At 34.8% G+C, this 57,671-nt stretch carries 44 protein-coding genes, 4 tRNA genes, 1 pseudogene and 1 CRISPR repeat array (1 of these 50 running past the window's edge); of the genes and pseudogenes, 35 read left to right on the top strand and 14 right to left on the bottom strand.

Features of this window, described 5'->3' with window-relative positions:
* The 7 genes and pseudogenes from ACSVH7_RS13705 to ACSVH7_RS13675 all read left to right on the top strand — a co-directional run.
* Positions 1-928 carry the 3' portion of a SusD/RagB family nutrient-binding outer membrane lipoprotein gene (locus tag ACSVH7_RS13705; RefSeq protein WP_438067256.1) on the top strand. The gene continues 512 nt to the left of window position 1, outside the view, so the window shows 928 of its 1,440 coding nt (coding positions 513-1,440); the start codon falls outside the window, past its left edge; the stop codon is at positions 926-928.
* Between the two features lie 439 nt (positions 929-1,367).
* A pseudogene (locus ACSVH7_RS13700) lies at positions 1,368-2,596 on the top strand (IS4 family transposase).
* 148 nt (positions 2,597-2,744) lie between these two features.
* Positions 2,745-4,691: a putative porin gene (locus tag ACSVH7_RS13695; RefSeq protein ID WP_438067255.1), complete on the top strand. Its 1,947-nt coding sequence runs from the start codon at positions 2,745-2,747 to the stop codon at positions 4,689-4,691.
* 11 nt (positions 4,692-4,702) lie between these two features.
* The gene (locus ACSVH7_RS13690; RefSeq protein ID WP_438067254.1) at positions 4,703-6,064 is read left to right on the top strand and encodes a pyridoxal-phosphate dependent enzyme; all 1,362 of its coding nucleotides are present in this window, start codon (positions 4,703-4,705) and stop codon (positions 6,062-6,064) included.
* A gap of 9 nt (positions 6,065-6,073) precedes the next feature.
* Positions 6,074-6,556, top strand: a complete 483-nt coding sequence (locus tag ACSVH7_RS13685) for a 3'-5' exonuclease (RefSeq protein WP_438067345.1) — start codon at positions 6,074-6,076, stop codon at positions 6,554-6,556.
* Between the two features lie 61 nt (positions 6,557-6,617).
* Positions 6,618-7,886, top strand: coding sequence for a DUF2851 family protein (locus ACSVH7_RS13680; RefSeq protein WP_438067253.1), 1,269 nt, complete (start codon positions 6,618-6,620; stop codon positions 7,884-7,886).
* Between the two features lie 210 nt (positions 7,887-8,096).
* Positions 8,097-8,324, top strand: a complete 228-nt coding sequence (locus ACSVH7_RS13675) for a PspC domain-containing protein (RefSeq protein WP_438067252.1) — start codon at positions 8,097-8,099, stop codon at positions 8,322-8,324.
* Positions 8,325-8,364: 40 nt separating this feature from the next.
* Here ACSVH7_RS13675 and ACSVH7_RS13670 read toward each other — a convergent pair whose 3' ends face one another.
* Positions 8,365-9,870: an APC family permease gene (locus tag ACSVH7_RS13670; protein ID WP_438067251.1), complete on the bottom strand. Its 1,506-nt coding sequence runs from the start codon at positions 9,868-9,870 to the stop codon at positions 8,365-8,367.
* A 192-nt stretch (positions 9,871-10,062) separates the two neighbouring features.
* On the opposite strand from ACSVH7_RS13670, the gene ACSVH7_RS13665 reads away from it, so the two are divergent.
* The 19 genes from ACSVH7_RS13665 to ACSVH7_RS13575 all read left to right on the top strand — a co-directional run bounded on the left by ACSVH7_RS13665 (position 10,063) and on the right by ACSVH7_RS13575 (position 27,531).
* Positions 10,063-10,944 (top strand): ComEA family DNA-binding protein, encoded by an 882-nt coding sequence (locus ACSVH7_RS13665; RefSeq protein ID WP_438067250.1) that lies wholly within the window; start codon positions 10,063-10,065, stop codon positions 10,942-10,944.
* Between the two features lie 16 nt (positions 10,945-10,960).
* Entirely contained in the window at positions 10,961-12,103 is a 1,143-nt protein-coding gene (locus ACSVH7_RS13660; RefSeq protein WP_438067249.1) for an acyl-CoA dehydrogenase family protein, read from the top strand.
* Positions 12,104-12,245: 142 nt separating this feature from the next.
* Complete coding sequence (gene rpsU, locus ACSVH7_RS13655; protein ID WP_438067248.1) at positions 12,246-12,443, top strand: 30S ribosomal protein S21; 198 nt, start codon at positions 12,246-12,248, stop codon at positions 12,441-12,443.
* A 75-nt stretch (positions 12,444-12,518) separates the two neighbouring features.
* Complete coding sequence (locus ACSVH7_RS13650) at positions 12,519-13,409, top strand: tyrosine-type recombinase/integrase (protein ID WP_438067247.1); 891 nt, start codon at positions 12,519-12,521, stop codon at positions 13,407-13,409.
* Positions 13,410-13,444: 35 nt separating this feature from the next.
* Entirely contained in the window at positions 13,445-13,747 is a 303-nt protein-coding gene (gene hpf, locus ACSVH7_RS13645) for a ribosome hibernation-promoting factor, HPF/YfiA family (protein ID WP_438067344.1), read from the top strand.
* Between the two features lie 90 nt (positions 13,748-13,837).
* A tRNA-Thr gene (locus ACSVH7_RS13640) sits at positions 13,838-13,911 on the top strand.
* A 44-nt stretch (positions 13,912-13,955) separates the two neighbouring features.
* A tRNA-Tyr gene (locus tag ACSVH7_RS13635) sits at positions 13,956-14,036 on the top strand.
* A 57-nt stretch (positions 14,037-14,093) separates the two neighbouring features.
* Positions 14,094-14,165: transfer RNA gene (locus ACSVH7_RS13630), tRNA-Thr, on the top strand.
* 54 nt (positions 14,166-14,219) lie between these two features.
* The gene (gene tuf, locus ACSVH7_RS13625; RefSeq protein ID WP_024982057.1) at positions 14,220-15,404 is read left to right on the top strand and encodes an elongation factor Tu; all 1,185 of its coding nucleotides are present in this window, start codon (positions 14,220-14,222) and stop codon (positions 15,402-15,404) included.
* A gap of 48 nt (positions 15,405-15,452) precedes the next feature.
* Positions 15,453-15,523, top strand: a tRNA-Trp gene (locus ACSVH7_RS13620).
* 25 nt (positions 15,524-15,548) lie between these two features.
* On the top strand, positions 15,549-15,746 hold the full coding sequence (gene secE / locus ACSVH7_RS13615) for a preprotein translocase subunit SecE (RefSeq protein WP_438067246.1): 198 nt from the start codon (positions 15,549-15,551) through the stop codon (positions 15,744-15,746).
* Positions 15,747-15,756: 10 nt separating this feature from the next.
* The gene (gene nusG / locus ACSVH7_RS13610) at positions 15,757-16,308 is read left to right on the top strand and encodes a transcription termination/antitermination protein NusG (protein ID WP_438067245.1); all 552 of its coding nucleotides are present in this window, start codon (positions 15,757-15,759) and stop codon (positions 16,306-16,308) included.
* A gap of 66 nt (positions 16,309-16,374) precedes the next feature.
* Positions 16,375-16,812, top strand: coding sequence for a 50S ribosomal protein L11 (rplK, locus tag ACSVH7_RS13605; protein ID WP_064716536.1), 438 nt, complete (start codon positions 16,375-16,377; stop codon positions 16,810-16,812).
* A gap of 13 nt (positions 16,813-16,825) precedes the next feature.
* Entirely contained in the window at positions 16,826-17,515 is a 690-nt protein-coding gene (rplA, locus tag ACSVH7_RS13600; RefSeq protein WP_438067244.1) for a 50S ribosomal protein L1, read from the top strand.
* Between the two features lie 22 nt (positions 17,516-17,537).
* Positions 17,538-18,038 carry a 50S ribosomal protein L10 gene (rplJ, locus tag ACSVH7_RS13595; RefSeq protein WP_438067243.1) on the top strand — a complete coding sequence of 167 codons (501 nt, stop codon included), beginning with the start codon at positions 17,538-17,540 and terminating at the stop codon, positions 18,036-18,038.
* 88 nt (positions 18,039-18,126) lie between these two features.
* Positions 18,127-18,498 (top strand): 50S ribosomal protein L7/L12, encoded by a 372-nt coding sequence (rplL, locus tag ACSVH7_RS13590; protein WP_438067242.1) that lies wholly within the window; start codon positions 18,127-18,129, stop codon positions 18,496-18,498.
* Positions 18,499-18,762: 264 nt separating this feature from the next.
* Positions 18,763-22,575 carry a DNA-directed RNA polymerase subunit beta gene (gene rpoB, locus ACSVH7_RS13585; protein ID WP_438067241.1) on the top strand — a complete coding sequence of 1,271 codons (3,813 nt, stop codon included), beginning with the start codon at positions 18,763-18,765 and terminating at the stop codon, positions 22,573-22,575.
* Positions 22,576-22,809: 234 nt separating this feature from the next.
* Positions 22,810-27,120 carry a DNA-directed RNA polymerase subunit beta' gene (gene rpoC / locus ACSVH7_RS13580; protein WP_438067240.1) on the top strand — a complete coding sequence of 1,437 codons (4,311 nt, stop codon included), beginning with the start codon at positions 22,810-22,812 and terminating at the stop codon, positions 27,118-27,120.
* 108 nt (positions 27,121-27,228) lie between these two features.
* Positions 27,229-27,531, top strand: a complete 303-nt coding sequence (locus ACSVH7_RS13575; RefSeq protein ID WP_438067239.1) for a DUF3467 domain-containing protein — start codon at positions 27,229-27,231, stop codon at positions 27,529-27,531.
* Positions 27,532-27,616: 85 nt separating this feature from the next.
* Here ACSVH7_RS13575 and ACSVH7_RS13570 read toward each other — a convergent pair whose 3' ends face one another.
* The gene (locus ACSVH7_RS13570; protein ID WP_438067238.1) at positions 27,617-29,206 is read right to left on the bottom strand and encodes a peptide chain release factor 3; all 1,590 of its coding nucleotides are present in this window, start codon (positions 29,204-29,206) and stop codon (positions 27,617-27,619) included.
* Positions 29,207-29,510: 304 nt separating this feature from the next.
* Here ACSVH7_RS13570 and ACSVH7_RS13565 point away from each other — a divergent pair, with 304 nt between their 5' ends.
* The 4 genes from ACSVH7_RS13565 (at position 29,511) to ACSVH7_RS13550 (ending at position 36,774) form a co-directional block, all read left to right on the top strand.
* Positions 29,511-30,914, top strand: coding sequence for a peptidylprolyl isomerase (locus tag ACSVH7_RS13565; RefSeq protein WP_438067237.1), 1,404 nt, complete (start codon positions 29,511-29,513; stop codon positions 30,912-30,914).
* A 75-nt stretch (positions 30,915-30,989) separates the two neighbouring features.
* The gene (locus ACSVH7_RS13560; RefSeq protein WP_438067236.1) at positions 30,990-31,943 is read left to right on the top strand and encodes an AAA family ATPase; all 954 of its coding nucleotides are present in this window, start codon (positions 30,990-30,992) and stop codon (positions 31,941-31,943) included.
* Positions 31,944-32,281: 338 nt separating this feature from the next.
* A complete protein-coding gene (locus ACSVH7_RS13555) occupies positions 32,282-35,053 on the top strand; it encodes a bifunctional aconitate hydratase 2/2-methylisocitrate dehydratase (RefSeq protein ID WP_438067235.1) in 2,772 nt (923 codons plus the stop codon).
* Positions 35,054-35,325: 272 nt separating this feature from the next.
* Positions 35,326-36,774 (top strand): LysM peptidoglycan-binding domain-containing protein, encoded by a 1,449-nt coding sequence (locus tag ACSVH7_RS13550; RefSeq protein ID WP_438067234.1) that lies wholly within the window; start codon positions 35,326-35,328, stop codon positions 36,772-36,774.
* A 29-nt stretch (positions 36,775-36,803) separates the two neighbouring features.
* Here the strand turns inward: ACSVH7_RS13550 and ACSVH7_RS13545 are convergent, their stop codons facing one another.
* The 6 genes from ACSVH7_RS13545 to ACSVH7_RS13520 all read right to left on the bottom strand — a co-directional run bounded on the left by ACSVH7_RS13545 (position 36,804) and on the right by ACSVH7_RS13520 (position 41,444).
* A complete protein-coding gene (locus ACSVH7_RS13545) occupies positions 36,804-38,105 on the bottom strand; it encodes a TIGR00341 family protein (protein ID WP_438067233.1) in 1,302 nt (433 codons plus the stop codon).
* Positions 38,106-38,121: 16 nt separating this feature from the next.
* Entirely contained in the window at positions 38,122-38,664 is a 543-nt protein-coding gene (locus ACSVH7_RS13540) for a YceI family protein (protein WP_438067232.1), read from the bottom strand.
* An 81-nt stretch (positions 38,665-38,745) separates the two neighbouring features.
* Entirely contained in the window at positions 38,746-39,300 is a 555-nt protein-coding gene (locus ACSVH7_RS13535) for an acyl-CoA thioesterase (RefSeq protein WP_438067231.1), read from the bottom strand.
* 3 nt (positions 39,301-39,303) lie between these two features.
* Positions 39,304-39,669 carry a 6-phosphogluconate dehydrogenase gene (locus ACSVH7_RS13530; RefSeq protein WP_438067230.1) on the bottom strand — a complete coding sequence of 122 codons (366 nt, stop codon included), beginning with the start codon at positions 39,667-39,669 and terminating at the stop codon, positions 39,304-39,306.
* A 5-nt stretch (positions 39,670-39,674) separates the two neighbouring features.
* Positions 39,675-41,024, bottom strand: a complete 1,350-nt coding sequence (rmuC, locus tag ACSVH7_RS13525) for a DNA recombination protein RmuC (RefSeq protein WP_438067229.1) — start codon at positions 41,022-41,024, stop codon at positions 39,675-39,677.
* Between the two features lie 36 nt (positions 41,025-41,060).
* Positions 41,061-41,444, bottom strand: a complete 384-nt coding sequence (locus ACSVH7_RS13520) for an HU family DNA-binding protein (protein WP_438067228.1) — start codon at positions 41,442-41,444, stop codon at positions 41,061-41,063.
* Between the two features lie 426 nt (positions 41,445-41,870).
* Here ACSVH7_RS13520 and cas9 point away from each other — a divergent pair, with 426 nt between their 5' ends.
* The gene (gene cas9, locus ACSVH7_RS13515) at positions 41,871-46,229 is read left to right on the top strand and encodes a type II CRISPR RNA-guided endonuclease Cas9 (RefSeq protein ID WP_438067227.1); all 4,359 of its coding nucleotides are present in this window, start codon (positions 41,871-41,873) and stop codon (positions 46,227-46,229) included.
* A gap of 2 nt (positions 46,230-46,231) precedes the next feature.
* Entirely contained in the window at positions 46,232-46,372 is a 141-nt protein-coding gene (locus ACSVH7_RS13510; protein WP_438067226.1) for a hypothetical protein, read from the top strand.
* A 108-nt stretch (positions 46,373-46,480) separates the two neighbouring features.
* A CRISPR array of direct repeats spans positions 46,481-47,176; the repeat unit is 36 nt; unit sequence GTTGTGGTTTGATTAAAGATTAGAAGACACGATATT.
* 111 nt (positions 47,177-47,287) lie between these two features.
* On the opposite strand, the gene cas2 is transcribed toward ACSVH7_RS13510, so the two are convergent.
* Entirely contained in the window at positions 47,288-47,593 is a 306-nt protein-coding gene (cas2, locus tag ACSVH7_RS13505) for a CRISPR-associated endonuclease Cas2 (RefSeq protein ID WP_438067225.1), read from the bottom strand.
* Positions 47,594-47,607: 14 nt separating this feature from the next.
* Positions 47,608-48,507 carry a type II CRISPR-associated endonuclease Cas1 gene (gene cas1 / locus ACSVH7_RS13500; RefSeq protein ID WP_438067224.1) on the bottom strand — a complete coding sequence of 300 codons (900 nt, stop codon included), beginning with the start codon at positions 48,505-48,507 and terminating at the stop codon, positions 47,608-47,610.
* A gap of 537 nt (positions 48,508-49,044) precedes the next feature.
* Between cas1 and ACSVH7_RS13495 the strand changes: the two genes are divergently transcribed.
* The 3 genes from ACSVH7_RS13495 (at position 49,045) to ACSVH7_RS13485 (ending at position 54,048) form a co-directional block, all read left to right on the top strand.
* Positions 49,045-50,232 (top strand): ectonucleotide pyrophosphatase/phosphodiesterase, encoded by a 1,188-nt coding sequence (locus tag ACSVH7_RS13495; RefSeq protein ID WP_438067223.1) that lies wholly within the window; start codon positions 49,045-49,047, stop codon positions 50,230-50,232.
* Positions 50,233-50,685: 453 nt separating this feature from the next.
* A complete protein-coding gene (locus tag ACSVH7_RS13490) occupies positions 50,686-52,914 on the top strand; it encodes a beta-glucosidase (protein ID WP_438067222.1) in 2,229 nt (742 codons plus the stop codon).
* Between the two features lie 21 nt (positions 52,915-52,935).
* Complete coding sequence (locus ACSVH7_RS13485; protein WP_438067221.1) at positions 52,936-54,048, top strand: acyltransferase family protein; 1,113 nt, start codon at positions 52,936-52,938, stop codon at positions 54,046-54,048.
* Positions 54,049-54,294: 246 nt separating this feature from the next.
* On the opposite strand, the gene rplT is transcribed toward ACSVH7_RS13485, so the two are convergent.
* From rplT to thrS, 4 genes are all read right to left on the bottom strand, one after another.
* Complete coding sequence (rplT, locus tag ACSVH7_RS13480) at positions 54,295-54,639, bottom strand: 50S ribosomal protein L20 (protein ID WP_342693462.1); 345 nt, start codon at positions 54,637-54,639, stop codon at positions 54,295-54,297.
* A 151-nt stretch (positions 54,640-54,790) separates the two neighbouring features.
* The gene (gene rpmI / locus ACSVH7_RS13475) at positions 54,791-54,988 is read right to left on the bottom strand and encodes a 50S ribosomal protein L35 (protein WP_007810722.1); all 198 of its coding nucleotides are present in this window, start codon (positions 54,986-54,988) and stop codon (positions 54,791-54,793) included.
* Positions 54,989-55,096: 108 nt separating this feature from the next.
* Positions 55,097-55,648, bottom strand: coding sequence for a translation initiation factor IF-3 (gene infC, locus ACSVH7_RS13470; protein WP_438067343.1), 552 nt, complete (start codon positions 55,646-55,648; stop codon positions 55,097-55,099).
* 22 nt (positions 55,649-55,670) lie between these two features.
* Positions 55,671-57,617, bottom strand: a complete 1,947-nt coding sequence (gene thrS / locus ACSVH7_RS13465; protein WP_438067220.1) for a threonine--tRNA ligase — start codon at positions 57,615-57,617, stop codon at positions 55,671-55,673.
* Positions 57,618-57,671: the final 54 nt, after the last annotated feature.

Here is a 57,671-nt window from a genome sequence, read left to right as displayed (position 1 = left end):
TCAGGAGATTTTTAAAAGATTGAATGACGGTATTGCAAATTTGGGAAAAACGTCTAGTTATCCTAGTTTAGATACGCAAGATTTTATTTACAAAGGAAATTCTTCAAAATGGATCAAAGCGGCCAATGGATTGTTAGCAAGATATACTATGCGTTTGTCATTGGTAGCGCCAAATTATCAAGGAGTTATTGATTATGTTGATGCTTCGTTTACTAGTGCTACGGATGAGTTTAAATTGGCCAAAGTTGAAATTCCAAATCCTTATGCTCGTTTTGAATCTGATAGAGGTGGTTTATGCGTAGCTAAAAGTTTTTATGATTTATTGGTTGCCAATGGGGCTTCAGATGCTAGAACTGCAGTGTTTTTTACGAAAAAGAACGGTGTTGTCAATCCTTTAGATAATGCTTTGTCGAATCCAATTGAAGCGCAAAATGTGTATTCAATTTCAGGAATCATGAGCGAGAAAAACCCTATTTACGTTCAAGGGTATCATGAATTATTATTCTTAAAAGCTGAGGCGCAAGCAAGATTAGGTAAAGACACAGAAGCGCAAGCCACTTTAAATTTAGCGATCAAAGCTGCTTATGGAAAACAGCAAGTAGTAACATTTACTCCAGCACAAGCCGATACCTATATTGCTTCAATCGGAACCTTGACGGGAAAAGCCTTGTTGAAAAAGATCATGGTAGAAAAGCATATCTCCTTTTATGAAAATGAAGGTATTGAAGATTATAATGATGCTAGACGTTTACAAGCTATGGGCAATGGCGATTTAGTTCCATTAGTGCATCCTAAAAAAGATCTTTTCCCTCATCGTTTTGGATATGGAAATTCAGATGTTTCTGCAAATGTACATGTAAGAGAAGCATTTGGAGATGGGTCTTATGTTTACACCGAGAAAGTTTGGTGGGCAGGAGGAACTAGATAGTTTTTAAAATTAAATAAAAACAAGAAAAGGCCCCTTAATGGTTAAAGTAAGGGGTCTTTTTTGTATTAAACATTTCGGTGATTCAAAGTTATCGAATTTATTTTGGATAAAAGGATTAGATGAATTAAAAAGGAAGCAGTGGTAAACTTTGGTTTGCTGCTGCTTTTGTGTTATGTGTGATTGATTAAGTGTTTGTTTTTTGGTCAATTGTTTTTGATTTTATATTTTTATAAGGACTGATTTGTTAATTTACAGCCTAATTTTCTTTTTAATTTGGATCTTTTTAATAAAAATCAGCAATAATGTTAAAATTATTGTTTTACTTATTTTAAGGGTTTATGTTGGTTTTTTTGATTTTAGTTCACTGCTATCCGAAAGTCAAAAATAAAAAATGCCTGAGAATCCCGTATTTTTGATTTTGCGAAACAAATAATACTTTATGGGACTCTTAAGCCGAAACAAAAATATCAAAAAACCAGTTATTCAACAAGTTATTGACCTTGTTCCACGATGGATGCTTGAATCTTGTGCTAAAAAACACAGTTCAGACAAAGGGTGTGGTAAATATAAGACTTACGACCAATTTGTGGCATTAACTTACGGACAGCTGAATAAATACTACACTTTAAACGATATTTCGACTGGAATTGGGGTTAGCGAGACTTTTATTGGAGACTTAGGACTGAATCAAAGTCCGGCGAGATCCACGATGAGTGATGGCAATAAAAAGCGTGATTGGAGAATATTTGAATCCTTGTATTACAAACTGTTGAAACATTATGAAAGGGTTTTGAAAAGCGAATCTCAACGTACTATAATCAAAGAAATTAAAGAGCAAAACATAAAATTGATCGACAGTACCACAATCAGCTTGTGTTTGAACATGTTTGACTGGGCAAAGTTTCGGACAGCAAAAGGAGGCTTAAAAATACACACCTGCTGGGATGACAATTTACAAATCCCTGAATTGGTAAATATAACCCAAGCCAAAATACACGATCGGTACGGAATAGGCCAGTTAGTTTTCCAAAAGGAACAATCGTTCTAGAAGACAGGGCTTATTTTGATTTTACATTGATGCTAAATCGGATTCAAGCCGAAAATGTTTTTGTTACTTGGATTAAGACAAATACAATGTACGAATCAATCCAAGAATTGGATTTGCCTGATGAAGAAGACCAAGATATTATTAAGGATGAAATAGTTGTTTTAAACAGTAATAATGCTATAGAAATAGGTATTAACGAACAAAAACTAAGATTAGTCTATGTTTATAAGCAAGACGAAAATAATCTTATCGAAATAATAACCAATAATCTAGAATGGTCTGCTAGAACAATAGCCGATTTATATAAAAAAAGATGGGATATGGAACTGTTTTTCAGAGCAATGAAACAAAATCTGCAAATAAAAACATTCCTAGGTACAAGTGAAAATGCGGTTAAATCGCAAATTTACATCGCTTAAATAAGTTATTTGATTCTTGAATTGATAAACAGGACAATATCAAAAAAGACAAAGTCATTTTCAAATGTGGTTGAAAAAATCAGAATTTGTTTAGTGTATTATCTGAGTTTAGATTATATCTGTAACCAAGTGGGAGATGGAGCAAATAAAATAAGGTCAGAACCAAAATTAAAATTCAGTTCTGACTTATTTTCAGTATAATTTAAAAACTAAAGCCTATAAATGCTGGTTGTAGATCGCTTTTCGAAGCTTTGAAAAAACTTTCGGATAGCAATGGTTTTTGATTTTTATTTCATTATAGGCTATAATAATCTACCTTTGTCCAAAATTTATAGACTTACAGAAATAAATGAAAAATAAACTCTTAATTTTAATTCTCTTATTTCCTTTCTGCTTATTCTCTCAAAAACAAGGAAGAACACGGTCTCAAAATGAGAGTAAAACACCAATTGATACCACCAAAAACAAAATAGCCCCAATTGATTTATATCGAATCATCACCTTAGAAAAAGATACTACCTATATAGATACCTCATTAAGTATCCGTAAAGAGTATACTCATAATTACCTTAGAAAAGATAATTTTGGACTGTTGTCTTTTTCTAATGATGGGCAAACTTTCAATACACTACAATATGGATTGGTAAAAAATGATATCTTTCCAGAAATGGGTTTCAAAGCCAAACATTTTAATTTTATGGAAGCCAATCAAATACGATATGCTTCAGTGGCTACTCCCGTTACCGAACTTTATTTTAAGACTACGATTCAACAAGGACAATCTTTAGATTCCTATTTTGCAGTGAATATCAAAGAAAATCTTAATTTTTCGGTTGCTTATCGAGGACTTAGGTCATTAGGTAATTACATTAATCAGTTGTCAAGTTCCGGAAATTTTAGATTTACCAGTAGTTACTATACCTTAAATAGAAGGTATTTAGCTAATTTTCATTTTACCTATCAAGATATCCTAAATGGCGAAAATAGCGGAATTACTACCGTCTCAGATTTTGAAAGCGAAGACCCAAATTATGATAACAGAGCGAGACTAGAGGTTTTTTTAACAGACGCAAAATCATTTTTAAAAGGGAGAAGAATTTTTTTAGATCATTCATTTAGAATAAATACGACTAAAGGAAATCATAATTTATGGCTTAATCACCAGTTTAATTATGAAAACAAATTTTTTGAATATAATCAAGCTACCTTAGCTTCTTCAGTTGGAAACACGTCCGTATTGCGTTTTGGTGAGGCTTATGTGGATGGTAATATTAATGATCAAACACACTACAATAAAATGTACAACCGTGTTGGAGTGGCCTATGAAAATGAGGCAATCGGAAAATTTAACTTTTTCATGGATGACTTCAGAAGTAATTTTTATTATTATCAAATTTTGGTTCTTAACTCAGGAGTTATTCCAGGGACCTTAAGCCAAAATATCAATACTTTTGGAGGACAATATCTCTATAACAAAGGAAAATGGAATGGTGATTTTAGTTATTCAAGATCCATTACTAATCAGTCTTTGTCTAATTTAGAAGCAAAAATGACTTTTGATTGGGATGAGGATAATCAATTCGCTGTGGAGTTTCAAAATAAAAATAAAATAGCGAACAATAATTTCAATTTGTACCAATCTAGTTTTATAAATTATAATTGGTTCAATAATTTTAAAAATGAAAAAAACAGCACTTTGATCGTTAAAGCTGATACTCAGTGGGTACATCTCGCTGCTCAGTATACTGTTTTAAAAGACTATTTGTACTTTGACGAAGTAACCTCCACTAATCAAAAATTAGTAGGACAACAAATTATAGCGCCCAAGCAATATGATAAGGCAATCAATTATTTTTCATTAAAAGTTAGTAGAGAATTCAAATTTGGAAAGTTTGCCTTGGATAATACTTTTTTATATCAAAAAGTGGATCAACCGGATCGTATTTTAAACTTGCCTGAACTTACCTTTAGAAATGCAATTTATTTTTCAGATTCCTATTTTAAAAACAAAGCGCTATTTTTACAAACTGGATTTGTGCTGAATTATTTTACTTCTTATTACGCAAACGATTATAATCCTGTGGTAGGCGAGTTTTTTGTACAGGATGTTAAAAAAATAGGAAATTTTCCAATGTTAGATTTTTTCATTAATGCAAAAATTCAACGTACTAGAATTTATCTTAAAGCAGAGCACTTCAATTCTGTTTTTGCTAAAAACAATTATTTCTCAGCTCCAAATACTCCTTACCGCGATTTTACCATTCGTTTTGGTTTGATTTGGAATTTCTTTAATTAACAATTATTATAATGAACTATTCCGAAAATATTCTAGGAACAATAGGAAACACGCCATTGGTTAAATTAAACAAAGTTACAAAAGAGGTTGCTGCTTTGGTATTGGCAAAAGTTGAAACATTTAATCCAGGGAATTCGGTGAAAGACCGTATGGCCGTAAAAATGATTCAAGATGCAGAGGCTGACGGGCGTTTACAGCCAGGTGGAACAATCATTGAAGGTACCTCTGGAAATACAGGTATGGGATTAGCCTTGGCAGCAATTGTAAAAGGATACAAACTAATTTGCGTCATCTCTGACAAACAATCCAAAGAGAAAATGGATATTCTTCGTGCCGTTGGGGCGAAAGTAGTGGTATGTCCAACCGATGTTGAGCCTACTGATCCCCGTTCTTATTATTCTGTTTCAAAAAGATTAGCAACAGAAACACCTAATTCATGGTATGTAAACCAATATGATAATCCCTCAAATGCCATAGCACATTACGAGCAAACGGGACCAGAAATTTGGGAACAAACCCAAGGGAAAATCACGCATTTTGTGGTAGGTGTTGGAACAGGTGGAACCATTTCTGGTGTTGCTAAATATTTAAAAGAACAAAATCCAAACATCAAAATTTGGGGAATTGACACCTATGGTTCGGTTTTTAAAAAATATCATGAAACAGGTATTTTTGATGAAAACGAAATCTATTCGTATATCACTGAAGGAATTGGAGAAGATATTTTGCCTAAAAATGTTGATTTTTCACTAATTGATGGATTTACCAAAGTAACAGATAAAGACGCTGCAGTATACACTCGAAAAATTGCCTTAGAGGAAGGAATTTTTGTAGGGAATTCTGCTGGCGCTGCCGTAAAAGGATTACTTCAACTCAAAGAACATTTTAAGCCCGACGACGTGGTTGTGGTCTTGTTTCATGATTCAGGAAGTCGATATGTAGGTAAAATGTTCAACGATGATTGGATGCGTGAAAGAGGATTTTTAGAAGAAGAAATTACTAAAGCGGAGGATGTAATTAAGGATCATTTAGATAAGTCTTTGGTTATTGCTAGAACCGAAGAATTAGTTTCCCATGCCATTGAACGAATGCGTAAGTACAAAATTTCTCAAATTCCAGTGGTTGATGTTACCGGTTTTGTTGGCTCTGTAGATGAATCGTTGCTGTTTCAAAGCTATATTAATGATAAGAATTCTGCGGAACGTCCTTTACGAGAAATTATGGGAGCTCCCTATCCAATCGTTGCAATGGGAACCCCAATTGAAGAAGTGTCCAAATTGTTCACAAGAGAAAATGCCGCTGTTTTGATTGATTTTGGCAATGGAAAGCATCATATCATCACCAAATATGATATTATTGGGTCTATTAAATAAAAAAAGATGATATCCTTTGTAGCCATAGATTTTGAAACTGCTTCAGGATATCATCCTTGTTCAGTGGGGATTGTAACAGTTGAAAACGGTCAAATCGTAGATGAATTTGTGACGTTGATTCAGCCGCCAAACAACAGTTACAATCCTCATACTATTCAAGTTCACGGAATTCATCCGCGAGATACGCAATATGCAAAAGATTTTGGCGAAGTCTTTCCAGAAATACAAAAACGCCTTCAAAATCAAATCGTCGTAGCCCATAACGAAAATTTTGATCGCAATGTTTTGATTAAATCAATGGCCTTACACGGTTTGCATTATGAAGATCTGAATATTCCTAATCGATGGGAATGTACGCTGAAAATATACAGATCCAAAGGATTTAAACCCGCCAAACTCAGCGATTGCTGTCGGGTAATGAATATTGCCTTAAATCATCACGAAGCACTTTCAGACGCTAGAGCTTGTGCTTATTTATATCTTTTGAGATAAATTTCTTTCATTGTTAATTTTTTAATATATTAGTTATCAATATATTGATCTGTTAACTGTTATGAAAGAAGAATTGTTACATTATGTTTGGAAATACCAAAAACTAAACACCCTTCATTTAAAAACGACTCAAAACAACCAAGTTGTTATTCATCATCCAGGAGTATATCATGAATTAGCGGGACCTGATTTCTTCAATGCTCAAATCGAAATTGATGGACAAAAATGGGCGGGAAACATCGAAATTCATGTTAAATCATCCGATTGGTATCTTCATAATCATGAAAGAGATCCAGCGTACAATAACGTAATTCTTCATGTAGTTTGGGAAAATGATACCGCGGTTTTTGGTCCCAACAATTGTGAAATTCCTGTAGTGGCCTTACAAGATTATATTTCCGCTGATTTGCTTCATAATTACCGTAGTTTAGTAACCCCCAAAACATGGATCAATTGTCAAAATCAACTGAAATCCATCCCTCCATTTCTTTTATCTAACTGGCAAGAACGCCTTTTTTTTGAACGATTAGAACGAAAATCTCAATTGATAGCAGAATGTTTAATCCTTACTCAAAACGATTGGGAAGCCGTTTTGTTTCTTTGTGTCGCCAAAAACTTTGGACTCAACACTAATGGAGATTCTTTTTTCGCGCTAGCAAAAGCCATCCCTTTTTCAGTCATCAGAAAAGAAGCAATAGATTTACAAAACCTAGAAGCGCTTCTCTTTGGCATGGCAGGATTGTTAGAGGCTGACAACGAAGACACTTATTTCAAAGAATTGCAATTTCGATTTTACTATTTACTACAAAAACATAACATTCAAAAGAAACCTATTGCCCCTTTGCAATTTTTTAAACATCGCCCCGATAATTTCCCCACCATTCGTTTAGCACAATTGGCAAGTGTATACCATCATCGGACCAATTTGTTTTCCAAAATTTGTGACAACTTTTCATTGATATCTCTTTACGCACTCTTTACCATTTCTCCCTCAAGTTATTGGAAAAACCATTATCTATTCGACAAAGAAAGCCCTAATAAATCTAAAAAAACAACCCATTCCTTAATCGATTTGCTTATTATTAATACAATATTACCACTTCAATTTGCCTATGCTAAACACCAAGGAAAGGAAATTACCGAAGACGCTTTGTTGCTCATTCAGGGTATAGCCCCAGAAAAAAACAGCATACTAGATAAGTTTAAAACCTCAGGAGTCGCAGTTGCTAATGCCTTTGAATCGCAATCACTGCTGCAACTTAAATCCGAGTATTGTAGCAAAAACAAATGCCTCGATTGTGCTATTGGAGCTGAGTTATTAAAAACATAATTATTTTTAGGAGCAGGTTATATGGGTTTGTACCGGCATACAAAGTCCCGCTTTCCGTTACAATCTCTTGTCTCGGTTGGTCACGAGTCAAGAGGATTTCCACTGCAATCGGGGCTAAGAGGTAAGATTTTGCTTTTTTGTGGTCAAAGTAAAAAAAAACATAACATTTTCATCGTAAAGAATTATTTTTGTATTCAAAAAAGAAAAACAATGACAGCCATACTAAAGTTAAAGTACTTTTTAGAGAAATATGGATTTCATGTTTCTTCCAGAGTAGCCGATAAATTAGGAATGCGAGCAAGTAATGTTCGACTATCGTTTATTTACTTGTCTTTCGTAACAGCAGGTTTAGGATTTGCAATATACCTTACTTTTGCCTTTTGGATTCGTTTGAAAGATCTTATACGTTCAAAACGGTCCTCCGTTTTTGATTTGTAAACATAAAAAAAGCTCCAATTTGGAGCTTTTTTTGTAAATATTATTGATTTTCTTCTTCTAAGTTATTGAGTTTAGCCCTCTTTTTTGAATAGGCAAAATATACAATGATACCTAGTGTACCCCAACAAAGAAAGGCAATCCAAGTTTCATGTCTCACTTGGGTCATTAAGAATAAATTAAACGATACTCCGAGAGTTCCAACTAAATACACAGCAGGTGTTTTGTAATGTCTTTCTAATTCGGGTTTTTTATAACGCAAAATCATTACCGCTACACATACCATTCCAAAGGCAAGGAGTGTACCCATACTACACATCTCACTTACTTTTTCTATAGGAGTAAGAGCGGCTACAATTGAAATAATGGTGCCCACTAAGAAAGTACTTTTATAAGGTGTTTTAAAATTTGAATGCAATTTACTAAAGAAAGGAGGGAGTAAGCCATCTTTAGACATTCCTAAGAATATACGCGTTTGTCCAAGCATCATCACCAACATAACTGAAGTTAATCCTGCAGTAGCGGCTATAGTGATAATGAAAACGGCCCATGTCAACCCATTTTCACTAAATGCAGATGCTACCGGGGCTGCTTTGTCTAATTGACTGTAATGAACCATACCTGTTAATACTAAAGAAACTAAAATGTATAGAATGGTACAAATCACCAGTGAAGCAATAATGGCAAAAGGAACATCTTTCTTAGGATTTATGGCTTCTCCGGCTTGTGTTGAAACAGCATCAAAACCAATATAGGCAAAGAATACTATCGTTGCAGCAGTTAGGACACCACCAAATCCAAAATTCATTTTTCCTGTAGCATTTCCTAACGCATCTAAATTTGGAACTTCAGTCGGAATAAAAGGATGCCAATTGTCAACATTGATATAGAATGCACCACATATAATTACAAAAAGAACCACAGCAATTTTTACAATTACGATAATATTATTGGTACTAGCAGCTTCCTTAATTCCTTTGATAAGAATAGCAGTTACAATCCATGTAATTACAAAAGCGGGTAGGTTAAAGGCAAACGTTGGTAAGTCTATTAAGTCTGATGGAAATGCTTTGTTGTGTTCTAGTACCTTTTCAGTAGCTGTATGTAAATCATTACATAACCAAATAGGGAAATCAATACCAAATAAATGTAATAGTTTTACAAAGTAACCGCTCCAGGCAACAGCAACCGTTGTGGCTCCCATCATGTATTCTAAAATCAGATTCCATCCAATAAACCAAGCAAAGATTTCTCCAATAGTACCATAAGCATAGGCGTAAGCGGATCCTTCAACTGGTAGTACAGAGGCAAATTCAGCATAGCAAAGAGAAGCAAATAAACACCCGATTCCTGCTATGACAAAGGATAGTGCTAATGCAGGTCCTGCATAATCATGTGCAGCTATTCCGGTTAACGTAAAAATTCCTCCACCTATGATGGCACCAATTCCCAGCGAAGTTAACCCCCAACGGGTAAGTACTCTTTTTAAATCACTTTTTTTCATATCTGCTTCAAAGGCAGATATTGGTTTAACTCTCCAAATTGACATGGTTACTGTTTGTTTTAGTTATTAAGCTCCAAATGTATTGTTTTTTATAAAAAATAAAAAAAATATCTCGTTGATACCGCTTTTATTTTAAATTTTATGTAAAATGATTGATAATCATTTGTCGTTGAGTGAAAACATCTCCTAAATTATTTTGCTAGTAGGATGTGTTTTTTTATTTTTAACATGAATTGTATGAAAAAATATAAGATGTTTAAAAATAGTTTCGCTCACTTCTCTTTTACAAGCGGGCAAAGAAAAGGAATTCTGGCTTTGTTTTTTGTTATTGTTTTGTTACAATTTTTGTATTGGTTTCTCGATTTTACCCCCGAGACTCGAAATGATGTAACAAAAACAAAGTGGCTTTCTTATCAAAATGCTGTTGATTCTTTGAGCAAAGTGAATTCTAATACTCCTACTGTTTTTCCCTTTAATCCTAATTTCTTGTCGGATTACAAAGGGTATAAGCTCGGGATGTCGGTCGAGGAAATTGATAGGCTTCATTTATTTCGAAAGGCTAATAAGTTTATAAATTCTCCTCAAGATTTTCAGCATGTAACAGGGGTCTCGGATTCCTTATTAAAGGTTTTGACGCCTTTATTTAAATTTCCTTCTTGGGTTTCTCAAAAAAAGAACTATGCTTCATTTACTAAAAATAGCGTTGTAAAATCAAAAATAATCAAGAAAGATATCAACCTTGCTACGTCTGAAGATTTAATCAAAGTGTTTGGTATTGGAGAAGTGTTAGCAAATCGAATTCTTGCTCATAGGGATAGGTTAGGTGGGTTTGTAGCTATGGAGCAACTTAATGACGTGTGGGGTTTAAAGCCTGAGGTCGTCACTGAGGTAATGACTAATTTTATAGTACTGAAAAAGCCTGTATTGAATTTAATTGATATCAATAATGCCACTCAAAAGGAATTGCAACAGTTTTATTACTTTAAATATCCAATAGTGAAACAAATATTAATTTATAGAAGTATGAATGGTGATTTTGAAAATATTGAGGATTTGTCAAAAATTAAGGACTTTCCTTTGGATAAAGCTAAAATAATTGCGTTATATTTGAAGTTCTAATCAAAAACAAGTATAAATGAACTTCGATACTAATGAGACTCAAATTTTAATAGCGCAATCCATAAAAGATTTTGCGGAACAACACATCAGACCCTATGTTATGGATTGGGATGAAAAGCAATTTTTCCCCATTGATTTATTTAAAAAATTGGGAGAGATGGGCTTTATGGGGATATTGATGCCTGAAGAGCTCGGTGGTGCAGGATTGGGTTATCATGAGTATATCACCATAATTGAAGAAATTTCTAAAGTAGATCCTTCAATAGGACTTTCAGTAGCGGCTCATAATTCTCTTTGTACGAATCATATTTTTACCTTTGGTAATGAGGAACAGAAAAAAAAATGGATTCCAAAATTAGCCTCAGGGGAGCACATTGGAGCGTGGGGATTAACAGAGCACAATACCGGTTCTGATGCGGGAGGAATGAATACTACGGCAGTCAAAGATGGTGATCATTGGGTTTTAAATGGATCTAAAAATTTTATCACTCATGGAGTTTCCGGAAATATTGCAGTAGTAATTGCTAGAACTGGTGAAAAAGGAGATTCAAAAGGAATGACTGCTTTTGTGCTTGAAAAAGGCATGCCAGGATTCACTTCAGGAAAAAAAGAGAATAAGTTAGGAATGCGCGCCAGTGAAACGGCAGAATTAATTTTCGATTCTTGCAGGGTTCCTGATGTCAATCGTCTAGGCGATATTGGCCAAGGGTTTGTGCAATCTATGAAGATTCTTGATGGTGGTCGAATATCAATTGGCGCATTGTCTTTAGGAATTGCAAAAGGAGCATATGAAGCGGCTTTGAAGTATTCCAAAGAAAGAGTGCAATTTGGAAAACCTATTGCCGAATTTCAAGGTGTATCTTTTAAGTTAGCTGATATGGCTACCGAGATTGAGGCTTCGGAGTTATTGCTTCATAAAGCGGCATTTTTAAAACAACAACATCGACCAGTAACAACATTAGGGGCTATGGCTAAAATGTATGCTTCAGAAGTATGTGTAAAAGTAGCTAGTGATGCCATACAAATTCATGGTGGATATGGTTATACCAAAGATTATCCAGTGGAGAAATTTTACAGAGATGCAAAACTATGCACCATTGGAGAGGGAACGACCGAGATTCAAAAAGTTGTGATTTCAAGAAATTTATTGAGAAATTAATTGATTTTTGAAGTAAATATGTGGTGGTAAGTGCATAGAATAACTCGTTGATGTTATTTTGAAAATATTTTTTATTTTTTTTATGGATAATTCACGAGTAATGTTTACTTTTGCACACTTAACGAAAGGGGGTGATAAAATTATGTTAATTATACCAATTAAAGACGGAGAAAATATCGATAGAGCATTAAAACGCTATAAAAGAAAATTTGATAAAACAGGAACTGTTCGTCAATTAAGAGCTCGTACAGCTTTTATTAAGCCATCAGTAACGAATAGAATGAAGTTTCAAAAAGCTGCTTATATTCAAAACATGAAGGATAGTTTAGAGAATATCTAATTATTTTCTTTAAAAATAATAGCCGTTAGTCTTCAAAGTTTATAACTTTGATGCTAACGGTTTTTTTTTTTTTTTATGAATTCAGAAAAAGTGGCATTCAGGGATTATTTATTGTCTGAGAAGAAATATTCATTGCATACTCAGAAGGCGTATTGTGATGATTTGGATGTCTTTGATGATTTTATAAGGCGGTCTTTTTTAGGGCTTGATCTACTTAGGGTGGAGTATGTTCATGTTCGAGGGTGGGTAGTCTTCTTGGTGGATTCCGGTTTATCGAAGGTTTCTGTCAATAGAAAGATAGCTTCTTTGAAGGCGTTTTATAAATTTATGCTTAAAACCAAACAAATTAAAAGTAGTCCTTTGATTAAGCATAACGCCTTGAAAGTTTCTAGAAAAATCCAAATTCCTTTCTCTGAAAAAGAAATGATAGTCCCAAAGTTTTGTGGGTTGGAAGATTTTGAAGAGATCAGGAATGGTTTGATGTTGGAGATGTTTTATGTCACGGGAATGCGTAAATCAGAGTTGATTGAGTTGAGGCTTGAAGATGTTAATTGTAAAGAGCGATTAATTAAGGTGGTTGGGAAAAGAGATAAAGAGCGACTGATTCCAATGCTGGATTCAATGGTGTCTTTGATAGAGTTGTATCTTCGGGAGCGGGCTAAATATGAAGTGGTTGTCTTGCAAGATTATTTTTTTGTTACTTCAAAAGGGTTAAAATTAAGTCAATCTTTTGTCTACAGAGTAATAAATTTGTACTTTAGTGGAGTGTCTGAAAAGGTCAAAAAGAGTCCTCATGTAATAAGGCATACTTTTGCTACCCATTTATTAGATAATGGGGCAGATTTAAATTCAATTAAGGAATTGTTAGGGCATTCTAGTTTGGCTTCCACTCAAGTATATGTTAATAGTAGTTTGGCGGAGCTTAAAAAAGTGTATAATGAAGCGCATCCTAGGTGTCGGAAATAATCCAAATTTATGTTTAACTAAAAAATGTAATGATTATGAAGGTAAATGTTCATGCGGTTAACTTTACTGTTGACAGAAAGTTGGTAGATTTTGTTCAAGAGCGAATGGATAAGTTAGAGAAGTATTATGATAAGGTAGTGTCTTCTGATGTGTTTTTAAAAGTGGAGAAGACCAGTGAGAAGGAAAATAAAATAGTAGAGATTAAGATAAATGTTCCGGGAGATGATTTTGTGGTAAAAAAGCAATGTAAAAGCTTTGAAGAAGCCGTTGATTTGTCTGCGGAATCCCTAGAGCGATTATTGGTAAAAAGGAAAGAAAAAATAAGATCTCATATTTAATTTAATTTTTTTTTAAAAAATGTTTTGAATAAGAGATAAAATCTATACATTTGCAGTCCGTTAGAAATAGCGGACTTTTTTATTGAAATTGCCAGCGTAGCTCAGTCGGCTAGAGCAGCTGATTTGTAATCAGCAGGTCGTGGGTTCGAGTCCCTCCGCCGGCTCTAATTTGTGTCATAAAGGACATGTTCTTTAAAATAATGGTTTAGGGGAGATACTCAAGCGGCCAACGAGGGCAGACTGTAAATCTGCTGTGAAAACTTCGCAGGTTCGAATCCTGCTCTCCCCACAAATATAGAATATCGATTGTAAGTGAGGTTTTTAAGCTTCTTAAATCAAGGATTCTGCCGACTTAGCTCAGGGGTAGAGTGCTTCCTTGGTAAGGAAGAGGTCACGGGTTCAATTCCCGTAGTTGGCTCAAGTAAGTAGGAAATTGAAATAAATATATAACTAAGATTAAAAATTAAGTAAAATGGCAAAGGAAAATTTTAACCGTAACAAGCCCCATTTGAACATTGGTACAATTGGGCACGTGGATCACGGAAAAACTACGTTAACTGCGGCAATTACAAAAGTATTGTCTGATGCAGGTTACTGTCAAGCAAAATCATTTGATCAAATTGATAATGCTCCAGAAGAAAAAGAAAGAGGTATTACTATTAATACTTCTCACGTAGAGTATGAAACTGCTAACCGTCACTACGCTCACGTTGACTGTCCAGGTCACGCGGATTACGTTAAGAACATGGTTACTGGTGCTGCTCAAATGGATGGTGCTATTCTTGTTGTTGCTGCTACTGATGGACCAATGCCACAAACTCGTGAGCACATCCTTTTAGGGCGTCAAGTTGGTATTCCAAGAATCGTTGTATTCATGAATAAAGTGGATATGGTTGATGATGCTGAGTTGTTAGAATTAGTTGAGATGGAAATCAGAGACTTATTATCTTTCTACGAGTATGATGGAGATAATGGTCCAGTTATTCAGGGTTCTGCTTTAGGTGGATTGAATAATGATGCTGCTTGGGTTCCTAAAATTCTTGAATTGATGGAAGCTGTAGATGCTTGGATTGAAGAGCCAGAAAGAGATGTTGCAAAACCTTTCTTGATGCCTGTTGAAGATGTATTCTCAATCACTGGTCGTGGAACTGTAGCTACAGGTCGTATCGAAACTGGTGTTGCTAATACTGGAGATCCAGTTGAAATCATTGGTATGGGAGCTGAGAAATTAACTTCTACTATTACTGGTGTTGAAATGTTCCGTAAAATCTTGGATAGAGGTGAAGCTGGAGATAACGTGGGTATCTTGTTAAGAGGTATTCAAAAAGAAGATATCAAAAGAGGAATGGTAATCTGTAAACCAGGTTCTGTTAAGCCTCACGATCACTTCAAAGCTGAGGTGTATATCTTGAAAAAAGAAGAAGGTGGACGTCATACTCCATTCCATAATAACTACCGTCCACAATTCTACGTACGTACAACTGACGTAACTGGTATTATTTCTTTACCAGCTGGTGTAGAGATGGTTATGCCTGGAGATAACTTAACTATCGAAGTTAAATTATTAAGCGAGATTGCATTGAACGTAGGTTTACGTTTTGCTATCCGTGAAGGTGGTAGAACTGTTGGAGCTGGTCAGGTAACTGAAATCCTATAGTTTTAAACTAGAATAAATATAGCCAGTAACTTTGGTTGCTGGCTTAATACGGGCGTAGTTCAAGGGTAGAATAGCGGTCTCCAAAACCGTTGATGGGGGTTCGAATCCCTCCGCCCGTGCAAAATAAACACACACAGTATAAATATGGCAAAAGTTGTTAATTACATTTCAGAAGCATTTGAAGAATTGAAATCAAATGTTACTTGGCCGGAATGGGCTGAGGTTCAGCGTCTAACAATTGTTGTTGCTGTTTTTTCAGTACTATTCGCTTTGGCAACTTGGGGAGTAGATGAAATGTTTGCAAAAGCATTAGAAGGATTTTTTAACTGGTTGAAAGCATAAATTTCTTGGGATGACTGAAAATAATTTAAAAAAGTGGTATGTCGTTCGTGCGGTAAGTGGACAAGAAAATAAAGTAAAAGCGTATATCGAAACAGAAATTGCTCGTTTGGGTATGGAGGATTTTGTTTCTCAAGTCTTGGTTCCTACTGAAAAAGTGGTAACTGTAAAAGAAGGAAAGAAAATTGCTAAAGATAAAGTTTATTTTCCAGGATACGTGATGATTGAAGCGAACTTGGTTGGTGAAATACCTCATATTATTAAGTCAATCACAAGTGTTATTGGGTTTTTAGGGGAAACAAAAGGTGGTGAGCCTGTTCCTTTAAGAATGGCCGAAGTGAATCGTATGTTAGGTAAAGTAGATGAGTTAACAGTAAATACTGATACTCGAACTATACCATTTAACATTGGAGAAACGATCAAGGTTGTCGATGGTCCTTTTAACGGTTTTAATGGAACCGTTGAAAAGATATTTGATGAAAAGCGTAAACTAGAAGTAATGGTTAAGATTTTTGGAAGAAAAACACCATTGGAGTTAAGTTTTGCGCAAGTAGAAAAAGTATAATTTTTGTTACACTATAATAACCACTACAATCGCTTCCAATGATTGTCGTGTTAAATTTTTTAAAAAATGGCTAAAGAAATTAGTAAGGTAGTTAAACTACAAGTTAAGGGAGGTGCTGCGAATCCGTCGCCACCGGTTGGACCTGCTTTAGGAGCTGCTGGGGTTAATATCATGGAGTTCTGTAAGCAATTTAATGCTAGAACACAAGATAAACCTGGCAAAATATGCCCAGTACAAATTACTGTGTATAAAGACAAATCATTCGATTTTGTTGTTAAGACTCCTCCAGCAGCGGTTCAGTTAATGGAAGCTGCAAAGCTAAAATCTGGTTCAGGTGAGCCTAATCGTAAAAAAGTAGCTAGTGTTACTTGGGAACAAATTAGAGCTATTGCTGAAGACAAAATGCCAGACTTAAATGCTTTCACTATTGAAAGTGCTATGAGTATGGTTGCTGGAACAGCTAGATCTATGGGTATAACTGTATCAGGAGATTCTCCTTTTTAATTAAGAGAAAAACATGGCAAAATTGACAAAAAAGCAAAAAGAGGCTGCTTCAAAAATTGAAAAGAACAAATTATACTCTCTTAAAGATGCTGCGGTATTATTAAAAGAGGTTGCTTCTGCAAAATTTGATGAGTCTGTTGATATCGCAGTTCGTTTGGGTGTTGATCCAAGAAAAGCGAATCAAATGGTGAGAGGTGTTGTAACATTACCTCATGGAACTGGTAAAGATGTAAAGGTATTAGCATTGGTTACTCCAGATAAAGAAGCGGAAGCTACTGCTGCTGGAGCTGATTATGTTGGACTTGATGATTATTTACAAAAAATTAAAGACGGTTGGACAGATGTTGATGTTATCATCACTATGCCTGCAGTTATGGGTAAATTAGGTCCCTTGGGTCGTATTTTAGGACCTAGAGGTTTAATGCCTAACCCTAAAACAGGTACAGTAACTATGGATGTTGCAAAAGCTGTTGCAGAGGTTAAAGCTGGTAAAATCGATTTTAAAGTTGATAAAACTGGTATTGTACATGCTGGAATTGGTAAAGTTTCTTTTGGAGCGGAGCAAATTTTTGACAATGCACACGAACTTATTCAAACATTAATCAAACTTAAACCAACTGCTGCTAAAGGTACCTACATTAAAGGAATTCACCTTACAAGCACTATGAGTCCAGCAATTGCTTTGGACCCTAAAGCAGTATAATTGGTAGTTAATAATTTTTAGTATGACTAGAGAAGAAAAATCAATCGCGATTGAAGATTTAACTGCACAGTTAGCTGGTACAAACATTATTTATGTATCTGATATTTCTGGATTAGACGCAGAAACAACTTCAAACTTGAGAAGAGCTTGTTTTAAAGCAGGTATTAAATTAGAGGTGGTAAAGAATACGTTGCTTGCAAAAGCAATGGAAGCTTCTGATAATGATTATGGTGATTTACCATCAGTATTGACTGGTAACAGTGCCATTTTTATTGCTGATGTTGCCAATGCACCTGGAAAAATCATTAAAGATTTTAGAAAAAAATCAGCTAAGCCTGTATTAAAAGGAGCTTATATTAATTCTGAGATTTATATTGGTGATGATCAATTAGATGCATTAGCTACTATTAAATCTAAAGAAGAGCTTATTGGAGAAATTATTGGATTGTTACAATCTCCAGCTCAAAGAGTTATTGCTGCTTTACAAAATCAATTCGCAAATAGCGAAGAGACTGAAGCATAATAATTGTACAAGGTATTGCCTTGTAGCTTAAAAAAGCGCACAATAAATAAATTATATTTTTACAAATCATTTTAAAACGATAGAAAAAATGGCAGATTTGAAACAATTCGCAGAACAATTAGTTAACTTAACTGTAAAAGAAGTTAACGAATTAGCAACAATATTAAAAGATGAGTACGGAATCGAACCAGCTGCTGCAGCTGTAGTAGTTGCTGCTGGTGGTGCTGATGGTGCTGCAGAAGAAGCTCAAACAGAATTTACAGTTGTATTGAAAGAAGCTGGTGCTTCTAAATTAGCTGTTGTAAAATTAGTTAAAGAATTAACTGGTTTAGGTTTGAAAGAAGCTAAAGATGTAGTAGATAGTGCACCAAGTAATGTAAAAGAAGGTGTTTCTAAAGAAGAGGCTGAAGGTCTTAAAAAATCATTAGAAGAAGCTGGAGCAGTAGTTGAACTTAAATAGTAAAACTCAATCCTGAGAATTAGGTTTAGGTCTTGGATTTATTTCTTGAGACCTAAACCATTTTTCGTATTATAAAAATTTGCGTTTTTATTATTATATTAGTTTAGAATACATAAGTGTTTTTAAGTCAATACGAAGAAAAAAAATAGATAAAATTTTCTTTTATACTATTTTTAAAGAGGTATTGATTAAAAAAGAAAGTATTGTTTTAAACGGTGTTTACACAAAAAAATTACTTTTTTTTAATCAAAATTTTGCTCATAGATGCTAACAAATCAGACTGAAAGATTGAATTTTGCCTCTACAAAAAATATTCCTGACTATCCAGATTTTCTAGATGTTCAGGTTAAATCATTTAAAGATTTTTTTCAATTAGAAACGAAATCAGATGAGAGAGGCAACGAAGGATTATACAATACCTTCATGGAAAATTTCCCAATTACAGATACAAGAAATAACTTTGTATTGGAATTCCTTGATTATTTTGTTGATCCTCCTCGTTATACTATTCAAGAATGTATAGAGAGAGGGCTTACCTATAGCGTGCCTTTGAAGGCTAGACTAAAACTATACTGTACTGACCCAGAACACGAAGATTTTGAAACAATTGTGCAAGATGTTTATCTTGGAACAATACCTTACATGACACCAAGTGGTACTTTTGTTATCAATGGTGCGGAACGCGTAGTTGTATCTCAATTACACCGTTCTCCAGGTGTTTTCTTTGGACAATCCTTCCATGCAAATGGAACTAAATTATATTCAGCAAGAGTAATTCCTTTCAAAGGATCTTGGATTGAATTTTCTACGGATATCAATAGCGTAATGTATGCTTATATCGATAGAAAGAAGAAATTACCTGTAACTACTTTATTCCGTGCTATCGGATTCGAAAGAGATAAAGATATCCTTGAGATTTTCGACTTAGCTGAAGAGATTAAAGTTTCTAAAACAGGTTTGAAAAAATACATTGGTAGAAAATTAGCGGCTCGTGTTTTGAACACTTGGCATGAGGATTTTGTTGATGAAGATACTGGTGAAGTGGTTTCTATTGAAAGAAATGAAATCATTTTAGATAGAGATACTATTATCGATAAAGATAATGTAGAGGAGATTATCGATTCTAATGTTAAATCTATTTTGTTACACAAAGAAGATAATAACTTAGTTGATTATTCTATTATTCATAATACATTGCAAAAAGACCCTACCAACTCCGAAAAAGAAGCGGTAGAGCATATTTATAGACAATTGCGTAATGCTGAACCGCCTGATGAAGAAACGGCTCGTGGTATTATTGATAAATTGTTCTTCTCTGACCAACGTTACAACTTAGGTGAAGTAGGTCGATATAGAATTAATAAAAAATTAAATTTGGATACTCCAATGGAAAAGCAAGTGCTTACCAAGGAGGATATCATTACTATTGTTAAATATTTGATCGAATTAATCAACTCTAAAGCTGAGATTGATGACATTGATCACTTATCAAACCGTCGTGTTAGAACAGTTGGAGAACAATTGTCTCAGCAATTTGGTGTAGGTTTGGCACGTATGGCTAGAACTATTCGTGAGAGAATGAACGTTAGAGATAACGAGGTGTTTACACCAATTGATTTGATTAATGCTAAAACATTATCATCAGTTATCAACTCTTTCTTTGGAACAAACCAGTTGTCTCAATTTATGGATCAAACGAATCCATTAGCTGAGATTACACACAAAAGAAGATTATCTGCACTTGGACCAGGTGGACTTTCGAGAGAAAGAGCTGGTTTCGAGGTTCGTGACGTTCACTATACTCATTATGGTCGTTTATGTCCGATTGAAACTCCTGAGGGACCAAACATTGGTTTGATTTCATCTCTTGGTGTTTATGCTAAAGTAAACGGAATGGGATTCATTGAAACGCCTTACCGTAAAGTGTCAAATGGTGTTGTTGATTTAGAGTCAACTCCTGTATATTTAAGTGCAGAAGAAGAAGAAGGCATGATGATTTCTCAAGCAAACATTGAAATGGATGCAGTAGGAAAAATTACTGCTGATAATGTAATTGCTAGACAAGAAGGTGATTTCCCAGTTATTGAGCCAACACAAGTTGATTATGCTGACGTTGCACCAAATCAGATTGCTTCTATTTCTGCTTCTTTGATTCCTTTCTTAGAACATGATGATGCGAACCGTGCCTTGATGGGATCAAACATGATGCGTCAAGCGGTACCTTTAATTCGTCCAGAAGCTCCAATTGTTGGAACAGGTTTAGAGCGTCAAGTAGCTTCAGATTCTAGAGTTTTGATTAATGCTGAAGGGGATGGTGTTGTGGAATATGTAGACGCAAATATCATTACCATAAAATACGATCGTTCTGAAGAAGAAAGAATGGTTAGTTTTGAATCTGATGAGAAAACGTATAATTTAATTAAATTTAGAAAAACCAACCAAGGTACAAGTATCAACTTGAAGCCTATCGTAAGAAAAGGGGACAGAGTTACTCTTGGTCAAGTTTTATCTGAAGGGTATGCTACTCAAAATGGTGAATTAGCATTAGGTCGTAACTTAAAAGTGGCGTTTATGCCATGGAAAGGGTACAACTTTGAGGATGCTATTGTAATTTCTGAAAAAGTAGTACGTGATGATATCTTTACTTCTATTCATATTGATGATTATTCATTAGAAGTTAGAGACACTAAATTGGGTAATGAGGAATTGACTAATGATATTCCAAACGTATCTGAGGAAGCTACTAAAGATTTAGATGAAAATGGTATGATCAGAATTGGAGCCGAGGTAAAACCTGGTGATATTTTGATTGGAAAAATTACTCCAAAAGGAGAATCAGATCCAACACCAGAAGAAAAATTACTTCGTGCTATCTTTGGAGACAAAGCGGGTGATGTAAAAGATGCTTCTTTGAAAGCTTCTCCATCATTACACGGTGTTGTTTTGGATAAAAAATTATTTGCAAGAGCAGTAAAAGATAAACGTAAACGTACTCAGGATAAAGACGCTTTAGGTGCTTTAGAAATGGAGTTTGAAGTTAAATTTGTGGAATTGAAAGACAAATTGATTGAAAAACTTTTCTTGATCGTTAATGGTAAAACCTCTCAAGGGGTTATGAATGATTTGGGTGAAGAAGTTTTACCAAAAGGTAAAAAATATACTCAAAGAATGCTTTATGCTGTTGAAGATTTTGCGCACTTAAGTAAAGGACAGTGGGTTGCAGATGATGCGACTAATAAAATGGTTAATGATTTAATTCATAACTATAAAATTAAGCTGAACGATTTACAAGGAGCGTTGCGTAGAGAGAAATTCACTATTACAGTTGGTGATGAATTGCCATCAGGAATTTTGAAACTAGCAAAAGTTTATATTGCTAAGAAACGTAAACTAAAAGTTGGGGATAAAATGGCAGGACGTCACGGTAACAAAGGTATTGTGGCTCGTATCGTTCGTCATGAAGATATGCCTTTCTTGGAAGATGGAACTCCGGTTGATATCGTGTTGAATCCACTTGGGGTACCTTCGCGTATGAACATTGGTCAGATTTATGAAACGGTTTTAGGTTGGGCTGGACAAAACTTGGGTAGAAAATTTGCTACTCCAATTTTTGATGGTGCTTCTTTAGATCAAATTAATGCGTTGACTGATGAAGCGGGTGTACCACGTTTTGGTCATACACATCTTTATGATGGTGGTACTGGAGAGCGTTTCCATCAAGCTGCAACTGTGGGTGTGATTTATATGTTGAAATTAGGGCACATGGTTGATGATAAGATGCACGCACGTTCTATCGGACCCTACTCATTAATTACGCAACAGCCTCTTGGTGGTAAAGCACAATTTGGTGGTCAGCGTTTTGGAGAGATGGAGGTTTGGGCACTAGAAGCTTACGGAGCATCAAGTACGCTTCGTGAAATTTTAACGGTGAAATCTGATGACGTTATTGGTAGAGCCAAAACGTACGAAGCAATCGTTAAGGGTGAAACTATGCCAGAACCAGGATTGCCAGAATCTTTCAATGTATTAATGCATGAGTTGAAAGGTCTTGGACTTGACTTGCGTTTAGAAGAATAATTAGACCATAGTAATCAGCTTCAAATTATTGAAGCTGATTACTCTTTTTTATAAGTTTTTAGGATTTATACCCGTAAACCGTTCCGATTTTTTGTGTGATTTCAATCATATGACTAGCACTTCAGAGAGAAGTTTAGAGAAGTAATTCGTGGTAATAGAGCGTAATGAATTAATTGGATTAATTCATAAATCTAAAATCAATTTTTAATTGCAAATAAATCAATAGTAAAAACTATGATGAATAATAAAAACAACAGTAAAGATAAGAATCCTGTAAAAAGATTCAATAAGATTTCGATAGGATTAGCTTCTCCAGAGTCTATTTTAAAAGAGTCTAGAGGTGAGGTTTTAAAACCTGAAACTATCAACTACAGAACACACAAACCAGAGCGTGATGGTCTTTTTTGTGAAAGAATTTTCGGTCCTGTAAAGGATTTTGAATGTGCTTGTGGTAAATACAAAAGAATTCGTTACAAGGGAATTATCTGCGATCGTTGTGGGGTAGAAGTTACCGAAAAGAAAGTAAGAAGAGATAGAGTTGGACATATTAATTTAGTGGTGCCTATTGCACATATTTGGTATTTCCGTTCTTTGCCTAATAAAATTGGTTATATTTTAGGCTTGCCATCTAAGAAATTAGATATGATTATTTACTACGAAAGATACGTAGTGATTCAAGCAGGTATTGCCAAAAATGCTGAAGGTGTATCTTTACAGCGTTTGGATTTCTTAACAGAAGAGGAGTATTTGAATATTTTAGATACCCTTCCGATGGAAAACCAATATCTAGATGATTTTGATCCTAACAAATTTGTTGCCAAAATGGGAGCAGAATGTATTATGGATTTATTAGCGCGTATTGATTTAGATGAACTTTCTTATAGTTTGCGTCATAGTGCTAATAACGAAACATCTAAACAACGTAAAACGGAAGCATTAAAAAGATTGCAGGTAGTAGAGTCATTCCGTGAGTCTAACTTGAATCGTGAGAACCGCCCTGAATGGATGATTATGAAAGTAATTCCGGTTATTCCGCCAGAATTACGTCCATTAGTACCATTGGATGGAGGTCGTTTTGCAACTTCAGATTTAAATGATTTATACCGTCGTGTCATTATACGTAACAATCGTTTGAAAAGATTGATGGAGATTAAAGCTCCAGAAGTAATCTTGAGAAACGAAAAGCGTATGTTACAAGAATCAGTAGATTCTCTTTTCGATAATACTCGTAAAGCTTCTGCTGTAAAAACTGAGTCAAACCGTCCGTTAAAATCTTTATCGGATTCCTTAAAAGGAAAACAAGGTCGTTTCCGTCAAAACTTATTAGGAAAACGTGTGGATTATTCTGCTCGTTCTGTAATTGTTGTTGGACCAGAAATGAAATTATTTGAATGTGGTTTGCCAAAAGATATGGCGGCTGAATTGTATAAGCCTTTTGTGATTCGTAAATTGATTGAAAGAGGTATTGTGAAAACAGTAAAATCTGCCAAGAAAATTATCGACAAAAAAGAACCAGTAGTTTGGGATATTCTTGAAAATGTAATTAAAGGACATCCTGTATTATTGAACCGTGCTCCTACTTTGCACCGTTTAGGTATTCAGGCCTTCCAGCCAAAATTGATTGAAGGAAAAGCAATCCAATTGCACCCATTAGTAACAACGGCATTTAATGCGGATTTTGATGGGGATCAAATGGCGGTACACTTGCCACTTGGACCTGAGGCTATTTTGGAAGCACAATTATTGATGTTGGCTTCTCATAATATTCTTAACCCAGCTAATGGAGCACCTATTACAGTACCTTCTCAGGATATGGTCTTGGGTCTATATTATATGACCAAAGAACGTTTGACTACTCCTGAGATGACAATTTTAGGTGAAGGATTAACTTTTTATTCTGCAGAAGAAGTAAATATTGCTTTGAACGAAGGAAGATTAGAGTTAAATGCTAGAATCAAAATTAGAGCGAAAGACTTTAATGAAAACGGTGAATTAGTTTACAAAATTATTCAAACTACAGCGGGGCGTGTACTTTTTAATGAAGTAGTTCCTGAAGCTGCAGGTTATATCAATGATGTATTGACTAAGAAAAACTTAAGAGATATTATCGGTCACGTGTTAAGTTCGACTGATGTGCCTACTACAGCTGCCTTCTTAGATGATATGAAAAATATGGGGTATAAATTCGCTTTCAAAGGAGGATTGTCTTTCTCTTTAGGTGATATTAGAATTCCAGAACAAAAAACGAAATTAATTGCTGATGCAAGAGAGCAAGTAGAAGGAATTTCTGCTAACTACAACATGGGTCTTATTACCAATAACGAACGTTACAACCAGGTTATTGATGTTTGGACTTCTGCCAATGCGCAATTGACTGAATTAGCCATGAAAAACATTAGAGAGGACCAACAAGGTTTCAACTCGGTGTATATGATGCTTGACTCTGGGGCGAGGGGTTCTAAGGAACAGATTCGTCAGTTAACCGGTATGCGTGGTTTGATGGCTAAGCCAAAAAAATCAACCGCTGGTGGTGGAGAGATTATCGAGAACCCGATTCTTTCTAACTTTAAAGAAGGTCTTTCTATTCTTGAGTACTTTATCTCAACTCACGGTGCTCGTAAAGGTCTTGCGGATACCGCATTAAAAACGGCGGATGCTGGATATTTAACTCGTAGATTACATGACGTTTCTCAAGACGTAATTGTAAACATTGAGGATTGTGGTACATTAAGAGGTGTTGAAGTTGCTGCTTTAAAGAAAAATGAGGAAATTGTTGAATCATTAGGAGAAAGAATTCTTGGACGAGTAGCATTGCAAGATGTTATCAATCCATTGACTAATGAGGTTCTTGTAAGTTCAGGACAACAAATTACAGAAACTATTGTAAAAGCGATCGAAGCTTCTCCAGTTGAAAGAGTTGAAGTGCGTTCTCCATTAACATGTGAAGCCTTAAAAGGTATTTGTGCTAAATGTTATGGACGTAACTTAGCAACAGGTAAAATGACCCAAAAAGGGGAAGCTGTTGGTGTAATTGCAGCACAGTCCATTGGTGAGCCTGGTACACAGTTGACACTTCGTACGTTCCACGTTGGAGGGGTTGCGGGTGGTATTTCTGAAGATTCAAGTATTGTAACTCGTTTTGCAGGTAAACTTGAAATCGAAGATTTAAAAACAGTTAAAGGTGAAGATAACGAGGGTAACTCAGTTGATATTGTGGTGTCTCGTTCTACGGAATTGAAATTAATTGATGAGAAGACGGGTATTTTATTAAGTACTCATAATATTCCTTACGGATCTAGTATCTATGTAGCAGATGGACAATCTGTAGCAAAAGGAGAGGTTATCTGTAAATGGGATCCATATAACGGGGTAATCGTTTCTGAGTTTACTGGTAAAATTGAATACGAAGATTTAGAGCAAGGACAATCGTTCATGGTTGAAATCGATGAGCAAACTGGTTTCCAAGAAAAAGTAATTTCTGAATCAAGAAACAAAAAATTAATCCCAACTTTATTGGTTTACGGTAAAGATGGTGAATTGATTCGTTCTTACAACTTACCAGTAGGGGCTCACTTGATGGTAGAGAATGGAGAGAAAATTAAAGCAGGTAAAGTATTGGTAAAAATCCCACGTCGTTCTTCAAAATCAGGCGATATCACAGGAGGTTTACCAAGAATTACAGAGTTGTTAGAAGCTCGTAATCCATCGAATCCAGCGGTAGTTTCTGAAATTGACGGGGTAGTTTCTTTTGGAAAAATCAAAAGAGGTAACCGTGAAATTATCATCGAATCTAAATTTGGTGATGTTAGAAAGTACTTGGTGAAATTATCAAGCCAGATTCTTGTTCAAGAAAATGACTTCGTAAGAGCAGGTGTGCCATTGTCTGATGGTGCAATTACTCCAGACGATATTTTGAGAATCCAAGGACCAGCTGCGGTACAACAATACTTAGTGAATGAAATTCAGGAGGTTTACCGTTTACAAGGGGTAAAAATCAATGACAAACACTTTGAGGTGGTTATTCGTCAAATGATGCGTAAAGTAAGAGTTCAAGATCCAGGAGATACTTTATTCTTAGAAGATCAATTGATCCATACCAAAGATTTCATCGTTCAAAACGATAACCTTTACGGTATGAAAGTGGTAGAAGATGCTGGAGATTCTGCAGTATTGAAACCAGGTCAAATCGTTACTCCACGTGAGTTGCGTGATGAAAACTCTTTATTGAAACGTACAGATAAAAACTTGGTAGTAGCTCGTGATGTTATTACAGCAACTGCTACTCCAATTTTACAAGGTATTACAAGAGCATCGTTACAAACAAAATCATTTATCTCTGCTGCTTCTTTCCAAGAAACAACTAAAGTGTTAAACGAAGCTGCTGTAGCAGGTAAAGTTGACTTGTTAGAAGGCTTGAAAGAAAACGTAATTGTAGGCCATAGAATTCCTGCAGGTACTGGTATGAGAGAGTATGATAATACTATTGTAGGTTCGAAAGAAGACTACAATGATATGATGGCTAACAAAGAAGAGTACATATACTAATTTTTAGTAATTAGCAGATAGTAATTAGTGATTAGTCTTTTGGCTAATCACTTTTTGCTATTATTGCGTTACTAATCATTGTTTACTAATCATTAAATTTTCTATAAGATGAAAGAGCAACAAGAACAAATTAATATTGAGTTAGACGAAACGATTGCTGAAGGAGTATATTCTAACTTAGCAATTATCAATCATTCTTCTTCTGAGTTTGTTTTGGATTTTGTGAGTATTATGCCAGGTTTGCCAAAAGCAAAAGTAAAGTCCAGAATTGTATTGACTCCACAACACGCGAAACGATTAATCAAAGCTTTGGCTGATAATGTACATCGTTTTGAGTTAGCCCATGGTGAAATTAAAGATACAGAGCAAGCACCAATTCCTTTGAACTTTGGTCCAACCGGACAAGCTTAAATACAAAAAAAGACTTCAATTTGAAGTCTTTTTTTGTTTGTATAATTAAAATAAAAGCCAACTTTTTTGAGTTGGCTTTCTTGTATTAATCAAATTCGGAAGTAAAAAATAATTTAACACTCGGGAATTTGCTTTGTGTCATTTGAATAGTAAAATCAGAATCGGCAAGAAATACGAGTTGGTTGTATTTGTCTTTGGCCAAAAATTTCTGTTTGATACGTTTGAATTCTTTGAATTCCTCGTTTTTAGCATCGTCTGGTTTTACCCAACACGCTTTATGAACTGGGAAGTTTTCATACGTACATTTTGCTCCATATTCATGCTCCAAACGATACTGAATAACCTCATATTGAAGCGCACCAACTGTTCCAATTACTTTACGATTATTCATTTCGAGTGTAAACAACTGCGCAACACCTTCATCCATTAATTGGTCAACACCTTTATCCAATTGTTTTGCCTTCAACGGATCGGCATTATTGATGTATCTAAAGTGTTCAGGGGAAAAACTAGGTATTCCTTTGAAGCTCATAATTTCACCTTCTGTCAGCGTGTCTCCAATTTTGAAATTTCCTGTATCATGTAATCCCACAATATCACCAGGATAAGAGATGTCAACGATTTCTTTTTTCTCAGCAAAAAAAGCATTTGGGCTAGAAAATTTTAGAGTTTTCTTTTGTCGAACATGGTAATAAGGTTTGTTTCTTTCAAAAGTACCAGAAACAATTTTTATAAAGGCCAAACGATCACGGTGTTTAGGATCCATGTTGGCGTGTATTTTAAACACAAAACCAGCCATCTTTTCCTCTTTCGGATCTACTAATCTAGTTTCAGACTCTTTTGCTCTTGGCGAAGGGGCGATGGCTACAAAGCAATCTAATAATTCTCGTACCCCAAAATTATTCAAAGCCGACCCAAAAAACACTGGTTGAATTTTTCCGTCCAAATACTCTTGACGATCAAATTTCGGATACACTTCATCAATTAATTCTAGCTCTTCACGAAGTTTTTCAGCAGGTTTTGGACCAATAATTTTTTCTAATTCAGGGCTTTTTACATCTGAGAAAGCGATCGTTTCCTCAATGTTTTTTCGGCTATCACCGCTAAAAAGATTGATATTTTGTTCCCACAAATTGTAAATTCCCTGAAAATCATATCCCATTCCTATTGGAAAGCTCAAAGGAGTAACTTTTAATCCTAATTTTTGTTCCACTTCATCCATCAAATCAAAAGCATCTTTTCCTTCACGATCTAATTTATTAATGAAAACAATCATTGGAATGTTTCTCATTCTACAAACGGCTACTAATTTTTCAGTTTGTTCCTCAACCCCTTTTGCTACGTCAATCACGACAATTACACTATCAACAGCAGTTAAAGTACGAAAAGTATCCTCTGCAAAATCCTTGTGTCCGGGAGTATCCAGAATATTGATTTTTTTGTCTTTGTAGTTGAAAGCCAAAACGGAGGTAGAAACCGAGATTCCTCTTTGGCGTTCAATCTCCATAAAGTCACTAGTTGCGCCTTTCTTGATTTTATTGTTTTTTACGGCTCCGGCCTCTTGTATGGCGCCACCAAAAAGTAATAATTTTTCTGTAAGTGTTGTCTTTCCGGCATCGGGGTGTGAAATGATACCAAATGTTCTTCTGCGTTGTATTTCTTTTAAAAAGCTCATATATACTATAAATAGCTTGCAAAAATACTATTTTAATATCCGATTTAAAAAAATGTAGTCCTTTTTATAAGATCAAATTAAGAGGATTTACTATTCTTGAAACAAATAGCGTAATAATTTTTTGTTAATACTAAAGGGTATAGTTGTATTATATCTTTGAATTGTTATTTTTGTTTGCAATTTGCAAGTCTTTTTATACAACAGTTAGAATCGTGAAATCTTTATGGTTTTGTTTTATCTACTGTATTTTAAATCCGATTTGTTTTTTTAGTTTACATAATCATTTCAATTTAACTTATTTTCGATGAAGTTTTTAAAATACAATTTTGTACTTCCCTTTTGTTTAATTTTAGCGGTATCTCTTACAGCAAATGCTCAAGAAGTAATAAAAGAAACAACAACTGCGGTTATAAAAGAAAAGCCCTCTAAGCGTCAAAAAGTAGATGGCGTTATTGCAACGGTTGGGGATTATATTGTTTTAGATTCTGATATTGATAAATCATTTTTAGAAATTACTGCTGCAGGAGGTTCAGTAAGTGGAGTGACTAGATGCCAAATGCTTGGCAAATTATTAGAAGATAAGTTATATGCACATCAAGCCATTCAAGATAGTATTGTAGTTTCTGATGCTGAAATTAAAGGGATGATGGAAGAACGATTAAATTACATGGTTGAAAACTTAGGTTCTATGGACAAAGTAATTGCTATGTATAAGAAAACTTCTGAAGAGGATTTGAGATCTACTTTTTTTGATGTTTTGAAAGAGCAAAAATTAAGCTCGGAAATGGGTAAGAAGATTGTAGATGGGGTAGAAATTACCCCGGAAGAAGTGCGAAATTATTTTAAAGCCATACCTAAAGAAGATTTGCCTTTTTTTGGAGCTGAAATGGAAGTGGCTCAAATTGTTGTAGCGCCATTGGTGACACAGGATGATAAGCAAAAAGTAATTGATCGTTTGAAAGGCTTTAAAAAAGAGGTTGAAGCAGGTGCTAGTTTTTCTACAAAAGCAGTTTTATACACCCAAGATCCGGGTTCTAGAGCCACCGGAGGTTTTTATAAAATGAATAGAAAAACGCCTTTTGTAAAAGAGTTTAAAGAAGTCGCTTTCAAATTAGCGGAAGGTGAAATTTCTGAACCATTTGAAACAGATTTTGGGTTTCATATAATTATGGTTGAAAAAATAAAAGGGCAAGAACTAGAGTTGAGGCATATTTTGTTGACTCCAACGGTTACCGATGCGTCAATTCGAGAAGCCAAAGAGAAAATAGAGTTGATTAGAAAAAGAATTTTAGATAAAGAAATTACCTTTGCTCAAGCCGCAAGAACACTTTCAGATGAAAAAGAAACAAGAGCAAACGGCGGCGCATTAATAAATCCTAAGACACAAGACACCCGTTTTGAATTAACCAAAATGGATCCGAGCTTGTATAGTAAGGTTTCAAATCTAAAAGATCAAGAAATTTCTCAACCAATAATGGAAGAAGATCAAGGGAAAAAGACTTTTAAAATTATTACTGTAACCAATAGAATTGATGAGCATACCGCTGATTATTCTAAAGATTATATCAAAATTAAAGATTTGGCTTTGAAAGAAAAACAAATCAAAGCTGTTGGTAAATGGTTTGAAGAAAAAATCAAAGAAACTTATATTAAAATTAATGGGGAATACAGAGATTGTACTTTTACGAATAATTGGTTGAAAAAATAATTTTTATAAAATAAATAAAAAGAGTTAGTTTTATGATTTCATAGTGCTAACTCTTTTTTAATTAAATATACTTATATGTCGGATGTCGATGCCATTCATGCTTTAGTTCAAAAACGTCACCAACTCAAAACAGAGATTGCTAAAATTATTGTGGGTCAAGACGATGTAATTGATCAAATTGTGCTTTCGATTTTTTCTGGGGGACACGCGCTACTTGTGGGAGTACCTGGTTTGGCCAAAACGTTAATGGTAAATACGTTGGCTCAGGCCTTAGGATTGGATTTTAAAAGAATTCAGTTTACCCCTGATTTGATGCCGTCGGATATTTTGGGAAGTGAAATTTTAGATGAAAATAGACAGTTCAAATTCATAAAAGGGCCTATTTTTTCAAATATAATTTTAGCAGATGAAATTAATAGAACCCCTCCTAAAACTCAAGCGGCGCTATTAGAAGCGATGCAGGAACGTTCGGTAACAATTGCAGGACATAATTACAAACTTGCGTTGCCGTATTTTGTTTTAGCCACTCAAAACCCTATCGAACAAGAGGGGACGTATCCATTGCCTGAAGCGCAGTTAGATCGTTTTATGTTTGCTATAAAATTGGATTATCCCTCTTTTTTAGAAGAAATTCAAGTCGTTAAAAACACTACTTCAGAGGTAAAGCTAGTAGTCAATCCTTTGTTTACTGCAGCGGAGATTATCCAGTATCAGCAGTTGATTCGTCGCATTCCGGTTGCTGATAATGTCATAGAATATGCAGTGACTTTAGTAAGTAAAACGCGTCCAAATAACGTATTGTCTACCGACTATATTAAGAATTACTTAGACTGGGGAGCAGGACCAAGGGCTTCGCAAAATTTGATAATAGCAGCCAAAGCAAATGCTGCTTTTCAAGGTAAATTTTCACCTGATATTGAAGATGTCAAAGCAGTTGCTACTGGGATTTTGCGTCATCGAATTATTAAGAATTACAAAGCGGATGCGGAAGGAATTTCAGAAGAAATGATCATAGCAAAGCTTTTATAACGTTATAGCTTCCTTATTTAGAAAGGTTCTTTGTTGAAATATAAACAAAGAACCTTTTTTTGTTTAGAATGAAATTTAGAAATTGACAAAAAAATCTTTTTTAAATATTGAATAGGTAAAATTTTAATACAAAATTGAATTATTATTGATAAAATGCATGAATATCGAGTTTTTCTAAATAATAATTTTCTAAAATAGTACTTCTATTAAATTTTTTTTAATTTTCATCTTTAATTCCTAGCTTTGCTTTCAAAAAATAACTAGTATAAATTAACTTTTGCCTTTGGTTTCTCTATCGTTTGAGAAGCGATGGCATAAATCTTTTAAACATAACCTTTATGAATACTTATAATGATTACCTAAAGGAAATTGAAGAGCGTAAACTTCAAGGACTTCATCCAAAACCAATAGATGGTGCGGAATTGTTGAGTGAAATTATTGAGCAAATAAAAGACGAGAATAATGTAAATAGAGCAGATTCGCTACGTTTTTTCATTTATAATACAATTCCCGGAACAACGAGTGCGGCAACTGTGAAAGCAAAGTTTTTGAAAACTATCATTCTTGGAGAGGCTGTGGTTGCTGAAATTACACCAGCTTTTGCTTTTGAATTGTTGTCACATATGAAAGGGGGGCCTTCAATGGAGGTCTTACTTGATTTAGCTTTAGGAGCGGATGTGGCTATAGCAAGTGAGGCAGGTAAAGTGTTGAAAACACAAGTCTATCTTTATGATGCTGATATGGCTCGTTTAAAAGCAGCTTTTGATAAAGGTAATCAAGTGGCCACAGAGGTAATAAAGAGTTATGCTCAAGCTGAATTTTTCACTAAATTACCAGAGGTGCCTGAAGAAGTTAAAGTGGTGACTTTTGTAGCCGGTGTAGGAGATATTTCTACAGATTTGCTTTCACCAGGAAACCAAGCGCATTCTAGATCAGATCGTGAATTGCATGGTAAATGCATGATTACGCCTCAAGCTCAAGATGAAATCAAAGCTTTGCAAGCTCAGCATCCTGATAAATCAGTAATGTTAATTGCCGAAAGAGGAACTATGGGGGTTGGGTCTTCTAGAATGTCGGGAGTGAATAATGTGGCGCTTTGGACCGGTAAACAAGCAAGTCCTTATGTGCCTTTTGTTAATTTCGCACCGATCGTTGGAGGTACGAATGGTATTTCTCCTATTTTTTTAACCACAGTTGATGTTACGGGCGGAATTGGAATTGATTTGAAGAATTGGGTTAAGAAACTTGACGAAAACGGTAAACCAGTCTTAAACGAAAGTGGTGATCCTATTTTAGAAGAAGTGTATTCAGTAGCTACAGGAACGGTATTAACTATTAATAGTAAGACAAAAAAATTATACAACGGCGATCAAGAATTGATTGATATTGCTAAAGCATTTACGCCACAAAAAATGGAGTTTATTAAAGCAGGTGGATCTTATGCTATCGTTTTTGGGAAAAAATTGCAAACTTTTGCAGCAAACCTTTTAGGGATTGATATTCCGTTAGTATATGCTCCCTCTAAAGAAATTTCTATCGATGGGCAAGGGCTTACAGCTGTTGAAAAAATATTCAACAGAAATGCTGTAGGTACAATTTCTAAAAAAGTATTACACGCTGGTTCTGATGTTCGTGTAACCGTAAATATTGTAGGTTCTCAAGATACTACGGGTTTGATGACCGCTCAGGAGCTAGAGTCAATGGCTGCAACGGTTATTTCGCCAATTGTCGATGGAGCTTACCAATCAGGTTGTCATACAGCTTCCGTTTGGGATAAGAAAGCACAAGCCAACATTCCGAAATTAATGAAATTTATGAATGACTTTGGCTTGATTACTGGACGTGATCCAAAAGGACAATATCATGCGATGACGGATGTTATTCATAAAGTACTTAACGATATTACAATCGATGATTGGGCGATTATTATCGGTGGAGATTCTCACACCAGAATGTCAAAAGGAGTTGCTTTTGGTGCAGATTCAGGGACAGTTGCTTTAGCATTAGCTACAGGTGAAGCCTCTATGCCGATTCCAGAATCGGTAAAAGTGACTTTTAAAGGAACAATGAAAAGTTATATGGATTTCCGTGATGTAGTGCATGCAACACAAGCGCAAATGTTGAAAAAATTTGCAGGAGAGAATGTTTTCCAAGGTAGAGTTATTGAGGTGCATTTAGGAACTTTAACTGCTGATCAAGCCTTTACTTTTACAGATTGGTCTGCTGAAATGAAAGCAAAAGCAGCAATTTGTATCTCTGAAGATGCTACACTAATTGAATCTCTAGAAATTGCCAAAAGTCGTATTCAGATTATGATTGACAAAGGGATGGATAATCATAATAAAGTGCTTCAAGGACTAATTGATAAAGCAAATGCAAGAATTGAAGAAATCAAAACAGGTACAAAACCAGCATTGACGCCCGATGCAACTGCGAAGTATTACGCTGAAGTAGAAATCGATTTGGATCAAATTGTTGAGCCAATGATTGCTGATCCAGATGTTAATAATGCAGACGTTTCAAAACGATATACTCACGATACCATTAGACCTTTGTCGTTTTATGGGGGAACAAAAAAAGTAGATCTAGGATTCATAGGGTCTTGTATGGTGCATAAAGGAGATATGAAAATCTTGGCACAAATGCTAAAGAATGTAGAAGCACAACAAGGAAAAGTAGCGTTTAAATCCCCTTTGGTAGTAGCTCCGCCTACCTATAATATTGTAGATGAGTTGAAAGCTGAAGGAGATTGGGAAGTGCTGCAAAAATATTCTGGATTTGAATTTGATGACAATGCACCAAAAGCTGCAGCTCGAACTAAATATGAAAATATGTTATATTTAGAACGACCAGGATGTAATCTTTGTATGGGAAATCAAGAAAAAGCAGAGAAGGGAGATACCGTAATGGCTACTTCAACGCGTCTTTTCCAAGGTAGAGTGGTAGAAGATTCAGAAGGGAAAAAAGGAGAATCATTACTTTCCTCCACTCCAGTTGTCGTACTTTCTACAGTACTTGGTAGAACGCCAACTATTGAAGAATATATTGCCGCTGTAGATGGTATTAATTTGACAAAATTTGCACCATCTAACAAACAAATGGTGCTTTAATAGTAGCATCTTATTTTACAAAAGCCTGAGTTTTTTTACTCAGGCTTTTTTTTGAACTAATGTGGAGTAATTGTTCAGTATATTAGCTCCCTTATAGACTTTTTATAGTGTGAATTTATTGTTGATTTAACACTTTTATTTACTAAAAAAAGTATATTTGTATTTCTTGAAAAAACTATAATTTTTACTAAAAACATATTGCTTTTTTTAAGATAAACGAACGACTTTCAACTTTTTAATAAAAATAACCCCTAATTTTTTTAAAAACAATCATGAGATATTTTGGATTGATTTTTTGGCTTTTTGTGATGGCTACTTCGAGCGTTTTTTCCCAAGAGAAATTTATTAAACATGCTATTGCTAAAGGGGAAACGATTTCTTCTATCGCTGAAAAATATCAAGTAAGTCAAAAAGTAATTTTCGAACTCAATCCTAATGCTTCGGGGATTTTGAAGCTAAATGCGATACTTAAAATTCCAAATAAGAGTTATAAAAAGGAGATCGCTAAAAAACAATCAAGTACAAAACAAAAAAAGACCCAAATTGTGGCTCATGAAGTAATTGCAAAGGAGACTTTATTTGGTATAGCTAAAAAATATGCTATCTCGGTGGGAGATATTAAAAAAAGCAATCCATCTATCGAACTTGAAGGATTAAAAGTGGGACAGCAGCTCAAATTGGTTCTTCCTGATAACTTTGTATTACCTCAAGAAGTGGCTGAAGTGGAGAAAGACAGCATGGTTCAAAGAAGTGCTATTGATTCCAATCAGAAGGAGACTTTAAAAGCAACCACTTCCATTTCCACTACCCCTTCACTCCAATTACATACGGTTATGGCAACCGAAACAAAATATGGAGTATCTAAAAAATACAACCTATCGGTGGCTGAATTAGAGCAATTGAATCCAACTCTTGTCAATAAAAAATTAGCTATAGGGCAAGTATTAAATGTTCCTTTATTGAATAATAACCAGGTTGCTATTCAGAGTACCACGCTCGAAAGCACTGATCTTTTGAAAGAGGAAGGCGCTTCTAAAACAGAAATGGTAACAACTACTGCCTCTCCCCAGGCACTTAATGAAAGTATAGTTACAAAAACAGCGGAACACGTAGTAATAGCCAAAGAAACAAAATTTGGAATAGCCAAAAAATACAACATTACATTAAACGAATTAGAACGGTTAAACCCTTCAATTCAAAATACACTAAGAGTAGGTATGGTTTTAAAAGTAGGTGAAGGAACTCTAATTCCAACGGATGCTGCCCTACTTGAAACTACTAAAAACGAAAGCCTAGTTACAGCTGACGAATCCACTACTAAAATATTTGGTGATTTTGCTGTTGCAGATCATTTAATAGAGAAAGCTTCAGATAATTTAGGCGTTCGATATCGTTCTGGCGGAACCACTAGAGCTGGGTTCGATTGTTCAGGTTTGATGTTTACCACCTTTGATGCCTTTGATATTAAATTGCCAAGATCTTCGATTGAACAAGCTAATGTTGGACTAAAAATAGATCCTTTAGAAGCTAAAAAAGGAGATTTGATATTCTTTAAAACAAGAGGTAGTGGGCGAATTAATCATGTGGGGATGGTAATAGATGTAGCAGGAGATGAGATTAAGTTTATTCATTCCTCCACATCCAATGGTGTTATTATTTCTTCTACCAAAGAAAATTACTATCACAGAAACTTTGCACAAGTCAATCGTGTTTTAAAATAAATGACTAAGCGGGCGTTGTTACCCAATGTTTAATTAGCGCTTTCTTTTAAAATTACGATGTTTTTCTTTTTGACTCTTTTCGTCAACCATTCTTTTAACTTTTTTTCATCATTTGCAGTCAATGGTTTTTTACTATTGTATATAGCAACTGTTTTCGTGAGGGTGCTATCTGTATTTTCATTAAAGATGTGATTGGCAATAGAGAGATTGGTGATTTCAGGAAAAAAAATGGTGATCTCTTCTCTTAATCCTTTGTTGTCAAAAGAATTGGCTTTTAGTTTGTTTTTTAAATTTAAGATGATTAAATCTTTTTTGGTTTCTTTTGAATTCTCATTCGCATAATTCTCTGTAATTAATTTCTTAATATCAGTAGTATCTTGTTTGATTACCAGTTGAGTGTTTTCAATTTTATACTTTTTTAAAAGGGTATTCAGTGTTTTTTCTTCTTTGCCATTTACTTTCTTGTTTAAAAACGCTAATTCTATACTTTTAGGATTGGATTTGTAATTGATTTTTTGGTAAACAATGGTAACGCCATTTTCATTAAATTCTTGATTTAAGAACAATTCTACTTTTTGATGGTACTTTTTTTCTTGTGCTAACAAATAAGCAAAATATACGCTTGGTAGAATCAGTAGCGCTAAGATGGTGGAGATGGTATATTTGATTTGTTTGCGATACTTTTGGTCCACATGATTTACCTCAGGATACTTTAAATATTTAACTATGATGAAAGTGGATATACAGATAAAGACACAATTGATGGTATACAAAAATAAAGCACCTAGAAAAAATTTCCAATTTCCAATAGCCAATCCATAACCAGCCGTGCATAGCGGAGGCATAAGCGCTGTTGCAATGGCTACCCCCGGAATGGGATTACCTTTTTCTACTCTAGTAATGGCGATAACACCTACTAATCCACCAAAAAAGGCAATTAAAATGTCGTAAATATTAGGTGAGGTTCGTGCTAACAACTCGGCTTGTGTTTCTTTGAAGGGAGTCAGTAAAAAGTAAACGGTAGAAACCAGTAAACTTACTATCGTAGCAATTAAAAGATTTTTAGCGGCTTTTTTTAATAATTCAAAATCAAAAATACCCAGACTAAATCCAGCTCCTACAATAGGTCCCATCAAAGGAGAAATTAACATCGCTCCAATAATTACCGCGGTAGAATTCACGTTAAGCCCTACGGAAGCAACAACTATTGCACAGGCCAAAATCCAAACCGTAGATCCTCTAAAGGAAATATTCGCCTTTACATTTTCTAATACTTTTTGTTTGTCTTCTTCTCCTTTGTGTAAATCTAAAAAACTCTGTATTCTATTCATGTGTTTAAAATTTATGTCATTCCCTAACTATTGCGTGTAATGTAATGGCAACTTCTTTTGATATTTTGGAGGCTACAATGGGTGGAATTTCTATTGTGAAATCTTCTGTATTAATGGTAAATGAAGTATCAATTTCTATTTCTTCATTCTTTTTATGTAAGGTGATCTTGCAGAATAAGGGTTTGGATTTTCCGTGAATTTTTAGAATTCCTTTGAGTTGGTATTCTTGGGGTTGATCGGTTAATAATTGGTATTCTAATTTCTCGATTTTTCCAATAAATTGCGCTTTTGGATACCGATCACTTTCTAAATAGTGCTCATTAAAATGTTTTTGCATCAACTCTTTCTTAAATTTAAATTGTTGAATGAACAAGGAACAGTTTATTTCATTAGTAGCAAAGGAAACGAAACAATTGACATTATTATTTACGGCTTTTATTTCTTCAAATAAAGGCACTGAAGCTTCAAATCGAATACTTCCTGCGGTAGTCGACCATTCATTCTGAGCTTGTACCCATAAACTACAGAGAGAAATTAGTAAAAATGTAGTTTTTTTCATTTGAATTAAAGCTTCTTGTTACTTAAAGTTACGTTTTATAAGTAGGTTCAGCAAATTAATTCATTTAATTATTTTGAGTTGTTAAGAAAGTTGTAATTCTAACTTAATCTTGTGATTTGATATCAATTTTAGGTTTTCTTTTGAGCGGAAATCAAATGCTTCTTCGTGTTCCTCGTGTATTTTTTTTAACTCAATTTGTTTTAATCCACTACTAAATCGTCTCAAATCGTTTTCCGTTTGAAGAATCAATCCGGGAACAGCGACACTTTTTCCAAACGCATCCTTCGCCACCATTGTAAAATAGGAGGAATTGCAATGCTTGATGCTTCCGGTTCTGATGTTTTCTGCTTCTACGCGAATGCCTACTATCATGGAACTGCGCCCCACATAATTTACTGAAGCTTTCATGGTGACCAACTCGCCTACTTCTATGGGCTGTAAAAAATTGACGGTGTCTACTGAGGCAGTAACACAATAATTTCCGGAAAACTTAGAGGCGCATGCGAAGGCAATTTGATCTAACAAGGAAAGGATGTATCCACCGTGTATTTTGCCACTAAAATTAGTATGAGAGGGCAACATCAGCTCAGAAATTGTAACGTGCGATGCAGCAACTGGTTTAAATAGGGTAGTCATGTGCTAACGATTATTAAATGGAGAGGCTTCTTTTTGAACTGAGGTGATAAAAAAGCGTGTTTCGCCCCACCAAATGAAAGTGCGTTTTTTTTCTTCATAAGTCAAACGAACATAGTGTCCTTGAAGTACTTTTAAGCTATCAATTACGTTTTTGTCTTTGTCCAAAACAGAAAAACGGAAAATTTGTGCTCCAGAAATTCCTTGACTCAATTCCCCTTCCCATGTTTTGATGATCACCCCTTTGTGGCTTAACCGAATCAATTCTCCCGAACGCACACCATCACTCACTGGGATGTAGTAAATGAAAGCCATGTAAATAGAAACAACAAGCACTCCAGCAAATAGCAATATAGCGGCAATTTTTTTCATCTGTTTTAGTTTAAAAGGTTACTTGAATCTGTTTCTGCTCTCTTTAGGACATTCTCGGGTAAGGCCTTTTTAGCTTTGGCCCCCATCTTTTTTAACTTTTCTACACTTACAATCAGGTTGCCTTTTCCGTCAACTAGCTTATTCATTGCGGCTCCGTATTCTACTTTACTTTCGTCTATTTTCTTTCCAATTTTGATCAAATCTGCCACAAAACCCTCGAATTTATCATACAAAGCCCCTGCTTGTCTTGCTATTTCAACCGCATTTTCTTGTTGCTTTTGGTTAGTCCACATACTGTCGATAGTGCGTAGTGTGGCCAATAATGTGGAGGGAGTCACAATTACGATATTTTTTTCAAAAGCTTTATTATACAAGGCGGTATCTTCATTTAACGCAATGGCAAATGCAGGCTCAATTGGGATAAAAAGCAATACAAAATCGGGACTTTCCATTTGGTACAAGTCTTGGTAGTTTTTCTCACCCAATTGATCCACATGGCGTTTTATCGAAAAAACATGTTCCTTTAATAAGGTAGCTTTGATGGTTTCATCCTCTTCGTTGATATATTTTTCATAAGCGGTTAAGGAAACTTTGGAGTCGACAATCATTTTTTTACCATCAGGTAAATTAATTACAACATCTGGAAAAACACGATTGCCACCCTCGTTTATATGGCTAACTTGTACATCATATTCTCGTCCTTTTTCTAATCCTGATTTTTCAAGTACGCGTTCCAATACTAATTCTCCCCAATTCCCTTGCATTTTACTGTCGCCTTTTAGGGCTTTGGTCAAGTTGAGGGTTTCTTTACTCATTTGTAAATTCATTTCACGCAGCCCTAGAATTTGCTGACGTAGCGCTGCATGATAGTCAATGCTTTCCTTATGAGTATCTTCCACTTTTTTCTCGAATAACTGAATTTTATCTTGAAGCGGACTCAAGATATTCTTCATATTTTCCTTGTTCTGTTCCGTAAATTTATTCGATTTTTCGTCTAGAATTTTATTGGCTAAGTTTTCGAATTCTTTGGTGAATTTTTCCTGAAGTTGTTCCACTTCATTTTTTTGTTCTTTATGTCGCTCTAGCAAATTGTCAAAATCTACTTCTTTTTTAGAGAGTTGAATGGCCAAACTATCTTTTTCATTTCTAATGATTTCCTTTTCCTCAAGCTGCGATTGTAATTGTTTTTCAAGCGCAATTTTTTCTTTACTATGCTGTGCCTCCATCATTTGATTTTTTTCATCCAAAAGCAATAAAGAAGATTTGGCTTGTTGTCCGAAAAACAATTTTCCAATAAAGCAACCTAGGACAAGTGCTAGTAAAAAAGTAATGAGTAAAGGGAAATAATCAGTCATGTGTTAAAGTGTTTGTTGTTAGGGGTGAAATAGAGTTTACAATTTAGGAATAAAAACAAGTTTTGATAGCATTTGTTTTAATTTTTTACCCGGGCGAAAAATAATGGTGCTGCGTTTGATTTTCGAAGGATTTACCTCTTCGGGTGTAGCGCTTGCATGGCTTTGTACACTAACTTGAAAGGCTCCTAAATGGCCTAGATGAACAATATTGCCTTGCTCAAGGCTGTTAGCAATTTCATTGACCAAACCAATTACCACGGCATAACAATCCGAAGGTGTTACAGAGCAACTAGCAGCGACTCTTTCCGAAAGATCGTCTAAATTTAAGACGCCACTTTTAGTAACCCTTGGATAATAGGTGATAGAGGGTGGTGTACTACTAGGAATTTTTTTTTGAACAATAGTATAAGGTACAGGCATGCGGTTGTTTTTTTTGGTTGATACTTACAAAGATAACGAATTGTACTGATGATTCATAAAATTGACCGCGGTTGATTGATGAATCGACCCCGGTCAATTAGTCAATCGACCGCGGTCGATTCATCGGTTCATACGGACGAATCTGAAAGTTGGTCAGGACGAATCTGAAAGTTCTACCGTATGAATTTTAAAAAGGATCAGGACATATCAAAAACCAGTCGCTACACCCCAAAAAAAAGTCCCACCGAAGCAGGACTAAAGGTTTGCACCTACGGCATATAGCCTTATTGTGATAAGATTAAAGATTAGAAGTTTTAATCTGAGGTAAATGTAGGAAAAAAAATCTTTAATCCTAATGCGGAAAACCGTAATGTGGGTAATTATTTTTTTCATAGCTTTAAAAATTCTTACAAAATAGAGCGAACTATGGCAAAAATATTAGGATTAGATTTAGGTACCAACTCGATTGGGTGGGCGATTGTGGATAAAGAAGGTAATGAGTTTTCATTGGTAGATAAAGGAGTTAGAATATTTTCTGAGGGGGTGAAGTCCGAAAAAGGAATTGAAAGTTCTAGAGCAGCTGAAAGAACAGGTTATAGAAGTGCACGTAAAATTAAATTTAGAAGAAAACTTCGTAAATATGAAACTTTAAAAGTATTGTCAAAAAATGGGATGTGTCCGTTATCTCTTGATGAAGTAGAGGCTTGGCGTAAATCAGGGTTTAAGCAATATCCAATAAATCCAGAGTTCTTAAAGTGGTTGCGTACCGATGACGACAATAATATTAACCCCTATGTATTTAGAGATAAAGCGAGTAAAGATAAGGTTGCACTTTATGAATTAGGACGAGCTTTTTATCATTTGGCACAAAGAAGAGGTTTCTTAAGTAATCGTTTAGATCAATCCGCTGAGGGTGTTATTGAGTTGCATGCTCCAAACATTGAAAGCAGAATAGAAGAAACAACCACCATTAACGACTTAAAGATTGAAATTCAGGAATATTTTGATGGCTTGGATATTTTAGATAAAAATGCGAAGGAGTTAGATGAGGGTGAAAAGAAGCTTAAATCTTTATACAATGCTTTAGATAAAATAATTAAAGCAAATGAATTTGAAAAAGCTAAAACAGAAATCATAGCTAGATTAAATAGAAAAGAAGACCAAGGCGCAGTAAAACAAGAAATTGGAGAGATTTCCCAAGCTATAAAGGATGGTGGCTTTGAAACTTTAGGACAATACTTTTTTAGTTTATACAACAAAGGCAAAATACGAAATCATTACACAGCTCGCGAATCTCATTATTTGAATGAATTTGAAAAAATTTGCGAAGTGCAAAATTTAAGTTCAATTAACAAAAATGAGAATATACCTGAAAAAAGATATTCTGGTTTGGCTAAAGAGTTATACCGAGCCATATTTTTTCAACGACCTTTAAAATCACAAAAAGGATTAATTGGAAAATGTTCTTTGGATAAAACGAAATCTCGATGCGCCATTTCTCATCCTGATTTTGAAGCCTATCGTATGTGGTCTTATCTTAATACTATTAAAATTAAAACACCACAAGACGAACAAATGCGTTTTTTAACTATAGAAGAAAAGCAACAATTAATTCCAAAGTTTTTTAGAAAAAAAGACAACTTTAATTTCGAAGACCTATCCAAAGAGCTTACTCCAAAAGGATATACTCCTGATTTTTATAAGTCTTCAAGTGCAAAAGCAGCCTCGTATATTTTTAATTACAAAGCAAAAGATAGTGTTGCTGGTTGTGTAGTTTCAGCCTCTTTAAAAAATGTATTTGGAGAAGAATGGAATACAAAAACTTGGACATATGAAGCCAAAAATAGTAAAGGCAAATTTGTAAAACGAGAGGTAGATTATAAAGATTTATGGCATTTGTTGACCGTTTCTACTTCAGATGCTTATTTGGAAGAGTATGCGATGGAGAAATTAGGTTTGGATGAAAAAAGAGCCAAATCGTTTTCTAAAATAAGATTGAAGAAAGATTTTGCGAGTTTGAGTTTAAGTGCGATTAATAAAATACTTCCCTATCTCAAACAAGGTTTGCTCTATTCGCATGCGGTATTTATGGCTAATATTGAAAAGATTGTAGACGAAAACATTTGGAATAATCCAGAAGAAAGACTGTACATCCAAAATAGAATTGCTGAAATTATTGAAAACAATAGTTTTGAGAACAGTAAACTAGAAATAGTAAACGGGTTAATTAAAGATTGTAAAGTAAACAATTGTTATTATTCAATAGAAGCAGAATCGTCTTATAAAGCAGATTTAGTTAAAAAAGTGAGTTCGTTTTTTAAAGAAATCGAAAATCAAAAAGAAATTGTAGAGGAATTATTCCCAGTTTTTATAGAACAATTAAAGAAATACGAATACATTTCTGTTAAGCGCTTAGACGAAAAAGTATTGGAATTTTTAAAAGGTGAAAATGAAGATGGTGAAATCTATTGCAATAATCCTAACAAGTTGAATAAACTTTTTCATCCATCGGATATTGATGTTTTCAAAAAGAAAGTAATTGAAGATGAGTTTGGTAATAAAAAAGTTGTTTTAGGTAGTCCATTAATTTCATCGATTAAAAATCCAATGGCAATGCGGGCTTTACATCAGTTACGTAAAGTTTTAAACACCTTGATTATTGAAGGTTTAGTAGATGAAAAAACAAGAGTACATATCGAATTGGCTCGAGAGTTAAACGATGCTAACAAAAGGAAAGCGATTCAAGATTTTCAAAAGGAAAATCAAAGTAAAAGAGCGGAAATTGCATTAAAAATTAAAGAGGATTATAAGGCTGCAACCCAGAAAGATATTGAACCAACCGGAGATGATATTTTAAGATACCAATTATGGGAAGAACAAAATGGTATGGAGATTTATGAAGCATCAATAAATAATGGAATAAGTAAAAAAATTGGAATTCACCAAATTATAGGAGAGAATCCAGATTATGATATTGAGCATACAGTTCCAAGAAGCATTTCTCAAGATAACTCATTAATGAATAAGACACTTTGCAGCAAGAAATTTAATCGAGATATTAAGAAAAAACAAATGCCAACAGAATTAAATAACTATGAATTAATCCTACCCTATATTGATCATTGGCGTCTTGAAGCCGACAAACTATCGTGGGAAATTGAACAGCTTTCTAAAGGTATAAAAGCTGCTGCAACCAAAGATGCTAAAGATAAGAAAATTCGAAGAAGACATTTTTTAACATTGAAAAGAGATTATCTTAAAAGTAAATACGATCGATTTGTTTGGAAAGAACCAAAAGTAGGTTTTAAAAACAGTCAAATCCCCGACACTGGAATTATAACCAAGTATTCTCGTGCGTATTTAAACTCTTATTTCACCAGAGTGGAAAGTGTAAAAGGGGGAATGGTTGCCGAATTTAGAAAAATATGGGGTATTCAGGAAAGTTATAGTAAAGACGGTAAAAAATATTATGTAGAAAAAGACCGTAGTAAGCATACGCATCATACAATAGATGCTATAACTATTGCTTGTATGACCAAAGACAAGTACGATGTATTAGCAAAAGCTTGGACAGATGAAGACAATGAAAACTTACCATTGGCTAGAAAATTATTAGCCGATTCTAAACCTTGGTCGACTTTCACAGAAGATATTAAGAAAATAGTGGAAGAAATATTGGTTTCGCATCACACGCCTGATAATGTAAAAAAACAGTCGAAGAAAATTATTCGTGTTCGTGGTAAAAAACAGTATTTGGCTGAAATGACCAAAGATGAAAACAGTAAAAAAGTACCTCGAAAAGATGAAAATGGTAAAATAATTTATAAGTTAAATTCTGAAGGAAAGAGAATACCAAGAGTGCAACAAGGCGATACCGTTCGTGGATCTTTGCATCAAGATAGTATTTACGGAGCCATTAAGAATCCTTTGAATCAAGAAGAAATCCGTTATGTAATCCGTAAAGATATAGAAAGTATTAAGGGCACTGATGTAGAAAACATTGTAGATGAAGTAGTAAAAGAAAAAGTAAAAGAAGCCATTGCCAATAAAGTTTTGCTCATTTCTTCCAATCCTCAACAAAAAAATAAAATTGCCGATAATCAAAAAGTTTGGATGAATGAAGAAAAAGGAATTCCAATTCAGAAAGTTCGTTTGTATGCCAACTCCGTAAAAAATCCGCTGCATATCAAAGAGCACAGTGCCTTATCAAAATCCCGTCACGAACATAAACAAAAAGTATATGGTCAGAATGACGAGAATTATGCTATGGCGATTTATGAATTGGATGGAAAACGAGAATTTGAGTTAATTAACAATTTTACTCTAGCCAAATTGCAAAAAACAGGAGAAGGGTTTTATCCTTTATTCAAAGAAAAAGAAGTTAAAGGTAAAAAAACACAAATCCCGATTGCTAAAAGTAATAATAGAGATGTTGTTTTGAAAAAGGGACAACAAGTAATTTTTTATGACAAAACAGTGGAAAATCATATAGATATAACTGAGATAATTGATTTTTCGGGAAGAATATATATTATTGAAGGATTGTCTATTAATAGAATATCTAGATCTTCAGGTAAAGTTGATGAATACGGAGTTATTCAATTGAGATATTTTAAAGAAGCTAGAAAATCTGATGACATTAAAAAGGATAAGTATAAACCAGATGGTGATTTTAAATTAGGCGAAATTAAACCGACAAGAAAAATGAGTCCAGGTCAATTTAATGCTTTTGTTGAGGGAATTGATTTTAAAGTATTACCTTCGGGTAAGTTTGAAAAAATATAATTATGGACGAATCAAAATTAACAAAAGAGCAAATCAAGAAGATTCAAGCAAAAATTGATAAAGCTGAAAAAAGTGGATTGGCAAAAAAGCAAACTCGTGAAGAAATGCTAGCCGAATTTAAAATGAGATTAGGATTGGTTTAAAATAATATTTAAAGAGTGTTCTTTGACATAAAGTTTTCAAACTCTTAAACCTCTCAAACCACAACTGAAAGGTAGGGTATCCTCCCAGCAGGGATGCAGTAGCTTTCAGTTGTGGTTTGATTAAAGATTAGAAGACACGATATTTAAATAATTTTCTTGGACAAACTCTTTTACGTTGTGGTTTGATTAAAGATTAGAAGACACGATATTAAAAATAGACGCTCAAAGCAATTTAGTAGCGTTGTGGTTTGATTAAAGATTAGAAGACACGATATTGCAGGCGCTGAAAGAGAATACACCCCCCACGTTGTGGTTTGATTAAAGATTAGAAGACACGATATTTACGTAAATCCGTTGGTGACACAAGTGCCGGTTGTGGTTTGATTAAAGATTAGAAGACACGATATTTTTTCGGAATTTACCTCCTCGGTATTCGTAGTTGTGGTTTGATTAAAGATTAGAAGACACGATATTAAAAATATCCGCTTAATACAAACCCTTATGGTTGTGGTTTGATTAAAGATTAGAAGACACGATATTCTTGAAGAAGTTGAGGAGTTGAATCAAGCAGTTGTGGTTTGATTAAAGATTAGAAGACACGATATTTTTTGCGTAGCCATGGTTCCTGTACTGCCGGTTGTGGTTTGATTAAAGATTAGAAGACACGATATTAGGGCAAAAGTAAACAATAAAACGCGTAAAGTTGTGGTTTGATTAAAGATTAGAAGACACGATATTGGGGCGGCGTTGTTGGTGAAAGGTTTTGCGGTTGTGGTTTGATTAAAGATTAGAAGACACGATATTAGTTGGTTGGTTACCTTCTAATAATCAAGAGATTAATTGAAGATATCGTACTAAAAAATGCCTCTTTTTTGCCCTGATAAAGCAAGATTGAGGCATTTTTCATTTTATAGATTAAAACAATTCCAATTGTGTGGGTTGCGGTGCTTTTGGAACTTCGGCTTTGCCCCAAAAATTCATAATGTTGCCAAATTGTTTGTCGGTAATTCGGAGTATACTTACTTTACCCATAGGCGGTAAGAGGTTGTGGATCCTTTTTTCGTGCACATCGGCACTTTCACTACTGGCACAATGCCGTATGTAAACGGAGAATTGCATCATGCTGAAACCATCTTTGAGTAAATTGCCTCTAAATTGCGAAGCGTTTCTCCGATTCTTTTTGGTTTCGGTGGGCAAGTCAAAAAATACAAATAACCACATGATTCGGTACCCGTTTAGATCCATAATTTTGGATATTTTATCTTTTTTCGTTCACCCGTGTAACATTGTTGTAAGGAGCTGGCTGTTTTTTGTAAAGCCACCATCAACGGACTTTTTTCGTCTTCAAAATAGACCGTTTGTGTAAGGATTTGTAATAACTCAGCTTTAATTTTGGTGTTGAGGTCTTGTTCTTCATACTGTTGAATGATTTGAAAAACCTTTTCATCTACCAAGGGGCGAAAGGGTTCCATAATGTCATCCGCCAAAGCAAAAGCGTTGTATTTACTTTTATGATGAATGCCTAAAGTGTTCAACAATCCACTACCCGAAAGGGCTCTTGCAGTGGCCGCTCTTAGAATAGCATAACCATAATTGAGAAAATTATTCGGGTAATCGCCAAATCGTTCCCTTTTAATTCCCTTTCCTTCTGAGGATGTTAGAGGGAGGGTTTTCCAATATTGACTTGCCGCTACGCCTTCCATATTGCTAGTATCTCCACTCAATACTTTGGAAGCCAAAAAATCTAAAGTGTTTTTTTGACCTGTTATTTTCTGAAGTAAAATACCTTGATTGGTAATTTTTTCGATAATGGTCTGTTGCCATAATTGTTTCTTAAGAGGCAATGATGCTTCAATTTGATTTCTGAACAATTCTTGTTGGATATGATGGCTATTCAAGTTGAGAAATTGCCCGTTTGGGAGGTGGTTTTTATTGCAAACAATAACAGCAGCATTGTTTTCGATGAGTAGATTCATGGCAGGAATACTGAGATATATTTCTGGATGATCTAACACAAGAAACCCAATTTCTTCAATAGGAATTGTTCCTTCTCTCGTCTCGGATTTGATCTGCAGTTGCAAATTTTTACAACTAATAGAAGTCTTGTTTTCAATGAGCAAGGTTTTTTTTATCATAATTGTAGTTGATTTAGTGTTAACAACTGCAATGTTATCAAAATACATGCCTAATGTATTGTTGCTAAGATAGATATGTTTTAAATTGGATGAAATAGGGGGCGTTTTATCCTGTTTTGTTGCAAAGGTATATTTCGCTTTGTCAATTTTTTGGTTTTTGAAAAATGACACCATAATTCTCTGAGCCCTATTTATAGGTAGTAAGCCATCCTAAACTTCATTTTCTTACTCTCTTAATGGTGATAATTTCGCCTCAATTTTCTCATGTATTTAATTATGGGACGAATCAAAGTCTTTATTTAGTTTGTTGTAAATTTTTGTCAAATCGGTTAACTTTTTTTAATGGTATCTAACTCGATCAAATGTATCACAATTCATAAAACTTTGTGCACCTTTCAGTTAAGTTTGTGATGCATAGTCAAAGCGGCATTTTTTTGAAATTTAGGTTTAAAATTAGAGTTAAATTAATGGCATTATACGGTTCTTAATTAGTTACGTTAAATGAGCATATCGTATCTTTGTTTCCAAATGCTACTCATGAAACGCTTATTCCTATTATTGCTCTTACTAAGTATTGAAAATGTTGCTCAAAACGCAACAAAGCCATATGTAATTTTGGTTTCCCTTGACGGATTTAGATGGGATTATCCGGATCATTTTGAAACACCAAACCTCGATTTACTAGCAAAGAAGGGAGTGAAGGCTCACTCGATGCAACCCAGTTATCCAACGAAAACATTTCCCAATCATTATGCTATTGCGACAGGTTTATATCCCGACCATCATGGGATTGTAAATAATGCTTTTTTTGATAAAGCTTCTCAAAAAATATTTACTTTAAATACCGCAGCCAAAAGAGAGGGGTACTTTTATGGAGGGAATCCTATTTGGAATCTTGCCGAGGAACAAGGGGTGAAAGCGGCTAGTTATTATTGGCCAGGTTCAGATACAGGAGTGAAAAGTCCAAGTATCTACAAAGTGTATGATGACAAAGTAAGTTATTCCGAACGGATGAAAACCATCATTGACTGGCTCCAACTTCCTGAATCGGAACGACCACATTTAATTACATTATATTTTGATCAGCCAGACAAAACCGGACATGATTTTGGCCCTTTATCAAAGGAAAACCAAAAAATGGTTGCTGAGATGGATGGTATAATAGGGGAGTTGCAATACAAATTAGACCAACTGCCAATAGCCAATCAAATTAATCTAATTGTAGTTTCTGATCATGGAATGACTGAGATTCATAATGATAAAAAAGTAGCTATTTTGAATTATTTAAAACCAGAATGGTATGGATATGCAGCAGTTATCAATCCCATAATGAGCATTGAAGCCAAGGAAGGCTACAAAGATAGTATTGCTACCGCCTTAAAGAAAGTCCCACATATTAAATGGTATGTGACACCAAAACTACCTAAACGCCTTCATTTTGGCAAAAATCCACGAGCACTTGACTTTGTAGTTGAAGCGGATTTTGGATATAGTTTAGTCAACAAAACGGATCAAAAAGTGAGCGGTGGAACGCATGGCTATGATAATAAAATGAAAGATATGCAGGCCATTTTTTATGCCAAAGGCCCCAATTTTAACATTGGAAAGAAAGTAAAATCCTTTCGAAATGTTTGTGTTTATCCCTTAATTGCGGCTATTCTTGGACTTAAGACAGAGATGATTGATGGTGATTTAGAGGATTTAAAAGATGTTTTAGTGCACTAATAATGCCATCCTTCAAAGCGGTTTTCATAAAAAAAATTAGTTGTTCTATTGAATTTTCTAAACAACCACCGAATCTTAAACAGAAGTGATTGGATTCAAAAATTAGAGGTCATCATAAGCTTTTTTTCTTCGGCAGTACTAAGCGTATGGGGAATATTTTTGATTCCTTTTTTATTAAATAGCCTTGTCTCAACTATTTTTTCTAGATAAGGAAGTAACTAATTATTGAAAAATAAATGTACATTGCAATAGGATTTAAAAAATAACTTTCTGATAATCAGATTTTTGTTTTTTAGTATTGCCTAATTTTTGCGTTGTAAATAGTTTATAAACTCAATAAAATATGTTATGAAATCTATTCTTTTTTTTTGTGTTCTCTTATGTTGTTCACTAACTACTAAGGCACAAAGTTCCTCAAATTATTTTGAAAAAGCTCAAAAAATAGTGGCGCAAATGACTTTAGAAGAAAAAGCGTCACTTTGCTCAGGTGCTTCAGCTTGGTCCACTCAAGCTATTACGAGGCTTGGAATACCCTCAATTTATATGACAGACGGTACACATGGGTTACGAAAATCAGTAGGTTTTGATTTTAAAAATAGTATTCCAGCCACTTGTTTTCCGACGGCATCTGGGATTGCTTCATCATGGAACAAAGAGCTCCTTGAGAAAATTGGTAAGGCCATTGCAACAGAAGCACAAGCCAATGATGTACAAATTGTACTTGGCCCCGGAATCAACATGAAACGATCCCCACTTGGTGGAAGAAATTTTGAATATTACTCAGAGGATCCGGTTTTGTCAGGAAAAATGGCAGCGGCCTTTATTCAAGGGCTGCAAAAAAATGGAGTAGGAGCTTCCTTAAAACATTTTGCTGCAAATAATCAAGAGTTTGAAAGAATGTCAGTGAATGCTATTATTGATGAGCGTACATTGAACGAAATTTATTTCCCAGCTTTTGAAATTGCTGTGAAAGAAGCCCAACCTTGGACAGTAATGTGTGCTTACAATAAATTAAACGGGACTTTTGCCTCTGAAAACGAATATTTACTAACTAGTGTTTTAAAAAAGCAATGGGGTTATCAAGGTTTTGTAGTGTCAGATTGGGGTGCTGTTAATGATAGAGTTTTGGGAGTACAGGCTGGCTTAAATTTAGAAATGCCGGCTAGTGGCGGATATAATACCAAAAAAATTATAGAGGCCGTAACTAATAAATCCCTATCTGAATCCCAATTGGATGCACTGGTAACAGAAACACTTGCCATAACTTTAAAAGCCAAAGAAAATCATTCCGAAAATGTAGTAGTGGACAAAGCTTTGCATCATGCTTTGGCTAGAGAAGCAAGTGGAGAATCTATCGTTTTGTTAAAAAACAGTAAGTCTATTTTGCCCTTGAAAGTAGGGACTAAGAAAATTGCGATTATTGGAACCTTTGCCAAAAAACCTAGATATCAAGGAGCAGGAAGTTCTCAGGTTAATCCCACTCAATTAGAAAATCCATTTGACGAAATAAACAAGATTTTTAACTCCTCTTCGATCACCTTCGCTGAAGGATACAATTCGTTAGGAGAAACGAACGCAAGTTTAACAGCCGAAGCAGTAAAAGTAGCAAAGGGGGCTGAGGTAGTACTCCTTTTTGCTGGTCTTCCTGATGTATATGAGTCAGAAAGTTATGATAGAGCAAATTTGGATATGCCTTCAGGTCATAATCAGTTAATCAAAGCAATTGCCAAAGTCAATCAAAATACCATTGTCATTCTTATGAACGGTGCCTCGGTAAGCATGCCTTGGAAAAATGAAGTAGCCGGTATTGTAGAAATGTATTTGGCAGGTCAGGCTGCTGGAGGAGGTATTGCTGATATTCTAAGTGGCAAAGTAAACCCCTCAGGAAAACTCTCTGAAAGCTTTCCTATTCGTTTGGAAGACACACCTACCGCCAATGATTTTCCTTCCAAAGAAGGAGTTTCCAATTATGGTGAAGGGATATACATAGGCTATCGTTATTATGATAAAAAGAAAATAGAAACTAATTTTCCTTTCGGATTCGGATTGAGTTATACCCATTTTAGTTTTTCTACTATAAATACTAATGCGTTACACTACAAAGATAATGATCCAATTGTAGTGACTTTAAAGGTTAAAAATACAGGGAATGTTTTTGGTAAAGAAGTGGTACAATTGTATGTACATGAACAAGAAACCGCAGTAACTAGACCAGAGAATGAATTGAAACATTTTGAAAAAGTAGCTTTAGCTCCTGGTGAAGAAAAAACAATACAGTTTGAGTTATCCTATCGCGATTTTGCTTATTACAACAGCAATACGCATCATTGGCAAGTAAATAGTGGAAAGTTTGATATTCGGATTGGGAATTCATCAAGAAATCTGCCCTTACAGCAAACGGTTTATATTGAGTCAACCACAAAAGACATTCCTGTTTTTACCCGAAATTCATTATTCAAAGAGTTTAAGAATGTTAAAAATAGTCAGGCGATATACGAAGTATTATCCGAAAGTTTTATTGATAAATCTACAAAAGCGGTAACCGAAGATCAAAAAAAGGCAGAGGCTTTTTTGTATTCCATGCTTGGAGATATGCCCGTTAGTAAATTCGTTTTGCTTTCAGGAGGGAAATTCACCGAGGAACAACTGCAAGCGATTTTGAACGATGCAAATACAAATTAATGGTGTTATACATGTTACAAAATGAAATCAAATTTTAGTAGTACTACCAAAAATCATTACGAAATTTTAGATGCTCTTCGGGGAATTGCAGCGCTGATGGTTGTTGCATTTCATATTATGGAAGCTCACGCCACAAGTCGTTTGGATCAAATTATCAATCACGGATATCTAGCTGTGGATTTCTTCTTTTTACTGTCAGGATTTGTAATCAGTTTTGCTTATGATGATAGGTGGAGCACTATGAGGGTAAAGGATTTTTTTAAAATTCGATTAATTCGATTGCAGCCTATGGTTATCATGGGCATGTTAGTGGGTGCTATTTGTTTTTATTTTCAAGATTCATCACTGTGGCCGTTAATTCATCAAGTCCCATTTTGGAAATTAATTCTCGTAATGATAATTGGCTTTACATTACTTCCCTTGCTTCCCACTATGGATATTAGAGGTTGGCAGGAAATGCATCCTTTAAATGGTCCTGGGTGGTCCCTGTTCTTCGAGTATGTGGCCAATATCTTGTACGCATTATGGGTGAGAAAATGGAGTAATACTGCGTTGTCAATTTTAGTGTTTTTCTCAGGATGTTTTTTAATTCATATGGCGATAACTAGTCCAAACGGCGATATTATCGGTGGTTGGTCATTGACTTCAGAGCAATTGCATATTGGATTTGCTAGATTGTTTTTTCCTTTTTTTGGTGGATTATTGTTGCACCGAATCATAAAATTAACGTCTATTAAAAACGCCTTTTTTTGGTCGGCTACTTTGCTAATTGTAATCTTGGCAATGCCGAGAGTTGGAGAAAAAACGGCGTTGTGGCAAAATGGGCTCTATGATGCTTTGAGTGTTATTTTTATTTTTCCGATTATTCTATATATTGGAGCAAGTGGAGGAATACAAAAATTAAGAACAAAAAAACTTTGTAAATTCTTAGGAGCTATTTCCTATCCAATTTATATCACGCATTATCCCTTGATTTATATATATACCGCTTGGGTGGTTACTACCAAAAGCCCCTTGTGCGAAGCCTTTCCGTTTAGTATTTTAACTTTTATCGCATCTATTTTATTAGGGTATGCTTGCTTGAAATGGTATGATGAACCTGTTGGAAATTGGCTTAAAACTAAATTGTCATGAATCCAAAAAACGGATTGTATAGTAAGCAGGTCTTTATTTATAATCCTTTTGCCTAATAATTAAAAAGCATTCAGGCTTTGATATTTAGTGTGAGAGCACTTATTTTAGTAGATAATCTAGTAGCACAGTTAAGTCTATTACCGATCACTGTTTTCTTGGAAAGTGTGTTTATTACAATCAAAAAGCCCCTTTCAATGAAAGGGGCTTTTCTATAGTAAGTAATTATAAATTGAGTTGATAAAACGTTTATTTTACTTTATTAAGTATTGCTTTGAAAGCTTCTGGGTGATTCATAGCTAAATCGGCAAGAACTTTACGGTTCAATTCGATATTATTAGCTTTTAATTTCCCAATGAATTGTGAATAAGACATTCCTTCTAATCTAGCTCCAGCGTTAATACGTTGAATCCACAAAGCACGGAAATTTCTTTTATTCACTTTTCTATCACGGTAAGCGTAGCACATTGCTTTCTCTACCGCATTCTTAGCAACTGTCCAAACGTTTTTACGTCTACCAAAGAAACCTTTGGCTTGCTTCATTATTTTTTTTCTTCTTGCTCTTTTAGCAACTGAATTTACCGATCTTGGCATAATTTTACTGTTTTTTTGTAGCAGGCGTCCTGAATTGAATCAAAGGAACTTAAGGCCATACTCCAAGGTTATTGAAATTGTTTTTAACCTAAAGAATTTAATTTTTTTAGGATTCAAGTCTTAATACTTAACACTCAAATCTTAATACTAATTATATAATTCTTAATTGTTGTTTGATGCTTTTCATATCTGTAGAGTGAACTAGCGCTGAGTGAGTCAAAGCTAATTTACGTTTTTTAGATTTTTTAGTCAAGATGTGACTTTTAAAAGCATGCTTTCTTTTAATCTTTCCAGAACCAGTAACTTTGAAACGTTTTTTGGCGCTAGATTTGGTTTTCATTTTAGGCATTTTTTCCTAGATTTTTAATTTATTCTTACTTACTTATTTTTAAGTGATATGTCAATAGCAATAAGCCATCAGTTTTAAAAACTTTTGACTTTTGGCTTTGACTAATAACTATTTTTTCTTCTTCGGAGCAATGAACATAATCATTCTCTTTCCTTCTAAAACGGGCATGGCTTCTACTTTACCATATTCTTCTAAATCTGTAGCCAAACGCAATAATAAAATTTGCCCTTGGTCTTTGTAAATGATTGAACGTCCTTTAAAGAAAACAAATGCTTTTAGTTTTGCCCCTTCTTTTAAGAATTTCTCAGCATTTTTTCTTTTAAATTCATAATCGTGCTCATCAGTTTGAGGACCAAAACGAATTTCTTTCACCACGACCTGAGAAGATTTAGCCTTAAGAATTTTATCACGTTTTTTTTGCTCGTAGATAAACTTCTTATAATCCATAATCTTACAAACCGGAGGTTCTGCATTAGGCGAAATTTCAACCAAATCCAGTTCAAACTCATCTGCAAGACGTAACGCCTCAGATAGTTTGAACACACCTGGCTCAATATTTTCTCCTACAAGCCTTACTTCTTGTAACCCACGAATGTTGTTGTTAATTCGGTGGGCATCCTTTTTTTCTACGCGAGGTTGATAACCTCTGTTGCTTCTTATTGCTATGACTTTATAATTTAAGTTAAACTGTAAATACTTTCAATGTTTTGCTAATTTCTTCTTCAACAATAGCGGCAAATTCATCTATCGTTACGCTTATATTTCCTTTGCCTTCTTGACCGTGACGACGGATAGAAATAGTGCCGTTTTTCTCCTCTTCCTCACCTACGATTAACATAAATGGGGTTTTCTGCATTTCGGCATCCCTAATTTTCTTTCCAATAGTCTCGTTTCTATTGTCAATTAGGGCGCGAATTTCGTGATTTTCTAGCAGATTTAAAACTTTTTTCGCATAATTTTCATATTTCTCACTCAAACACAAGATTATAGCCTGTTCCGGCATTAACCAAAGAGGGAAATTTCCTGCTGTGTGTTCTAATAAAATAGCAATGAATCGCTCCATAGAACCAAATGGGGCTCTATGAATCATTACAGGTCTATGCAATTCGTTATCAGAACCTTTATATGTTAATTCAAAACGCTCTGGCAAGTTGTAATCTACTTGGATAGTTCCTAATTGCCATTGTCTTCCTAGGGCATCTTTGACCATGAAATCCAATTTTGGACCATAAAAAGCAGCTTCACCATATTCAATAACAGTGTTCAATCCTTTGTCTTTGGCAGCATTAATAATCGCGTTTTCTGCTTTTTCCCAGTTTTCATCGGTACCAATGTATTTCTCTCTATTTTCTTTATCGCGCAAAGACACTTGAGCAGTAAAGTTTTCGAATCCTAATGAGCCAAAAACGTAGAGTACTAAGTCGATTACTTTTTTGAATTCTTCGTCCAATTGTTCTGGTGTACAAAAGATATGTGCATCATCTTGAGTAAACCCTCGAACACGAGTTAATCCATGCAACTCTCCACTTTGTTCGTAACGGTAAACGGTTCCAAATTCAGCATAACGCTTCGGTAAATCTTTGTAAGACCATGGGCGAACATTGTAAATCTCACAGTGATGAGGGCAGTTCATTGGTTTTAATAAAAACTCTTCTCCTTCTGCAGGAGTATTAATGGGTTGAAAACTATCTGCTCCGTATTTAGCATAATGACCAGAAGTTACATATAATTCTTTTTGACCAATGTGAGGGGTTACCACTTGTTCGTACCCTGCTTTTTTCTGTGCTTTTTTCAAAAATTGTTCCAAGCGATCTCTCAAAGCGGCTCCTTTTGGTAGCCACAAAGGTAATCCTTGACCCACTTTCTGTGAGAAAGCGAATAACTCTAATTCTTTACCTAGTTTTCTGTGGTCACGACGTTTTGCTTCCTCTAGTAATTCTAGGTATTCTGTTAGGTCTTTTTGTTTAGGGAAAGACGTACCGTATACGCGAGTCAATTGCTTGTTCTTTTCGTCACCTCTCCAATAGGCACCTGCAACACTCATGATTTTTACAGCTTTGATAATACCTGTATTAGGAATATGTCCACCTCTACACAAGTCAGTAAAACTGGCATGATCACAAAAAGTAATAGTGCCGTCTTCTAGATTGCTAATTAATTCGGTTTTATAAACATTGTTTTTGTAGGCTTCTAATGCTTCAGCTTTAGTAACAGCACGCATTTTGAATTCGTGTTTCTCTTTCGAAATTTCTAACATGCGACTCTCGATAGCTTTGAAATCGGCTTCTGTGATTTTTTGATCACCAAAATCTACGTCATAATAGAATCCATTCGCAATGGCTGGACCTAAGGTGAGTTGGATGCCCGGAAACATCTCCTCTAGCACCTGAGCCATCACGTGTGAAGTGGAATGCCAAAATGCTTTTTTGCCATCAGCATCATTCCATGTGTATAAAATAAGACTTCCATCCGTGGTTAATGGCGTGCTGGTTTCAATAGTAGTTCCTTCAAAAGAAGCTGAAATTACATTTCTTGCAAATCCCTCACTAATATTTTTGGCGACCTCCATTGGAGTTACACCAGGTGCAAACGCTCTAATTGACCCATCGGGCAAAGTAATATTGATCATTTTTTTTAAATTTAAGGAATGCAAATATAAAGGTTTGCCGCAACACCTACAATA

The sequence above is a fragment of the Flavobacterium sp. TSSA_36 genome, assembly GCF_051547165.1.
In the GTDB taxonomy this organism is placed as follows: domain Bacteria; phylum Bacteroidota; class Bacteroidia; order Flavobacteriales; family Flavobacteriaceae; genus Flavobacterium.
This window is presented reverse-complemented; position numbering and strand designations above follow the sequence as displayed.

Bases quoted from the DNA above. Each gene is read 5' to 3' on its own strand.
- rpsU (WP_438067248.1), top strand. From the start codon at position 12,246: ATGTTAATTATACCAATTAAAGACGGAGAAAATATCGATAGAGCATTA.
- ACSVH7_RS13545 (WP_438067233.1), bottom strand. From the start codon at position 38,105: ATGAATAGAATACAGAGTTTTTTAGATTTACACAAAGGAGAAGAAGAC.
- ACSVH7_RS13490 (WP_438067222.1), top strand. From the start codon at position 50,686: ATGACTTTAGAAGAAAAAGCGTCACTTTGCTCAGGTGCTTCAGCTTGG.
- ACSVH7_RS13530 (WP_438067230.1), bottom strand. From the start codon at position 39,669: ATGAAAAAAATTGCCGCTATATTGCTATTTGCTGGAGTGCTTGTTGTT.
- ACSVH7_RS13575 (WP_438067239.1), top strand. From the start codon at position 27,229: ATGAAAGAGCAACAAGAACAAATTAATATTGAGTTAGACGAAACGATT.
- ACSVH7_RS13675 (WP_438067252.1), top strand. From the start codon at position 8,097: ATGACAGCCATACTAAAGTTAAAGTACTTTTTAGAGAAATATGGATTT.
- ACSVH7_RS13665 (WP_438067250.1), top strand. From the start codon at position 10,063: ATGAAAAAATATAAGATGTTTAAAAATAGTTTCGCTCACTTCTCTTTT.
- ACSVH7_RS13555 (WP_438067235.1), top strand. From the start codon at position 32,282: ATGAATACTTATAATGATTACCTAAAGGAAATTGAAGAGCGTAAACTT.
- ACSVH7_RS13690 (WP_438067254.1), top strand. From the start codon at position 4,703: ATGAACTATTCCGAAAATATTCTAGGAACAATAGGAAACACGCCATTG.
- rpoB (WP_438067241.1), top strand. From the start codon at position 18,763: ATGCTAACAAATCAGACTGAAAGATTGAATTTTGCCTCTACAAAAAAT.
- rplJ (WP_438067243.1), top strand. From the start codon at position 17,538: ATGACTAGAGAAGAAAAATCAATCGCGATTGAAGATTTAACTGCACAG.
- ACSVH7_RS13560 (WP_438067236.1), top strand. From the start codon at position 30,990: ATGTCGGATGTCGATGCCATTCATGCTTTAGTTCAAAAACGTCACCAA.
- ACSVH7_RS13535 (WP_438067231.1), bottom strand. From the start codon at position 39,300: ATGACTACCCTATTTAAACCAGTTGCTGCATCGCACGTTACAATTTCT.
- rpoC (WP_438067240.1), top strand. From the start codon at position 22,810: ATGATGAATAATAAAAACAACAGTAAAGATAAGAATCCTGTAAAAAGA.
- rplL (WP_438067242.1), top strand. From the start codon at position 18,127: ATGGCAGATTTGAAACAATTCGCAGAACAATTAGTTAACTTAACTGTA.
- nusG (WP_438067245.1), top strand. From the start codon at position 15,757: ATGACTGAAAATAATTTAAAAAAGTGGTATGTCGTTCGTGCGGTAAGT.
- ACSVH7_RS13495 (WP_438067223.1), top strand. From the start codon at position 49,045: ATGAAACGCTTATTCCTATTATTGCTCTTACTAAGTATTGAAAATGTT.
- ACSVH7_RS13660 (WP_438067249.1), top strand. From the start codon at position 10,961: ATGAACTTCGATACTAATGAGACTCAAATTTTAATAGCGCAATCCATA.
- ACSVH7_RS13670 (WP_438067251.1), bottom strand. From the start codon at position 9,870: ATGTCAATTTGGAGAGTTAAACCAATATCTGCCTTTGAAGCAGATATG.
- thrS (WP_438067220.1), bottom strand. From the start codon at position 57,617: ATGATCAATATTACTTTGCCCGATGGGTCAATTAGAGCGTTTGCACCT.
- ACSVH7_RS13520 (WP_438067228.1), bottom strand. From the start codon at position 41,444: ATGCCTGTACCTTATACTATTGTTCAAAAAAAAATTCCTAGTAGTACA.
- ACSVH7_RS13565 (WP_438067237.1), top strand. From the start codon at position 29,511: ATGAAGTTTTTAAAATACAATTTTGTACTTCCCTTTTGTTTAATTTTA.
- ACSVH7_RS13550 (WP_438067234.1), top strand. From the start codon at position 35,326: ATGAGATATTTTGGATTGATTTTTTGGCTTTTTGTGATGGCTACTTCG.
- secE (WP_438067246.1), top strand. From the start codon at position 15,549: ATGGCAAAAGTTGTTAATTACATTTCAGAAGCATTTGAAGAATTGAAA.
- ACSVH7_RS13650 (WP_438067247.1), top strand. From the start codon at position 12,519: ATGAATTCAGAAAAAGTGGCATTCAGGGATTATTTATTGTCTGAGAAG.
- cas9 (WP_438067227.1), top strand. From the start codon at position 41,871: ATGGCAAAAATATTAGGATTAGATTTAGGTACCAACTCGATTGGGTGG.
- rplA (WP_438067244.1), top strand. From the start codon at position 16,826: ATGGCAAAATTGACAAAAAAGCAAAAAGAGGCTGCTTCAAAAATTGAA.
- ACSVH7_RS13695 (WP_438067255.1), top strand. From the start codon at position 2,745: ATGAAAAATAAACTCTTAATTTTAATTCTCTTATTTCCTTTCTGCTTA.
- cas2 (WP_438067225.1), bottom strand. From the start codon at position 47,593: ATGTGGTTATTTGTATTTTTTGACTTGCCCACCGAAACCAAAAAGAAT.
- ACSVH7_RS13510 (WP_438067226.1), top strand. From the start codon at position 46,232: ATGGACGAATCAAAATTAACAAAAGAGCAAATCAAGAAGATTCAAGCA.
- tuf (WP_024982057.1), top strand. From the start codon at position 14,220: ATGGCAAAGGAAAATTTTAACCGTAACAAGCCCCATTTGAACATTGGT.
- ACSVH7_RS13570 (WP_438067238.1), bottom strand. From the start codon at position 29,206: ATGAGCTTTTTAAAAGAAATACAACGCAGAAGAACATTTGGTATCATT.
- rmuC (WP_438067229.1), bottom strand. From the start codon at position 41,024: ATGACTGATTATTTCCCTTTACTCATTACTTTTTTACTAGCACTTGTC.
- ACSVH7_RS13485 (WP_438067221.1), top strand. From the start codon at position 52,936: ATGAAATCAAATTTTAGTAGTACTACCAAAAATCATTACGAAATTTTA.
- cas1 (WP_438067224.1), bottom strand. From the start codon at position 48,507: ATGATAAAAAAAACCTTGCTCATTGAAAACAAGACTTCTATTAGTTGT.
- rplT (WP_342693462.1), bottom strand. From the start codon at position 54,639: ATGCCAAGATCGGTAAATTCAGTTGCTAAAAGAGCAAGAAGAAAAAAA.
- hpf (WP_438067344.1), top strand. From the start codon at position 13,445: ATGAAGGTAAATGTTCATGCGGTTAACTTTACTGTTGACAGAAAGTTG.
- rpmI (WP_007810722.1), bottom strand. From the start codon at position 54,988: ATGCCTAAAATGAAAACCAAATCTAGCGCCAAAAAACGTTTCAAAGTT.
- ACSVH7_RS13540 (WP_438067232.1), bottom strand. From the start codon at position 38,664: ATGAAAAAAACTACATTTTTACTAATTTCTCTCTGTAGTTTATGGGTA.
- rplK (WP_064716536.1), top strand. From the start codon at position 16,375: ATGGCTAAAGAAATTAGTAAGGTAGTTAAACTACAAGTTAAGGGAGGT.
- ACSVH7_RS13680 (WP_438067253.1), top strand. From the start codon at position 6,618: ATGAAAGAAGAATTGTTACATTATGTTTGGAAATACCAAAAACTAAAC.